Annotated in this window: 54 protein-coding genes and 3 riboswitches (2 of these 57 cut by a window edge); of the genes, 17 read left to right on the forward strand and 37 right to left on the reverse strand. The window is 36.7% G+C overall.

Annotated elements, in window-relative coordinates; translation table 11 throughout:
- From CLU97_RS19830 to CLU97_RS19870, 9 genes are all read right to left on the reverse strand, one after another.
- Positions 1-888: the 5' portion of a sensor histidine kinase gene (locus CLU97_RS19830; protein WP_121489455.1), read on the reverse strand. 399 nt of this gene lie to the left of the window's left edge; the window shows 888 of its 1,287 coding nt (coding positions 1-888); its start codon is at positions 886-888; the stop codon falls past the left edge of the window.
- Positions 888-1,559, reverse strand: coding sequence for a response regulator transcription factor (locus tag CLU97_RS19835; protein WP_121489456.1), 672 nt, complete (start codon positions 1,557-1,559; stop codon positions 888-890). Before CLU97_RS19835 ends, CLU97_RS19830 begins: the two co-directional genes overlap by 1 nt.
- A gap of 137 nt (positions 1,560-1,696) precedes the next feature.
- Entirely contained in the window at positions 1,697-1,897 is a 201-nt protein-coding gene (locus CLU97_RS19840; protein ID WP_121489457.1) for a PepSY-like domain-containing protein, read from the reverse strand.
- Between the two features lie 35 nt (positions 1,898-1,932).
- On the reverse strand, positions 1,933-2,382 hold the full coding sequence (locus tag CLU97_RS19845) for a PepSY-like domain-containing protein (protein ID WP_121489458.1): 450 nt from the start codon (positions 2,380-2,382) through the stop codon (positions 1,933-1,935).
- A gap of 231 nt (positions 2,383-2,613) precedes the next feature.
- Complete coding sequence (locus CLU97_RS19850) at positions 2,614-3,309, reverse strand: YjjG family noncanonical pyrimidine nucleotidase (RefSeq protein ID WP_121489459.1); 696 nt, start codon at positions 3,307-3,309, stop codon at positions 2,614-2,616.
- A gap of 202 nt (positions 3,310-3,511) precedes the next feature.
- Positions 3,512-4,102, reverse strand: coding sequence for an RNA polymerase sigma factor (locus CLU97_RS19855; RefSeq protein ID WP_121489460.1), 591 nt, complete (start codon positions 4,100-4,102; stop codon positions 3,512-3,514).
- Between the two features lie 193 nt (positions 4,103-4,295).
- Positions 4,296-4,787, reverse strand: a complete 492-nt coding sequence (locus tag CLU97_RS19860; RefSeq protein ID WP_121489461.1) for a hypothetical protein — start codon at positions 4,785-4,787, stop codon at positions 4,296-4,298.
- Between the two features lie 86 nt (positions 4,788-4,873).
- Positions 4,874-6,154, reverse strand: a complete 1,281-nt coding sequence (metK, locus tag CLU97_RS19865; protein ID WP_121489462.1) for a methionine adenosyltransferase — start codon at positions 6,152-6,154, stop codon at positions 4,874-4,876.
- Positions 6,155-6,390: 236 nt separating this feature from the next.
- A complete protein-coding gene (locus CLU97_RS19870; protein WP_034692517.1) occupies positions 6,391-7,341 on the reverse strand; it encodes a LysR substrate-binding domain-containing protein in 951 nt (316 codons plus the stop codon).
- A 133-nt stretch (positions 7,342-7,474) separates the two neighbouring features.
- On the opposite strand from CLU97_RS19870, the gene CLU97_RS19875 reads away from it, so the two are divergent.
- The 5 genes from CLU97_RS19875 (at position 7,475) to CLU97_RS19895 (ending at position 11,741) form a co-directional block, all read left to right on the forward strand.
- On the forward strand, positions 7,475-8,962 hold the full coding sequence (locus CLU97_RS19875) for a catalase (protein WP_121489463.1): 1,488 nt from the start codon (positions 7,475-7,477) through the stop codon (positions 8,960-8,962).
- A gap of 105 nt (positions 8,963-9,067) precedes the next feature.
- Positions 9,068-9,835 (forward strand): enoyl-CoA hydratase/isomerase family protein, encoded by a 768-nt coding sequence (locus CLU97_RS19880; protein WP_121489464.1) that lies wholly within the window; start codon positions 9,068-9,070, stop codon positions 9,833-9,835.
- Positions 9,836-9,888: 53 nt separating this feature from the next.
- Positions 9,889-10,311: a deoxycytidylate deaminase gene (locus CLU97_RS19885; protein WP_076356921.1), complete on the forward strand. Its 423-nt coding sequence runs from the start codon at positions 9,889-9,891 to the stop codon at positions 10,309-10,311.
- Between the two features lie 6 nt (positions 10,312-10,317).
- Positions 10,318-11,232 (forward strand): site-specific tyrosine recombinase XerD, encoded by a 915-nt coding sequence (gene xerD / locus CLU97_RS19890; RefSeq protein WP_105702361.1) that lies wholly within the window; start codon positions 10,318-10,320, stop codon positions 11,230-11,232.
- Positions 11,229-11,741 (forward strand): NUDIX hydrolase, encoded by a 513-nt coding sequence (locus CLU97_RS19895; protein ID WP_121489465.1) that lies wholly within the window; start codon positions 11,229-11,231, stop codon positions 11,739-11,741. Before xerD ends, CLU97_RS19895 begins: the two co-directional genes overlap by 4 nt.
- Before the next feature lie 105 nt (positions 11,742-11,846).
- Here CLU97_RS19895 and CLU97_RS19900 read toward each other — a convergent pair whose 3' ends face one another.
- The 9 genes from CLU97_RS19900 to CLU97_RS19940 all read right to left on the reverse strand — a co-directional run bounded on the left by CLU97_RS19900 (position 11,847) and on the right by CLU97_RS19940 (position 21,801).
- Complete coding sequence (locus CLU97_RS19900) at positions 11,847-12,305, reverse strand: heme-binding domain-containing protein (RefSeq protein WP_121489466.1); 459 nt, start codon at positions 12,303-12,305, stop codon at positions 11,847-11,849.
- A gap of 4 nt (positions 12,306-12,309) precedes the next feature.
- Positions 12,310-14,118: an Ig-like domain-containing protein gene (locus CLU97_RS19905; protein ID WP_121489467.1), complete on the reverse strand. Its 1,809-nt coding sequence runs from the start codon at positions 14,116-14,118 to the stop codon at positions 12,310-12,312.
- 25 nt (positions 14,119-14,143) lie between these two features.
- The gene (locus CLU97_RS19910; protein WP_121489468.1) at positions 14,144-15,406 is read right to left on the reverse strand and encodes a serine hydrolase domain-containing protein; all 1,263 of its coding nucleotides are present in this window, start codon (positions 15,404-15,406) and stop codon (positions 14,144-14,146) included.
- Positions 15,407-15,583: 177 nt separating this feature from the next.
- On the reverse strand, positions 15,584-16,513 hold the full coding sequence (locus CLU97_RS19915; RefSeq protein WP_121489469.1) for a 2-hydroxyacid dehydrogenase: 930 nt from the start codon (positions 16,511-16,513) through the stop codon (positions 15,584-15,586).
- 45 nt (positions 16,514-16,558) lie between these two features.
- On the reverse strand, positions 16,559-16,945 hold the full coding sequence (locus tag CLU97_RS19920; protein WP_121489470.1) for a GxxExxY protein: 387 nt from the start codon (positions 16,943-16,945) through the stop codon (positions 16,559-16,561).
- A gap of 79 nt (positions 16,946-17,024) precedes the next feature.
- Positions 17,025-17,567: an acyl-CoA thioesterase gene (locus CLU97_RS19925; protein ID WP_105702355.1), complete on the reverse strand. Its 543-nt coding sequence runs from the start codon at positions 17,565-17,567 to the stop codon at positions 17,025-17,027.
- Entirely contained in the window at positions 17,555-18,307 is a 753-nt protein-coding gene (locus tag CLU97_RS19930; protein ID WP_121489471.1) for a hypothetical protein, read from the reverse strand. Before CLU97_RS19930 ends, CLU97_RS19925 begins: the two co-directional genes overlap by 13 nt.
- A gap of 245 nt (positions 18,308-18,552) precedes the next feature.
- Positions 18,553-20,670: a TonB-dependent receptor gene (locus CLU97_RS19935; protein WP_121489472.1), complete on the reverse strand. Its 2,118-nt coding sequence runs from the start codon at positions 20,668-20,670 to the stop codon at positions 18,553-18,555.
- A gap of 104 nt (positions 20,671-20,774) precedes the next feature.
- Positions 20,775-20,866, reverse strand: a riboswitch (TPP riboswitch).
- A 164-nt stretch (positions 20,867-21,030) separates the two neighbouring features.
- Positions 21,031-21,801: a WG repeat-containing protein gene (locus CLU97_RS19940; protein WP_228437817.1), complete on the reverse strand. Its 771-nt coding sequence runs from the start codon at positions 21,799-21,801 to the stop codon at positions 21,031-21,033.
- 286 nt (positions 21,802-22,087) lie between these two features.
- Between CLU97_RS19940 and CLU97_RS19945 the strand changes: the two genes are divergently transcribed.
- Together CLU97_RS19945 and CLU97_RS19950 are read left to right on the forward strand one after the other, a co-directional pair.
- Positions 22,088-24,871 (forward strand): bifunctional aconitate hydratase 2/2-methylisocitrate dehydratase, encoded by a 2,784-nt coding sequence (locus CLU97_RS19945; RefSeq protein WP_121489474.1) that lies wholly within the window; start codon positions 22,088-22,090, stop codon positions 24,869-24,871.
- Between the two features lie 318 nt (positions 24,872-25,189).
- Complete coding sequence (locus CLU97_RS19950; protein WP_121489475.1) at positions 25,190-27,457, forward strand: aconitate hydratase; 2,268 nt, start codon at positions 25,190-25,192, stop codon at positions 27,455-27,457.
- Positions 27,458-27,568: 111 nt separating this feature from the next.
- Here the strand turns inward: CLU97_RS19950 and CLU97_RS19955 are convergent, their stop codons facing one another.
- Positions 27,569-30,313 carry a TonB-dependent receptor plug domain-containing protein gene (locus tag CLU97_RS19955; protein WP_121489476.1) on the reverse strand — a complete coding sequence of 915 codons (2,745 nt, stop codon included), beginning with the start codon at positions 30,311-30,313 and terminating at the stop codon, positions 27,569-27,571.
- Positions 30,314-30,611: 298 nt separating this feature from the next.
- Positions 30,612-30,709, reverse strand: a riboswitch (SAM-I-IV-variant riboswitch).
- A 119-nt stretch (positions 30,710-30,828) separates the two neighbouring features.
- On the opposite strand from CLU97_RS19955, the gene CLU97_RS19960 reads away from it, so the two are divergent.
- The gene (locus CLU97_RS19960; RefSeq protein WP_121489477.1) at positions 30,829-33,054 is read left to right on the forward strand and encodes an outer membrane beta-barrel protein; all 2,226 of its coding nucleotides are present in this window, start codon (positions 30,829-30,831) and stop codon (positions 33,052-33,054) included.
- 112 nt (positions 33,055-33,166) lie between these two features.
- On the opposite strand, the gene CLU97_RS19965 is transcribed toward CLU97_RS19960, so the two are convergent.
- The 12 genes from CLU97_RS19965 to CLU97_RS20020 form a co-directional block, all read right to left on the reverse strand.
- A complete protein-coding gene (locus CLU97_RS19965) occupies positions 33,167-33,877 on the reverse strand; it encodes a HesA/MoeB/ThiF family protein (RefSeq protein WP_121489478.1) in 711 nt (236 codons plus the stop codon).
- A 145-nt stretch (positions 33,878-34,022) separates the two neighbouring features.
- Positions 34,023-35,141 carry a 2-iminoacetate synthase ThiH gene (gene thiH, locus CLU97_RS19970; protein WP_121489479.1) on the reverse strand — a complete coding sequence of 373 codons (1,119 nt, stop codon included), beginning with the start codon at positions 35,139-35,141 and terminating at the stop codon, positions 34,023-34,025.
- Positions 35,142-35,150: 9 nt separating this feature from the next.
- Complete coding sequence (locus CLU97_RS19975) at positions 35,151-35,927, reverse strand: thiazole synthase (protein ID WP_121489480.1); 777 nt, start codon at positions 35,925-35,927, stop codon at positions 35,151-35,153.
- Positions 35,924-36,538, reverse strand: a complete 615-nt coding sequence (locus CLU97_RS19980) for a thiamine phosphate synthase (RefSeq protein ID WP_121489481.1) — start codon at positions 36,536-36,538, stop codon at positions 35,924-35,926. The genes CLU97_RS19975 and CLU97_RS19980 overlap by 4 nt, the downstream gene beginning before the upstream one ends.
- Positions 36,539-36,543: 5 nt before the next feature.
- Complete coding sequence (locus tag CLU97_RS19985; RefSeq protein WP_121489482.1) at positions 36,544-37,281, reverse strand: hydroxymethylpyrimidine/phosphomethylpyrimidine kinase; 738 nt, start codon at positions 37,279-37,281, stop codon at positions 36,544-36,546.
- Entirely contained in the window at positions 37,257-37,844 is a 588-nt protein-coding gene (locus CLU97_RS19990; RefSeq protein WP_121489483.1) for a thiamine phosphate synthase, read from the reverse strand. Before CLU97_RS19990 ends, CLU97_RS19985 begins: the two co-directional genes overlap by 25 nt.
- Positions 37,841-39,652, reverse strand: coding sequence for a phosphomethylpyrimidine synthase ThiC (thiC, locus tag CLU97_RS19995; RefSeq protein WP_121489484.1), 1,812 nt, complete (start codon positions 39,650-39,652; stop codon positions 37,841-37,843). The genes CLU97_RS19990 and thiC overlap by 4 nt, the downstream gene beginning before the upstream one ends.
- 23 nt (positions 39,653-39,675) lie before the next feature.
- On the reverse strand, positions 39,676-39,882 hold the full coding sequence (gene thiS, locus CLU97_RS20000; protein ID WP_034692584.1) for a sulfur carrier protein ThiS: 207 nt from the start codon (positions 39,880-39,882) through the stop codon (positions 39,676-39,678).
- 57 nt (positions 39,883-39,939) lie between these two features.
- Positions 39,940-40,036: riboswitch (TPP riboswitch) on the reverse strand.
- 115 nt (positions 40,037-40,151) lie between these two features.
- Positions 40,152-40,829: an RluA family pseudouridine synthase gene (locus tag CLU97_RS20005; RefSeq protein ID WP_121489485.1), complete on the reverse strand. Its 678-nt coding sequence runs from the start codon at positions 40,827-40,829 to the stop codon at positions 40,152-40,154.
- Positions 40,830-40,840: 11 nt separating this feature from the next.
- A complete protein-coding gene (locus CLU97_RS20010) occupies positions 40,841-41,155 on the reverse strand; it encodes a hypothetical protein (protein WP_105703475.1) in 315 nt (104 codons plus the stop codon).
- 3 nt (positions 41,156-41,158) lie between these two features.
- Complete coding sequence (gene panB / locus CLU97_RS20015; RefSeq protein WP_047377336.1) at positions 41,159-41,974, reverse strand: 3-methyl-2-oxobutanoate hydroxymethyltransferase; 816 nt, start codon at positions 41,972-41,974, stop codon at positions 41,159-41,161.
- A 61-nt stretch (positions 41,975-42,035) separates the two neighbouring features.
- Positions 42,036-42,749, reverse strand: coding sequence for a Crp/Fnr family transcriptional regulator (locus CLU97_RS20020; RefSeq protein ID WP_034692595.1), 714 nt, complete (start codon positions 42,747-42,749; stop codon positions 42,036-42,038).
- 88 nt (positions 42,750-42,837) lie between these two features.
- On the opposite strand from CLU97_RS20020, the gene CLU97_RS20025 reads away from it, so the two are divergent.
- The 9 genes from CLU97_RS20025 (at position 42,838) to CLU97_RS20065 (ending at position 52,415) form a co-directional block, all read left to right on the forward strand.
- Positions 42,838-45,216: a heavy metal translocating P-type ATPase gene (locus CLU97_RS20025; protein ID WP_121489486.1), complete on the forward strand. Its 2,379-nt coding sequence runs from the start codon at positions 42,838-42,840 to the stop codon at positions 45,214-45,216.
- A gap of 109 nt (positions 45,217-45,325) precedes the next feature.
- Positions 45,326-45,538 carry a cbb3-type cytochrome oxidase assembly protein CcoS gene (gene ccoS / locus CLU97_RS20030; protein WP_121489487.1) on the forward strand — a complete coding sequence of 71 codons (213 nt, stop codon included), beginning with the start codon at positions 45,326-45,328 and terminating at the stop codon, positions 45,536-45,538.
- A gap of 21 nt (positions 45,539-45,559) precedes the next feature.
- On the forward strand, positions 45,560-47,821 hold the full coding sequence (ccoN, locus tag CLU97_RS20035) for a cytochrome-c oxidase, cbb3-type subunit I (protein WP_121489488.1): 2,262 nt from the start codon (positions 45,560-45,562) through the stop codon (positions 47,819-47,821).
- 16 nt (positions 47,822-47,837) lie between these two features.
- Positions 47,838-48,038 (forward strand): cbb3-type cytochrome oxidase subunit 3, encoded by a 201-nt coding sequence (locus tag CLU97_RS20040; protein ID WP_121489489.1) that lies wholly within the window; start codon positions 47,838-47,840, stop codon positions 48,036-48,038.
- Between the two features lie 10 nt (positions 48,039-48,048).
- Positions 48,049-48,930 (forward strand): cbb3-type cytochrome c oxidase N-terminal domain-containing protein, encoded by an 882-nt coding sequence (locus CLU97_RS20045; RefSeq protein ID WP_121489490.1) that lies wholly within the window; start codon positions 48,049-48,051, stop codon positions 48,928-48,930.
- 95 nt (positions 48,931-49,025) lie between these two features.
- The gene (gene ccoG / locus CLU97_RS20050) at positions 49,026-50,480 is read left to right on the forward strand and encodes a cytochrome c oxidase accessory protein CcoG (RefSeq protein ID WP_121489491.1); all 1,455 of its coding nucleotides are present in this window, start codon (positions 49,026-49,028) and stop codon (positions 50,478-50,480) included.
- Positions 50,481-50,490: 10 nt separating this feature from the next.
- On the forward strand, positions 50,491-50,943 hold the full coding sequence (locus CLU97_RS20055; protein WP_121489492.1) for a FixH family protein: 453 nt from the start codon (positions 50,491-50,493) through the stop codon (positions 50,941-50,943).
- Positions 50,934-51,659: a sulfite exporter TauE/SafE family protein gene (locus CLU97_RS20060; RefSeq protein WP_121489493.1), complete on the forward strand. Its 726-nt coding sequence runs from the start codon at positions 50,934-50,936 to the stop codon at positions 51,657-51,659. The genes CLU97_RS20055 and CLU97_RS20060 overlap by 10 nt, the downstream gene beginning before the upstream one ends.
- An 18-nt stretch (positions 51,660-51,677) precedes the next feature.
- The gene (locus CLU97_RS20065) at positions 51,678-52,415 is read left to right on the forward strand and encodes a hypothetical protein (protein ID WP_121489494.1); all 738 of its coding nucleotides are present in this window, start codon (positions 51,678-51,680) and stop codon (positions 52,413-52,415) included.
- Positions 52,416-52,467: 52 nt separating this feature from the next.
- On the opposite strand, the gene serS is transcribed toward CLU97_RS20065, so the two are convergent.
- The 6 genes from serS to CLU97_RS20090 all read right to left on the reverse strand — a co-directional run.
- Positions 52,468-53,736 (reverse strand): serine--tRNA ligase, encoded by a 1,269-nt coding sequence (gene serS, locus CLU97_RS20070; protein WP_121489495.1) that lies wholly within the window; start codon positions 53,734-53,736, stop codon positions 52,468-52,470.
- Positions 53,737-53,802: 66 nt separating this feature from the next.
- On the reverse strand, positions 53,803-54,321 hold the full coding sequence (locus tag CLU97_RS20075; RefSeq protein ID WP_121489496.1) for a hypothetical protein: 519 nt from the start codon (positions 54,319-54,321) through the stop codon (positions 53,803-53,805).
- Positions 54,322-54,359: 38 nt separating this feature from the next.
- Complete coding sequence (gene asnB, locus CLU97_RS20080) at positions 54,360-56,258, reverse strand: asparagine synthase (glutamine-hydrolyzing) (protein ID WP_121489497.1); 1,899 nt, start codon at positions 56,256-56,258, stop codon at positions 54,360-54,362.
- Between the two features lie 66 nt (positions 56,259-56,324).
- Positions 56,325-56,540, reverse strand: coding sequence for a polysaccharide biosynthesis C-terminal domain-containing protein (locus tag CLU97_RS24115; protein WP_228437868.1), 216 nt, complete (start codon positions 56,538-56,540; stop codon positions 56,325-56,327).
- Positions 56,474-57,577 (reverse strand): lipopolysaccharide biosynthesis protein, encoded by a 1,104-nt coding sequence (locus tag CLU97_RS20085; RefSeq protein WP_228437819.1) that lies wholly within the window; start codon positions 57,575-57,577, stop codon positions 56,474-56,476. Before CLU97_RS20085 ends, CLU97_RS24115 begins: the two co-directional genes overlap by 67 nt.
- 5 nt (positions 57,578-57,582) lie before the next feature.
- On the reverse strand, positions 57,583-57,671 hold the final stretch of the coding sequence (locus CLU97_RS20090; protein ID WP_121489498.1) for a glycosyltransferase. The gene runs 1,045 nt beyond the window's last position; the window shows 89 of its 1,134 coding nt (coding positions 1,046-1,134); its start codon lies beyond the right edge, outside the window; its stop codon occupies positions 57,583-57,585.

Below are 57,671 nucleotides of genomic sequence, written 5' to 3' on the forward strand. Positions count from 1 at the left end.
AGTGATCATCCCGTTAAAATTGACATCTGATGTTTTATTAAACTGGCTGTTCTCAATTTTAGAAAGCATTAATAAAGATTTATTTAAGCCTACCATTCTTCTCAGGTCATTCTTTACTTCAGTAAGAAAAGTCAGGTTCTTTTTATCAAGATCATCATTCTGAATCATGAGATCAATCTTATTAATGACGATCGCCAAAGGAGTCTGAAGCTCATGGGATGCATTTTCAATAAACTGTTTCTGCTGGTAGAAAACAAGTTCATTACGCTCAATCATTTCATTGATTTCCACATTCAATTCTTCAAACTCAGTGATTTTATACGTTTGCTTTTCCTGAGAAAACGGAATTCCGAACTGATATTTTTTAAGCTTATCCAAAATCCGGTAAAAAGGCCGCATTGCCTTATTCAAAAGATATCCATTGACAGCTACAATACTTATCACCAAAAGGATATAAAGCACAATTAAAGCAGTTGTAAGATCGTAGATCAGCTCATCTTCTTCTACGGTAGAAGTTCTTATGACAAGTCTCTGCTGCTTTTTGAACTGATCAATAAAGTCTGCCTCAAGAACCCTGTATGGCTGGTCTTTATCATCATACTCCATGTAGTACATCTTGTTGTAAAGCCTGCTTTTGTTTTGATACTCTTCAGCTTTAATGGGATTGATTTTAAATTCGTTAAATCCAAACTCATTATTGTTCAAAAGCTGAGGATTAAGATAAACAGCCTTAATAATCTGTATCTTTCTGTCCCTCAAACCATCATCTACGTTATCATGCACTTCATCCAGGATGTAGGCATAAAAGAGACCTGCCCACACCGCTATAATCAGCAGCAGGATCATGATCAGGTATTTTATGGTGTAGTATTTTAATGAGCTTTTCATCAGATGAATTTATATCCTATTCCGTATACAGCTTGAAAATCAGCTTCTGCATTGAGGTTTTTTAATTTTTTACGAAGGTTTTTAATCTGAGAATAAATAAAATCCAGACTGTCTGCCTGATCGATATAATCTCCCCAGATCGCTTCTGCCAATGTTGTCTTTTGTAACGTTTTTCCCGGATGAATTACAAAATAATACAGAAGATCATATTCTTTACGGTTAAGCACGAGCTCTTCATCCCCAACTTTTACCGTTCTGTTTTCCGGATCAATACTTATATTTTTGTAACGGATGATATTTTCACCATCCTGATTTTTTCTTCTGATCACAGATTTGATCCTCGCCATCAGCTCAGCAAGATGAAAAGGTTTAGCAAGATAATCATCAGCCCCTATTTCCAGGCCGGCCACCTTATCATCTACAGAATCTTTGGCAGAAAGGATAATCACAGGATCTTTCTTGTGCATTTTTTTGATCTCTTTCAGCAGATCTATTCCGTTTCCGTCCGGCAGCATAATATCGAGCAAAATACAGTCGTATTCGTAAGAAATAATTTTGTCCAGCCCGTTGCTGAAATTTTCTGCATACTCTACAATGAAATGTTCTGCTTCCAGAAATTTCTGTACTGTATCTTTCAGTTCGGGTTCATCTTCTACTATTAAAATCTTCATATTTCTGGATCTATATGTTCTGCTGCTTCATTAATGTATATCAAATATATGAAATTATAAGCGGGAAGAATTGAAGAAAGAGGCAGGAAGCTATATGCATCAACATATTTACGTCCAGCTTCCTACCTCCAGCTTCCTTACTTAACAAAGCGTCCGTCTGCATCAAAAACAAGACATAAACCACTCATCAGTTGAATTTTATAAGCATTATATTTTCTTTCGATGGAATCAATTACGCTGCAAGGATGATTCCTTGTCAGAAATGAAACCATATTTTTTCTAATCTGTGCAGAAGAAATCTTTCTTCCGTTGCTGTTTATTAAATTCCAGTTGACCATATTATTGCTATTTAGTGTTTGTATTCAGTGAAGTATTAATCATCAATCTTTTTAAAATTCCCGTTTCTGTCGAACTCAAGTTCTAATCCGTTAGAAAGTTCTGCTTTGTAAGACCATCTTTTCTTTTCCACTTTCGTGATATACGTATTGGGGAAATTTTTAGTGCTGTAATTTCTGATGGATGCAGGGATAAAACCATAGGGAACTTTCTGATGCTTTCCGTCTACTTCCTTCCAGTTTCCATTGCTGTCAAACTCCATTTTCATTCCATTAGTAAGATATACTTTGTATTCGTCTACACCGTAGATTTCTCTATCTTCTATTGCTGAGCTTACCGGTATTCCTTTAAAATGGGCAGAAAGAAAAACTTTGGCCGTTTTCGGCAGCTGATTCGCATTAATTGCTCTATCCTGAGCAGAAATATATCCTCCCATCAATAAAAACACAATCATTAATACTCCGGTGATTTTCTTTACATTTTTCATACTATTACATTTTTCTGTTATTATTATGAAGCAAAATTCTTAATCAATTTGGGAAAGAATTAGGAAAAATGATTTTGATGGAAAATAAGCAAGAGGAAATTTAATTTAACCACAGATTGACACAGATGACCACAGATGTTTGTGTCGATTTTTCAAAATGCATGATTAGTCCTGAAAATAAAAAGCCGCCAAGTTGAACTTAGCGGCTCTTTATTAGATTTTTGATCTTATTTATAGATATTCTTTGATCTGCTGTAAATGGGTAATAGCTTTTAAGCCTTCCCTTTGCTTATCTTCTTTATAAACATCAAAGAAGATGGCATCCATTCCAAAGTCTGCAGCTCCCATAGCATCTGCAATCCAATCGTCTCCAATCAGGATACTTTCTTCTTTTTTGGCTTCAGAAAGCCCCAACGAGTATTCAAAAATCCTTGGATTAGGTTTTCTCACTCCCACTGCGTCCGCACTGGTAATTGTTTTAAAATAAGGTGCAATTCCGGACAGCGTACACTTCCTTTCTGTGACCTCCTGAAATCCGTTGGAAATAATGTGTAAGGTATAATTCTTAGCTTTCAGATATTCCAAAACATCTTCAGCGCCTTCTACCAGTTCGTTATGGCTCACAATATTATCAAGGAAATTTTCTTCAAAATAAAGGGCAAGCTCTTTATTATCGATTCCAAAATGTTTAAATGAATCATAAAAACGGTGCTCTCTCAAGTACTCTTTGCCAATAATTCCGTCTCTGATCTTTTCCCACAACTCTTCGTTAATGTCGTGATATACAGAATGAAATTCTTCAAAGTCAATAGCATACTTTGAAGTAATTTCCTGTTTTTCAAAAAGATCTTTGATGGTAAGATAGGCATTTCTGCGATGATCCCAGAGTGTATTATCCAGGTCAAAAAAAACATGCTGCATTTTCATACAGCACAAAGTTAATAATTTTAATTTTTTGTAATAGGATAATTTTTGCTCTTGCTTTTCACAATCTCAAGGCTTTTAGAAAAATTCAGCAAAAAATCAATTGTTTGTTTCTTAGGTTTCAAAGTTTTCACTTTTAAGGAGTCATTTTTTTTCATAAGCGAAGTATGTTTTCCTTAAAACGTGAAATTTTACAAAATATTATTTATCTGGTTAAGATTATATTGTTTTCATCCATGATTTTTCTCAGGTTGATGAGTGCATATCTTACTCTGCCTAAGGTTGTATTAATGCTCATATCTGTATGATCTGCAATTTCTTTAAAACTCAAACCATCAAAAAATCTCAGTTTGATGACCTCCTGCTGGTTCAATGGCAAAAACTGTAACATTCTCAACAGATCCTCCTGAATCTGATTCGTTACAAGCTGATCTTCAATGTTTTCAGAAGGTTCTCTGATCAAATCAAAAATAGAGTATTCATCTGTTTCAAAAGTAGTTTCCGAAACTTTGATATTCTTGGCTTTTGACCTGAAATGATCGATGATTAAATTATGGGAAATTCTTTTCGCCCAAAGAATAAATTTACCTTCTTCGTTATAGCGTCCTTCTTTCAGCATTACAATAATCTTCATGAATGTATCCTGAAAAATATCATTGGCTAAATCTTCATCATTAATTTTGTAAAAAATGAATGTAAAAAGTTCTCTCTGATGTCGGTGAATAAGGGTAGACAATGCGCCCTCGTCTCCTTTCTGGTAAAGGGAAATTAGTAAACTATCCGATTTTGATTTCATAACTCTTCTCAATATAAATATTTGCAGACAGGCATTCCTCCAGATATTTCTTCTGGCCTTTGCTGTATAAACAAAACAGTTCTAAAGTAGAGTCACTTCTATAGGCAGGTACAATTATTATGATGTAAATATAATAATTTTTTAATAACTGTTAACCTATTATTAAATTTTATAGAGAAAAATCTAAAAAAAATCATTTAAACATGTCATGAATGAACACGGTAGGGATATTTAATGTAAAATTAATATTCAATCCTTTCATCTCTTTTCCGTTCAGGCGGGCATCTCCGATAGGGAAAGCATAGCCTCCGGTAAGATCCAGCATTCCAAATAAAGTAACCCCAATCTTAGGAGCAATATATTTGGTGGTTCCTTCCAATCCGGCTAAGAAGTAATAAGAATGATAGAAATCTACATTTTTTTCAAAATTAAGAAGAACATCTGCCTGCAGTTTCGGCATAATGGCAAACTTGGAGTCTGCAACACCCATCAAGGCAGATCCTCCCACTCTGTAAATCACATCATCATTTTTAAGGAAAAGCAGTTTACCTCCTAGTTCTCCAAAACTTTGGTTCTGGTAGGTATATCCCACACTGATCATTTTATGCATGGTATATTGAGCTTTCACCAAAGTACTTAGCAAAAACAGAGACAGGACGGCAACTACAGTTCGGAAATTCATCATCTTTCTATATTATTAAGGTGTAAAATTAAAAAAAACTGCCTTATCCGGAGGTAAAGCAGTTCATTTATTATTCTTTAAAGAGAAAATTAAATTCCAAAAACGGCTTTAATCTCTTCTACTTTGTCTAGTTTTTCCCACGTAAAGAACTCAAGCCCTTTTAAAGTAAGCTCATTTTTATGTCCTTTGTTGAAGGTTTTATCAGCTATATAGTGCTCTTTACCCATATGTCCGTAAGAAGCTGTTTCCTGATAAATAGGGTTTCTCAATTTTAAGTTTTGCTCAATAGCATATGGTCTTAAATCAAAAATCTCAGAAACTTTTTTCGCGATATCTCCGTCATGAAGATCTACTTTTGCAGTTCCGTAAGTGTTGATATATAAACCACAAGGCTCTGCTACTCCAATGGCGTAAGAAACCTGTACCAAAACTTCATCCGCTACTCCTGCAGCCACTAAGTTTTTAGCAATATGTCTTGTAGCATACGCAGCACTTCTGTCCACTTTAGAAGGATCTTTTCCAGAGAAAGCACCTCCGCCGTGAGCTCCTTTACCACCATAAGTATCTACAATGATTTTTCTACCTGTAAGACCAGTATCTCCGTGAGGTCCTCCGATGACGAATTTCCCTGTAGGATTGATATGATATTTGATCTGATCATTAAATAAAGCTTTGATTTCTTCCGTTTGTTGTGCAACAACTCTTGGTACAAGAATATTCTTAATATCCTCACGAATCTTATTTAACATCTCTTCTTCGCTTCCGAAATCATCATGCTGAGTAGAAACTACAATAGAATCAATTCTGATTGGCTTATGATCATCAGAATACTCAATTGTTACCTGGCTTTTTGCATCTGGACGAAGATAAGCAATTTCCTTATTCTCTCTTCTGATTGCGGAAAGTTCTTTAAGAATTGTGTGGGCAAGGTCTAGCGCAAGAGGCATATAGTTAGCCGTCTCATTGGTAGCATATCCGAACATCATCCCTTGGTCTCCAGCTCCCTGTGCATTAGCTTTGGCTTCAAATGACTCATCATTTACCGCTCTGTCAACTCCCTGGTTGATATCAGGTGACTGCTCATGGATGGCAGAGATTACTCCACAAGAATCTCCATTGAACATATACTCTCCTTTTGTATAGCCAATCCCGTTGATTACTTCTCTGGCAATGGTCTGCACATCCAGGTAAGCATCAGATTTTACTTCTCCTGCCAATACCACCTGTCCGGTAGTTACAAGAGTTTCACATGCTACTTTTGAGTTTTTATCGTATGCTAAAAAGTGGTCGATTAATGCATCGGAAATTTGGTCTGCAATTTTATCCGGATGTCCTTCTGAAACGGATTCAGATGTAAATAAATAAGACATATAATTCTTTTGTTTTTAAAGATTTAAAAATAGTTTTTGTGAAAAATATGAATAGGATTGCCCAGAAAAAAGAATACTGTTTTAGCATTTTTTTATAGAGGTTGCAATCAGGTCAAATTTTTCCTCGTAATAAACGTTAGCAAATTTAAGTACTATTTTCGTAATACTCAAAAATTTTGTTTATTAATTATAACTTTATTTAAATTGATGATTTCTATCACTTTAAAGCATTTTCATTACTGAGGCTTAATGCTTACAAATTCCTTCGGACTTTCGTGATAATTCAGCTTAAGTTCTAAAGAAGTTTTGATAGAATGTGACAATTCATCAATAATTTTTTGTTTAAATGTAGGTTTATAATAAATAATACTAATTTCCCGATAAGGGAAAGGTTTTTTGAATCTGAAAACATTTTTCTTCTGCTCTTCAGAAAGCTGGCTCAATGCAAGCTCAGGCAAAATACTGATCCCCCCTACTTTATCCACCATATGAACTAAAGTCTGAATATTGGAAGCTAAGAAGTCTAAGTTTTTAGGCTTCAACGTATTTTCTTTCAGGTGGCAGATATTTTCAAACTGATTTCTCAGACAGTTTCCTTCTTCCAGCAGCCATACCTTTTCTACATTCAGATCTTCCGGAATGATATAAGAATTCTTTTTATTGGCTTCTGTATTGGAACTGTAAATCATCAATTCTTCATTGAATAAAAAATCCTGATAAAACTCGTCAGCCGTATCATAAGGAGTAGAGATAATTCCAGCATCCAGTTCTCCGGCCTTTAAAGCTTTGATAATATTATCAGTGGTCATTTCTTTTACATTCATCTGGATTTTCGGATTTTCTTCAAGGAATTTGAAAATTTCAGTTGGCAGGATGAAAGAAGAAACAGTAGGAATAATTCCAAGATTAATGGTACCTCCTAAAATATTATTCAAAAGGTTGGCTTTATTTTTCAGTTCATTCACAGACTCTATAATGACTTTAGCCTGATCTATAATCTGAAGCCCTACATCCGTAGTACGAATCGGGTGGGTAGTCCTGTCAAACACCTTCACATCCAGTTCATCCTCAAATTTCTGTATCATGGCACTTAACGTAGGTTGGGTAATAAAACACGCCTGAGCGGCTTTACCAAAATGTTTATACTTATCTACAGCGATAAGATACTCCAGTTGCTGAATGTTCATTTGATTAATATTATCTATTACAAAGATATAACGTTTTTGCTATTAGCAATTAAAAATTCAAGTAAATTTGATATTCATTACCTTTACACTTGGATTTAGAAAAACAAAAACATTTATACAAATCATAATAGATATGGATTCTAAAAAATTAACGTTAAGTAGCGGCGCACCTTATTTTGAACATCAGGATTCACAGACGGTAGGACCAAGAGGCCCGGTATTGCTGCAAGACTTTATTCTTCAGGAAAATCTTGCGCATTTCGTTAGGGAAAGAATTCCTGAAAGAATTGTGCATGCCAAAGGAAGCGGAGCGTACGGAACTTTTACCGTAACGCATGACATCAGCCAGTACACGAAAGCAAAACTGTTTTCAAAAGTAGGAAATTCATGCAGAATGTTTGCAAGATTCTCTACGGTAGGTGGAGAAAAAGGAAGCGCAGATACTGCGAGAGATCCAAGAGGTTTTGCCTTAAAATTTTATACTGAAGATGGGAACTGGGATCTTGTAGGAAATAATACTCCGGTATTCTTTATTAAGGATGCAAAAAAATTCCCGGATTTTATTCATACTCAAAAAAGAGTTCCGAAAACAAACTTAAAAAGCGCCACCATGATGTGGGATTTCTGGAGCTTAAACCCGGAATCACTTCATCAGGTTCTTATATTAATGTCAGACAGAGGAACCCCACATGGTTACAGACACATGCATGGTTTCGGATCTCATACCTTTTCTATGATCAACGATAAGAATGAAAGAGTATGGGTAAAATTCCACTTCAAGACAAAGCAGGGCGTTAAAAACTTTACGGATGAAGAAGCAGTAAAAATGGCTGGAGAAAATCCGGATTTTGCACAGGAAGATCTTTGCAATGCTATCGAAAACGGAGATTTCCCGAAATGGACCTTATATATACAGGTAATGACTGAGGAACAGGCAAAAGATTTCAGATGGAATCCTTTTGATGTAACCAAAGTATGGTTTCATGATGATTATCCTTTGATTGAGGTAGGAGAAATGGAACTGAACGAAGTCCCTGTTAATTATTTTGCTCACGTGGAACAGTCTACTTTTTCACCAAGCAATCTTATTAATGGAATCAGCTTCTCACCAGACAAGATGCTTCAGGGAAGACTTTTCTCTTATCCTGATGCACACCGCTACAGAGTGGGAGTAAACTCTCATCAGCTGGAAGTGAACAGATGCCCTTTTGAAGTTAACAATTATCAAAGAGACGGCTTCATGGCAGATTCAAGTTATTATCAGGACAAGCCGAATTATCATCCGAACAGCTTTGATGAAATTAAAGTAGATTCTGATTATAAAAGTTTTGAGTATGAATTAGACAGTGCTCATGTAGCAAGCTATAATAGAAATGATAATGACAGTGATCACTACACTCAGCCAGGACTTTTATATTCAAAAGCAATGAATGCAGAAGACCGGGATCACCTGATCAAAAATATTATAGGCAGCATGAAAGGCATCAGCGGGCCGAAGAAAGATGAGATTATCAACAGACAGCTGTGTCACTTTTTCAGAGCTAATATTGAGCTTGGCATGAAAGTAGCTTCTCAGCTAAATGTAAATATTGATGCAAATATGATGAATCATTCCAAATAATCATATTGAACAATAAATTAAAAAAAAGGAAAAAAAAATAATATTTTTTCCTTTTTTTTGTAAAAAATTCATAATTTGCAAAGGATGATATTTTAAAGTGGAAAAATGAGTTACGAGAACATATTATTAAAAAAAGAAGATAAATTATCTATCATTACCATAAATAGACCTGAAAGTTTAAATGCTTTAAATGCTAAAACGATTCAGGAGATCAGTACCGCACTAGATGAGCTTAATGCCGACCTTTCCTGCAGGGTAATTATCCTTACCGGAAGTGGAGAAAAATCTTTTGTAGCGGGAGCTGATATTAAAGAATTCAGTGATTTCGGACAGGAAAAAGCTGAAGAACTTGCAAGAAACGGACAAAATATTTTGTTCAATAAAATAGAAAACATGTCTAAACCTGTCATTGCAGCCGTAAACGGTTTTGCATTGGGAGGAGGTTTAGAGCTTGCTATGGCATGCCACATCAGATATGCATCGGAAAACGCCAGATTAGGGCTTCCTGAAGTAACTCTTGGATTAATCCCGGGATACGGAGGAACTCAAAGGCTTCCAAAGCTCGTAGGAAAAGGTATTGCCAACGAAATGATCTTCTCTGCCAAAATGATCCCTGCTCAAAAAGCAAAAGAGATTGGCCTGGTAAATGAAGTATATCCTATAGAAGAATTATTAACCAAAACGAAAGAACTAGCAAATACGATTGCCTACAACTCACCAATGGCAATATCGAAGGCTATAAATGCCGTGAATTTATCTGATACGGAGAAAGGTTTTGAAACTGAAATCAATTATTTCGGTGAACTTTTTGAAATGGAAGATAAGAAAGAAGGAGTTACTGCGTTTCTAGAGAAGAGAAAGCCTAACTTCTAAATCTTTCTAAAAGATTTTAATCCAAATTATTTCGAAAAAAACAATGCTGCGGTATGAATAAGTTTGATAAAGCTTATCTAAAAATGGCTCAAGAATGGGCAAAACTCTCCTACTGTAAGAGAAAACAGGTGGGAGCTCTTATCGTAAAAGATAGGATGATTATTTCAGATGGTTACAACGGGACTCCTTCGGGATTCGAAAACTGCTGTGAAGATGGAGAGGGAAAAACACACTGGTACGTATTGCATGCAGAAGCCAACGCTATATTAAAGCTGGCCGCTTCTACTCAATCTGCAAAGGGTGCAACGTTATATTTAACGCTGTCTCCCTGCAAAGAATGCAGCAAGCTGATTTTGCAGGCAGGAATTGCGAGGCTGGTGTACATTAATGAGTATTCGGATGACGATGGAATATCGTTCCTGAGAAACCATAACATTGAAATAGAACAAATATCGGACTGTGAACTAAAAAAATAAGCACAAATGACTTGGGATGAAAAGATCAAAGATTTTGAAATATTTCTTCGCTTCGAAAGAAATTTTTCAGAAAACACGCTCGACGCTTACGTTCGAGACATTAAGAAGTTAAAAGATTACGCAGAAGAAGATCTGGCAAACGTCGGTCCAGAATCTATCGGTTACGAAAACCTGCAGGAATACATTTTCAATCTTTCCAAACAGAAATTCAGTGAGAGATCACAAGCAAGATGGATATCTTCCATTAAAGCTTTCTTCAAATTTCTATTGGAGGACGAATATCGTGAAGACAATCCTGCGGCGTTACTTGAAGGCCCTAAACTGGGATTATACCTACCTGATACCCTTAGCCTGCCTGATATCAACAAAATTATTGCTGCTATTGAGGTCAATACGGATCTCGGAAAAAGAAACCACTGCATCATAGAGGTACTTTATGGTTGTGGACTTCGTGTTTCTGAACTGATTGATCTGAAGATCTCCAATATCAACTTTAAAGAGCAATACATCAAGGTACACGGAAAAGGAAACAAAACCCGTTTTGTCCCTTTAGCCGATTATACTGCAGATATGCTTGAAAGTTATATCAAAGAGGTACGCTCTAAAGGTAAGATCAACAAGAAATATGAAGATACTCTGTTTTTGAACAGCCGTGGGACATCGATGTCCAGAGTAATCGTATTTCTTATTATTAAAGAACTTACAGATAAAGCAGGGGTTAACAAAAAAATATCTCCACACACATTCAGACATTCTTTTGCAACACATTTGCTGCAAAATGGGGCAGATTTGCGTTATATTCAGGAAATGCTGGGACATTCCAGTATTACCACAACGGAAATCTATACGCATCTGAAAACTGAAGAATTAAGGGATGTTATTTTGAGTTATCACCCGAGAAATATTAATATTGCTCAATGAAACTATTGAAATATTGCCCAAGCTGCGGCAAAGAGTCCTTACACTGGGATGGCGAAAAAAAATGGAGCTGTCCTGAATGTGGTTTTACCCTGTATAATAATGTGGCAGGCGCTGTAGCGGTTGTCATCAGATGTGGTGACGAAATTTATCTTACCCGAAGAAACAGAGATCCTAAAAAAGGAAAACTGGATCTTGCCGGAGGATTTGTCGACCCTAAAGAAAGTGCAGAAGAAACCTGTAAAAGAGAACTTTTTGAAGAACTTCAGCTTGATATCAATATTTCTAACCTGAAATACCTTACCAGCCTTCCCAACATCTATCAATACAAAGAAATTGATTACAATACGATTGATCTCTTTTATGAATATAATGTTTCGAAAAAGTTTGAGGTAAATCTTGAGATCTCAGAGATCTCAGAAGCTATCTGGATTCCTTTGCAGGAGTTAAACTTAGAAGATATTGCTTTTGATTCTCAGAAGATATTTTTCGAGAGTTATTTAAAGAAATAATTTTTGTAATATATATTCTCCCGCAGATTTTATAAATCGGCAGACAACTGTTTTTAACAATCTGCTTAGTTTATAAAATCTGCGGGAGTTTTTTTATTATAGAAACTAATAGGTTTTTGTCTTCAGCATTTCTTCAAAATACTGAATCAGCAATGCTCTTTCCGCTTCTGAAAGATTGGCTTCTTTATGATAAACAATATAGCCCGGCATTGGCATCGCTTTACTTTGAATCGTCTGAATAGATTTCGAAAGCATATTTTGCTTCAGATCCTTATTATAAGTCTCCCAGATAGAAAAATTGATATGCTCCCTACCTTCATTTATGTGGCTTTTTACAGACCAGGAAACAGGGGCAATATAGGCATACTTTGGATAGACTGTTTCATTGGAATGACAGTCATAGCATGCATTTTTAAGCAGATTTGCAATCTTTTCAGGGGTTTTCTTAGCACTGACAAAATTCTTCGCAGCATCTACGGGCTGATTGGTTCTGTCAATAGGAAAAAACTGAATGAGGGCAAAACCCACCAATATCCAGAATATGATTTTCTTAGCCGTCTTCATGTCCTTAGTTTGTAGGCGTTAAAACAGCATTACCGGATTTAAATTCTTTTTTTAACTTTGGCTGTACTGTTGTAGTTGTAGTAGTTGCTGCAGGGATTGGAGTTTCAGATGACGGTGCAGAACTTGAAGCCGGTACTGGAGTACCCGTTGCAGATTTAGGACTATCGAGCGTTCTGGTATCTTTCAGATCCCACTCTTCCCTTGTTTCCCATAATCCTCTTACAATTACTTTTTTATAGAAAATATAGGCATCTTCAGCAAATATATCATTTGCGAAATCCGCTTCATCCCAATATTTATTTCCGTTATTGTCTACCAGAATTCTCACAATGTATTCCCCCGGTTTTAGGATATCAAATTTTACTTTATCTCCTTTCAGATATTTCTGATACGCTATTTTATCAGAAGAATCTATCATTTGAATCCAGTAATTGGCTGTCGGAGCATTTGCAATAGAGAATTCAACACTTCCGAACTGGTCTATTTTAGCCACATCAAAGTCGAAACGTTTTGACTGGGTATTTTTTGCATAGAATGAGGACACTGTTTCCTTAGGAACAGTAAGTTCATAACTTTTTCCCATCACAAAATCTGACTGAACTTGGATCTGGTAAGGATTTGTCTCTGATATCTTAGCCGTGAATGGTAAAGTTGTCAAACTGTCTCCTTTAGCTCTCAAAGTCCATTTTGAAGGGTCTATTTTATCTACAATATAGTTGGAAGCCAATTTTAAATCTGCTTTTGGGGCAATGGATGTTCCGTCATTATCACTAAAGACGTCCATGGCATTCTTTTTATTGTATTTATAAAATAATGAAACACTGTAAGTACTATCCTTTTTCGGACCTTTATCATGAGTAAATACAAGCTTTTCATTGGCGGTCTGCCCCACATCATCTTTTACGGCATCAAACCATATTCTTACCGAGTCGGATTTCGGATTGTGCGTTATTTTGACATCTTTCAGTTTCTCATTCGGAGACTTAACTTTTACTTCTTCAGGATTCCCTTCGAATGTCATTAAAACACCTCCGGCAATTTCTTTCATCTCTGAATATTTAACCGCTTTTTTGGAAGGATATACTTTTAAATTCAACCCGGAAATGGATTTTTCAACATTGACAGGATCTTTCTGAAAACCTACTTTTTCTTTTCCCGGATCATACATAGAATTTCCGTTCTCATCGTCAAACGCAATAATTTTATATTTACCTGGTGACAGATAGTTTAATTCGTAATACCCATCTTCATCTACCTTGGTGATATAATAAGGTTTTTTCTTGTAATTCATTGTATCTTTTACCTGATACAATCCAACCACAAGTTTATTTTCCGTTGCTGTTGCCGCTTTCTTTTTAGTATCTAGCGCATCTTTTACCTCCCCACTGATATAAAGATCATCCAATTTATCTCCCGTAGAAAAAGCAAAATTGAAATATCTTAATATATTAGACTCATTATTATCAACAATGGAGTTTCCGAAGTTGAAATTATAAGTAGTATTAGCCTGAAGCGTATCTGTCCATTGGATCAGCACAAATTTGTTGGCAATATTGGAGGGAAGAATCCTCGTGATCCCTTTAATAGGTGGCGAAATGATCAGGTTTTTATTAATATCCTTCAGTGTCACATATTCATCAAAATCCAAACGGAGTTCGTGAATATCTCTTTTGACATTAATTCTTGTAGTATCAATGTTTGAGCTTAAAAACCTTGGTGCTAATGTATCTTTAGGCCCACCTACAGGGGATCCTACCCTTGCACATGAATGTACAAGAAAACAGATAACGAATAATAAAAGAAACCTTTTCATGAAAATGTTTAAGCAAAAATAAACATTATTCTCCAAAAACTTCCTGTCCGGAATTTAAACTGTCTTTATTGTCATTCATTACGGTATGAAGCTTATCTTTCTGCAGAGGAAAATCCTCGAATAATCCTGATAATGCAAGAGCTGTATATACTTTGTTGGAATATTTGTTACCAATAGCTACAATGGTCACTTTAGATTTTAAAAGATGGGCAAATACAGAGTTGGTACCATGCCACCATCCGTTGTGGTAAGTTAATTTCTCTCCGTTATCAAAGATTTTCATTCTGAATCCTAAACCATAGTTATTCATTCCTGCTTTTTCATTACTGTATGGAGTGAAAACCATCTGCATCAATTCCGGCTTCAGGAAATTCTTAGAAAACATGGCTTTTGAGAAATTGTATAAGTCTCTTGGTGTAGTGTACACATTTTTGTCTCCGTAAATAAGATCAAGCCTGTCTAACGGATATAATTTGTTTCCTCCATAATAGAAAGACTGTGACGCGGTAGGAATATCTTTTTCCTGGAAAATGTAAGTGTTATTCATTTTCAATGGAGTGAAAACCATTTCTTTCATTGCCTGAGGAAAAGGAGTTTTTGTCACTTTTTCAACCAATAAAGCCAATAGGGCAAAGTTGGTATTACAATACATAAATCCTGTGTCTGTATCTCTTGCCAGCTCAGGTTTGTATTTGATGATCATATTCAATACATCCTCATTCGTAATAAATTGCTTGGAAAGTTCTGCTGGTGCAGGTTGTATTTTAGGAATAAAATATTCATATTTCGGAAGACCGCTTCTTTGATCCAATAAAGTCTGAACGGTAACATTAGGATAAGGAAATCCCGGAAAAAACTGAGTAAGGTGATCAGTAAGCTTTATCTTTCCCGCTTCAATCAGTTTCATCATTGCCATAGCCGTTAATGTTTTTGAAACTGAAGCTACATGCAGAGGTGTATTTTTGTCAATAGGCATTTGGTTTCCTTCTCTTCCGAAACCTCTGTAATTTTCATATAGAATTTCATCTCCTTTCGCTACAAGGATTCCACCGCTAAGGTCTCCCGCTTCCCAGATTTTCTTATAATACTGATCAATATAACTTACAGTAGTCTGCCTGTTCAAAAGCTGTCCGTCACCTTTCGTGAAAATATCTCCAAAATCTACGGTTCCGTAGTTTGGAAGGCTAGTTGTATTTTCGTCAGAAGCTTCTTTGGCTTCAGCCTTTTTTTTACAAGAAAATATTGATAAAAAAACACTTAAGATAAGTACAAAATTACGCGTCGTCATGAGATTCAAAATGAGCGGCAATTTAATAAAACTCGAAAATAAATAATAAAGAAGAGAGGTACATTATGAATTATTTAACATAAATGAGATGAAAAGTAAAATTTGGAGAGGCAAAATCATAAAAAAAGCGAATTCACATTTTGTAAATCCGCCTTTCTAACTTTTTATTTCCTTCGCTTAACAATGTGAAGCGACAATCTTATCTACAATAAACTGAGCCAGTTTTTCTTTACTCTGATGCGTCCATCCCGCAATATGTGGAGTGACAATCGCTTTTTCGGATTCAAGAAGATATTTTAAATCTTCATTTTCAGACTCAATATTCTCGAAAGAAGACTTTTCATACTCCAATACATCCAGGCAGGTTCCTTTTACTTTTCCTGATTTCAATCCTTCTACTAAGCTTTTAGTTTTAACATTCTTTCCTCTTGCCGTATTCACGAAATAAAAATCGTTTTTCATCTCTGAGATGAATGTATCGTCAATAAGATAGTGTGTTTCTGAAGTCAAAGGAATATGTAAGCTTAAGATCTCTGCTCTTTGCTTCAATTCTTCTAATGAAACCTGTGTCGCATTTTCATCCGAAAGATCAGGAAGTATGTCATGGAAAATTACTTTACACCCGAAACCAGAAAGTCTTTTAGCAGTAGCTTTTCCCATATTTCCATATCCGATTAAACCTACTGTTTTTCCTAACAGCTCGTCTCCTCTGTTTTCTTCACGTTTCCAGATTCCGTTTTTCACTTCCTGAGAGGCGATAAAAAGCCTGTTCATAATCACAAGCAGCATTCCTACCACATGCTCTGCTACAGAATCCCTGTTTCCTTCCGGTGAATTAATCAGCTGAATTCCCAGTTTTTCTGCAACAGGAATATCAATATTTTCCATTCCGGCACCTACTCTTGCAATAAATTTCAGATTCTTACCTTTTTCCAGAAAGTTTTTATCCAACGGAATACGGCTTCTAATGATAATTCCGTCGTAATTCTCAATTTTCTCACAAACCTCATCATAAGACGATGTAAAATCCTCTTCCAATATAAAATTCTGAGCCAAAAGCTGTTCAGCGATAAGAGGATGGTTTTTATCTAAAAGAAGTATTTTCATAATTTAAACACGAATGACACTAATTTATTTCACAAATAGCACAAATTATAATATCCCGTTAATCACTCTCTTAACTCCATTTTTAAACTGAAGCGTATTAAAGTTAATCAACATTCCAAGTTTACAATTGCTTAAACGAAGGTATGTAAGTATTTGTGCTAAATGAATATCTTGTAATGAATCTATAGATTTTATTTCAAGCACAAATTTTTTCTCAATCAAAAAGTCAAGCCTATAACCTAGATCCATTTTTACTTCATCATAAAATAATGGCATTGGTTTTTGCCTTTCTACAAGAATATCGTGCTTATTCAATTCATAAAACAAACATTCTTCATAAGCACTTTCCAAAAGCACAGGCCCTAGTGTCTTATGAACCATATACCCTGCTTCATATACAATTTTTGATATATCATTTTCTGAAATATCCATTTTTATTTTTTTTCATTTGATGAGACGAGGTACAAATCATTTGTGAAAATTTGTGCCAAGCATTTGTGTTTTTCGTGTTTTATTTCTTGTCTTTCTTAGACTCCTGCGGTTCCTGGAATAATTTCTTAAGTTCTACAGATTCCAAAGGCTTCATTCTTCCGGAAAGAATTAATGAAAGTTCTTTTCTACGGAATGCAGCAGCAAATCTTTCTTTTTCTTCATCGGTCTCAGGAATCATTTCCGGGATAGGAATCGGACGGTTGAATTCATCCACAGCTACAAAGGTATAAATACCAGCATTGGTATGAATTTTCTTCTGATTAATAGGATCATCTAACCATACATCTACATACACTTCCATAGAAGTAGAGAATGCTCTGGAAACTTTAGATTCCAAAACCACTACTCCGCCTTCCGGAATAGGGTGATTGAAAGATACGTGGTTTACTGATGCGGTTACTACTCTTCTTTCACAGTGTCTTGCTGCAGAAATAGATGCACAACGATCCATTTTTGCTAAAAGTTCACCACCAAAAAGGTTTCTTAAAGAGTTTGTTTCGTTCGGAAGAACGATATTGGTCATAATAGTCAGAGATTCTGACGCTTTTTTTATTTTTGCCATCTAGTCTTAGTGTTGTTTGGGACAGCCGGTGCAGATTGGGTTGCTTTTCCGGCGGGTTTTACGAGTGAATCTTTTTTCAAAGAATCTGAAACTGAAGTTTCCGGAGTGTGTACCATCACTTTAATTGTATCTTTTACGATTCTGTGGGTAGAAGTCTGTACAGAAACTTTATTGAAAGACTTTTTGCCAAAAAGAAGCTCCTGCTGGGTAAACGCGAGATATAAAATTCCAAGAACCGGAATAATCAAAAGGAAAGTCCAAAGAATTGTTTTTTTGAATTTAAAATCCTTTTCACGGTTTACTGTGGCATTCACCTTTTCTCCGTTATTGATATCTGAAAATCTGATTTCTTCTAATCCATAAAAGTCCGGACGTCCGGATTCTATTCTTTTTCCCTTGAAATGGGTATGCCCATCTTCAATAAAGACTGTTCCAAGGTTTTGAATTTCAAGAATCTGTTCGGCCTGAAGTTTTTTCTTCCAAAAATCGGTCTGAATTTTAAGATCACTTCTTGAGGCATCTAAGGACATCTGTTTTTGCCCTGCAATAAAAGCCGTAAGGTCTTCAGACTGCACTTCGTAGTCTATTGTAAATTCAATCTGGCTGGCCGGAGGCAGGATACTTCCGTTTTCAGAATTGATAATGGCCTTAGAATTTTTCAGTGAAAACACGCCAAAGCCTGGAACTGTGGCAGTTCCAAATTGTTTTAAATATTCTAAAATGTATGCTGAAATATTCATTTGGCAGCAAATTTATAACTTTTTCGTGACTTTTTATAATATTTAACGGATATAAAAAAGACTGCCGGAGCAGCCTTTGATTATTCTGTACTAAAATAGGAATACGGTTATTTAAACGTCCTTTTTTAAGCTTATAAATTATTGTAAGAAGAGCAAAAATGTTAAAAACAAAAGGATAATTTGTTAATGTAAATATCAACAAATCTAGTCTTTCACTGTTTTTACCTTTTTTGCCATTTTGCCGGCTATTGAATCTTCCAGCTCACACCAAACATAAAGTTGGTTCCTGCCTGAGAAAAATAATAGGGCTGGCCGTCATACACGGATCCGTTGTTCACATATTTTTTGTTGAAAAGGTTATTCACCAATAGTTTTAAAGCAATTTCATTATTGGCAATTTTAAACTGATACTGCGCATTAAAATCTGTCAGGAAATAATCTTTAAGCTGCAGGTTGGCATCTTCGGTATTGTCCAGATATTGCTTTCCAACATATTGGTTCATTAATACAAACTGGAAATTCTTGGTAGGATTGAATTTCAAACTTAAATTAGCAATTACATTCGGAGAAAATGAAATCTGTGTATTTCCAAGACTTTTGGGAATATCTCCATTTTGGATATTGAAATCCTGGTTTCTGTTCTGACTTAATGTTACATTTCCCGAAACTTCCCATTGTTTGGATAATTTTGCCAAAGCACCTACCTCAACACCTCTTCTGTAACTCTTCCCGGAATTGGTTCTAATAAACGCTCCTACATTATTAAGCTCTCCATTTAAAACCAATTGATTCACATAATACATATAGTAAACATTAGCAGTAAAGGAAACAATCCCGAATTGTTTTTCAAAACCAGCTTCAAAATCATGAAGTTTTTCAGCTTTTACATCATTATTGGCCATCAGATCATCCCTGTTCGGCTCACGGTGGGCATGAGCATAAGAAAGAAATATCTTACCTCCGTCAATCCGGTAATTTACTCCGGCTTTAGGATTAAAAAACAGCCAGTTTTTACTTAAATCAGCACCTTCACCATCACCTGCCGTCAGAATTTTAGTATTGTAGTTAATTTTTCTAAGCTGCAAATCACCAAAAAACTCAAAGTTATCTACTCTAAGTAAAGCTTTTGCAAAACCGGATACTTCATTCTTTACTGAGCGGTTTCTGTAATATTCACTCTCATCAATCTGAGGAAAAAATACCCCTGTCACATTTCCGTAATGTCTTCCGTAATACTGATTGACTACTGCACCAAAATTCAGATCCAGATTTTCAAACTTTCCGTAGAGCGTGGAAACCATTCCATAGAAATCATTATTCAGCCATTTTTTCCTGATGAAATCTGAAGATTTTATAGTTTGTCCACCTTCAATGATATCCGGCAGATTATATCTTGAAAAGGGATCTCCCTGTTTGTAATTTTCGTAATATCCTCTTCCTTTCGTATAGTGAAATGTAGTTTCCAGATTCCAGCGGTCACTGAATTTCTGTTCCCAAAGCAACTGATAATGGTTCTGTCTGTAATTATCCGTTTCGTTATTATAAAAACTTACTATATTCTCCCAATTCGCATCATAGATAGCTCCTGAAATATTAAATTTAGGGTCGGTTTCCCAGGTTTTACGGTCAATTCCGTTCCATGCCTGATAGGTTTTTTCTTTTCCTCCGAAAGCCATTAAACGTATTTTTGTATTTCCTTCTTCAAATAAAGCAGTGAAATTATAAGAATGCAGATTGGAAGAAGCCCTGTCGATATATCCATCAGAATGAATGTGTGTATATCTCCCCATTACAGAAAGACGGTTTTTCCAGAACTTCCCGGAACCTATTTCTGCTGAATATTTGTAGGTATTAAATGATCCGTAGCTGTCATCCGTTTTAAAATAAAATTTCTCTTCCGGATCTTTAGAAAGTACATTAATGCTCGCTCCGAAAGCGGATACCCCATTATTGGAGGTTCCTACCCCTCTCTGAATGACAATCTGTGATGCAGAACTTGTCAAATCCGGAACGTTGACAAAGAATGTTCCCTGACTTTCAGAATCGTTATACGGAACACCATTCATCATTACATTGATGGCAGAACCTGAAACTCCACGGATTCTAAACCCAGTGTATCCCACTCCATTTCCTGCATCTGAAGTGGAAATAATGGAAGTTTGATTTTTTAAAAGAATAGGCAGATCCTGTCCTAAATTTTTCCCGTCTAAATCTTTCTGTACATTGATGATTTCCTTCGCTACCGGAAGTCTTTTGGTAAAGTTGACAGCTTCTATTTCCCTGATTTTCAGAGAATCTTTATTTTGAGCCTGAATAAAAGCTACAGCACCTATGCTTAGCCCTAAAAAAAATAATCCTTTCATTCTATAAATCTTTGACATTTAATGAATAAAAGGGGTGATTACGGGATAATTGATACATAGCAAATGACAATTGATGTCTCTCGATCATTGATCGCTACTCATCTATCAATTATTTAAATGGTTCCCTAAACAGCATTACCTGTTCCAGGTTCATTGGGTATAATCTCAGCCTGTTAAAGCACCCCTTTATTTCAGCCGCAAAATTACAAAAAATATATGAATTAGAATTTGGGTTGTGAGATGCAGGGTATTAGGTGAAGGGATTATAAAAAAATACTATGAAAACTAGGAGTTATCAAATGAATCATTCATCATTCATCATTCATCATTCATCATTCATAATTCATAATTCATAATTCTTTAGTAAGTTTTGTTATTCGCGTCGATATAGTAGTAGTTTGAGCCATCTTTTGTTACCTCAAACATTTTGCCCAGTTTCCAGCTGAAATTTCTTTTGATATTGGCGTATTCGAAAGGAACAATGATTTTATTATTGACATCAATGATCCCAAATTTGTCGTTATTGGAAGCCACAATCATTGGATTTGCCACATCATCTCCTTCCAAAATAAAAAGATACTGATATTGAGGATAGATCTGGAATTGTCTGTAATCTGCAGCATTCACAAATTTTGATTTTTCAATGATTCCGTAAAAACCATTCAGAATATAGGCCTGAAACAACTGCTGCTTGTATTCTTCAAACTTACACTTTCCAAAATCTGATTCTTTGAACTGATACACTCTCTTCCCGGTATGATCTATACGGTAAGAAATCATATTCTTTTCTACAGTGGCATAATCTTTTGTACCAAATTTTCTGATCTTTTCATTAGGAGAATTTAAAAGATTACAGTCTTCATAAAAAAATACAGCAATATGATATTCCGGCTGAATAATAAATTTTCCGTTCTGGTTCACGTACCCGAACTGATCTCCTTTTTTTTTAGGAATCAAAACCGGAAGATCTTTGTTGATTACCACCAGGTCAGGATTAGATTTATTCACTGAAGTCCCTTTCTGAATAGGGGTTTTCGCAACTTTCTTCACAGGAATTTTCTTCACAGATTTCGTCTGCGAAAAAGCAAAAAGCGAAGTAAAAATGCATAAAACAGTCAGTATATTTTTCATATTCATCATATGCCTGCAAAAGTACGACCAAAAATAGATATTATAAAATACATATTTATAAAGAATCTAAATAATTTCATTCCCATAAAATTGTAAAATTTCGTAATTTTGGGAACATTTTGAATTGTTTGATAATTTTAAAAAACTTTTAAGAAAGTGTAGATTATGCTGACTTTATTCGGTTAATGTTGCGTCAAAATGCGAAATCTCAAAATGTCATTAACTGTTTTATACAGACCGGTAAAGAAGCAGCAGGCCTACCTTTAATGTTGAAAGACCTTCTATTATGAATATTTATAAGGATTACATCAAAGAGATTGAAGAAAGAAAAACCCAGGGGCTTCATCCAAAGCCAATTGATGGTGCTGAATTACTAAGCGAGATTATTTCGCAAATAAAAGATTCAGGTAATGCTGACCGATCGGATTCTCTTAAATTTTTCATTTACAACACTCTACCAGGAACTACAAGTGCTGCGGGAGTGAAAGCAAAATTTTTAAAAGAAATTATTCTAGGTGAATCCATAGTAGAAGAAATTTCCCCGGCATTTGCATTTGAATTATTATCTCACATGAAAGGCGGACCTTCTATTGAAGTATTGCTAGATCTTGCTTTAGGTAATGATCCTGCTATTGCTCAGGAAGCAGCCAATGTTCTTAAAACACAGGTATTCCTTTACGAAGCAGATACTACCCGTCTTAAAGAAGCTTTCGAAAGCGGAAATGCAATTGCAAAAGAAATTCTGGAAAGCTATGCAAAAGCAGAGTTTTTCACTAAACTACCTGAAGTTGCTGAAGAAATCAAAGTTGTAACATTTATCGCTGGTGAAGGAGACATCTCTACAGATTTACTTTCTCCGGGAAACCAGGCTCACTCAAGATCAGACCGTGAACTTCATGGTAAATGTATGATCACTCCTGAAGCTCAGGAAGAAATCAAAGCTTTACAGGCAAAACATCCTGATGCAAGCGTTATGCTTATTGCTGAAAAAGGAACAATGGGTGTAGGTTCATCAAGAATGTCCGGAGTAAACAACGTTGCTCTTTGGACAGGAAAACAGGCTAGCCCATATGTACCATTTGTAAACATTGCTCCAATTGTAGGAGGAACAAACGGTATTTCACCAATCTTCCTTACCACAGTAGACGTTACCGGAGGTATTGGTATCGACCTTAAAAACTGGGTAAAGAAAGTAGACGAAAACGGAAACCCAATTCGTAACGAAAATGGAGACATCGTTCTTGAAGAAGCTTATTCAGTGGCAACAGGAACTGTTTTAACAATCAATACAAAAGAAAAGAAATTATATAACGGAGATAAAGAACTGATTGACCTTACCAAATCTTTCACTCCGCAAAAGATGGAATTCATCAAAGCAGGAGGTTCTTATGCTATCGTGTTTGGTAAAAAGTTACAGACATTTGCAGCTCAGCTTTTAGGAGTTGAGGCTCCTGTAGTTTTTGCTCCGTCAAAAGAAATTTCTTACGAAGGACAAGGACTTACAGCTGTAGAAAAAATATTCAACAGAAATGCTGTAGGAACTACACCAGGAAAAGTATTACATGCCGGTTCTGACGTTCGTGTACAGGTAAATATCGTTGGATCTCAGGATACGACAGGTCTTATGACTTCTCAGGAGCTTGAATCTATGGCGGCAACGGTAATTTCGCCAATTGTTGACGGCGCTTATCAATCAGGATGTCACACTGCTTCAGTTTGGGATAAAAAAGCACAGGCAAATATTCCGAAACTAATGAAGTTCATGAACGAATTCGGGTTGATTACAGCCCGTGACCCGAAAGGTGAATACCATGCGATGACTGACGTTATCCACAAAGTTCTTAACGATATCACTGTAGATGAGTGGGCAATCATCATTGGTGGTGACTCTCACACAAGAATGTCTAAAGGAGTAGCTTTCGGAGCTGACTCAGGAACTGTTGCTCTTGCATTAGCTACTGGTGAAGCATCTATGCCAATTCCTGAATCTGTGAAGGTAACGTTCAAAGGAAACATGAAAGAACACATGGATTTCCGTGATGTGGTTCATGCAACACAGGCTCAGATGCTGAAGCAGTTTGGAGGAGAAAACGTATTCCAGGGTAGAATCATTGAGGTTCACATTGGAACACTTCCCGCTGACCAGGCATTTACATTTACAGACTGGACTGCTGAGATGAAGGCAAAAGCTTCTATCAACATTTCTGAAGATAATACTTTGATCGAATCATTGGAAATTGCAAAAGGCAGAATCCAGATCATGATTGACAAGGGTATGGATAACCACAATAAAGTTCTTCAGGGACTTATTGACAAAGCAAACAAGAGAATTGAAGAAATCAGATCAGGAGAAAAGCCAGGTCTGACTCCGGACGCCAATGCTAAATATTACGCTGAAGTAGTTGTAGATCTTGATGTAATTGTAGAACCTATGATTGCTGACCCGGATGTAAACAACGACGATGTATCCAAAAGATATACTCACGATACCATCAGAGATCTTTCTTACTATGGAGGTGAGAAAAAAGTAGATCTTGGTTTCGTAGGATCTTGTATGGTTCACAAAGGTGACCTTAAGATTGTTTCTCAAATGCTTAGAAATATTGAAAAACAACAAGGAAAAGTAGAATTTAGTGCCCCTCTTGTTGTAGCAGCTCCTACTTATAACATCATTGACGAATTAAAGGCAGAAGGTGACTGGGAATTACTAGAAAAATATTCAGCTTTTGAATTTGATGATAATGCTCCAAAAGGAGAAGCCCGTGTTGAATATAAAAATGTAATGTACCTTGAGCGTCCCGGATGTAACCTTTGTATGGGTAACCAGGAAAAAGCAGCTAAAGGAGACACTGTTTTAGCGACTTCTACCCGTCTTTTCCAGGGAAGAGTAGTGGAAGATTCTGAACGTAAAAAAGGAGAATCTCTATTGGCTTCAACTCCGGTTGTTGTTCTTTCTGCAATTATTGGAAGAATTCCTAGCATTGATGAGTATAAAGCTGCTGTTGAAGGTATTGACCTTACTACTTTCGTTCCTTCTATTAAAGAACTGACAAGCACAAGCGCTCACTAAGAGATTTATAAAATACGTCGCAAGACTATTAAATAGTATATAATTGGAAGATTTTAGTCCTTTAGGATTTAAAATCTTCCATTTTTTTTGTTTAGAACGTTTCTATTTTAATATAGTTACGTTTTTTTTTCGATAAAATCAGGAAAATAAATTCTATTTTTTCTTAAATTGAAAGTTATAAAATCTATTGATTTTGAGATCAAAACATCCCTGTTTATGGATTATAGGAACGTTTTTTGATATATAAGAAAGTGATTTTTCTTTTTCAACATCAGGAAAAGAAGCATTAACGGAAAAAGAACAAAATTAAAATACGATATGACTTTTGATATTGATATGATCAAAAAGGTGTATGAGCGTTATCCGGAAAGAATTGCTGCGGCAAGACAAATAGTGGGAAAACCTCTTACTCTTTCAGAAAAAATTCTTTATACCCACCTTTGGGAAGGAAATGCTACAAAGGCTTATGAAAGAGGAAACTCTTATGTAGACTTCGCACCAGACAGAGTAGCAATGCAGGATGCCACTGCACAGATGGCTCTTCTACAATTCATGCAGGCAGGAAAAGCTAAAGTAGCAGTTCCATCAACTGCACACGCAGATCACCTGATCCAGGCGAAAGTAGGTGCTGACAAAGACTTGCAGGAAGGAATCAACAAAAACTCTGAGGTATTCAACTTCCTGAGTTCTGTATGTGATAAATATGGAATCGGATTCTGGAAACCGGGAGCAGGTATCATTCACCAGGTTGTACTGGAAAACTATGCCTTCCCTGGAGGGATGATGATTGGTACTGACTCTCACACTGTAAATGCAGGAGGGCTGGGAATGGTAGCAATCGGTGTAGGAGGAGCTGATGCGGTAGATGTAATGGCAGGAATGGCCTGGGAGCTTAAAATGCCTAAACTTATCGGGGTAAAATTAACCGGTAAAATGAGCGGATGGACTTCTGCAAAAGACGTTATCTTAAAAGTAGCAGGAATTCTTACTGTAAAAGGAGGTACGGGATGCATCGTAGAATATTTCGGTGAAGGTGCTGAATCTCTTTCTGCAACAGGTAAAGGTACCATCTGTAACATGGGTGCTGAAATTGGGGCTACAACTTCTACTTTCGGATATGATGATTCTATGAGAAGATATCTTTCCGCTACAGGAAGACAGGATGTAGTAGATGCCGCTGATAAAATTGCTGAACATTTAACAGGTGATGCTGAAGTTTATGCTAATCCTGAACAATATTTCGATCAATTAATAGAAATCAACCTTTCTGAACTGACTCCTCACTTAAACGGACCTTTCACTCCTGATTTAGCTACTCCGGTTGCCGAATTCAGAGCTAAAGCTGAAGCTAACGGATGGCCTCTAGAAGTTGAATGGGCTCTTATCGGTTCTTGTACCAACTCTTCTTATGAAGATTTATCAAGAGCTGCATCAATTGTGGAAGATGCGGTATCGAAAGGTGTAAAACCTAAGGCTATCTTAGGAATTAACCCTGGTTCTGAGCAAGTGAAATTCACAGCGGAAAGAGACGGGTTCTTAGATTCTTTCAGAAAATTTGAAAATGCAAGAATCTTTACCAATGCTTGTGGACCGTGTATTGGGCAATGGGACAGAGAAGGGGCTGAAAAAGGAGAGAAAAACTCTATTATTCACTCTTTCAACAGAAACTTTGCGAAAAGAGCGGATGGTAACCCTAATACCCACGCATTCGTAGCTTCTCCAGAAATGGTAGCTGCTGTTGCAATCTCAGGAAGATTAGACTTCAACCCGATTACAGATACTTTAACGAATGAAGCAGGTGAACAGGTAAAACTTGATGAGCCTAAAGGTTACGAACTTCCTTCAAAAGGATTTGCTGTAGACGATAACGGATACCAGGCTCCATCTGAAGACGGTTCAAGCGTTGTTGTAAACGTAAGCCCCACTTCAGACAGACTTCAGTTATTAGAAGAATTCCCGGCTTGGGATGGTAAAAACATTGAAGGAGCTAAAGTATTGATCAAAGCTTTCGGAAAATGTACTACTGACCACATTTCTATGGCTGGACCATGGTTGAAGTACAGAGGCCACTTAGATAATATCTCAAACAACATGTTGATTGGAGCTGTGAATGCTTACAATATGGAAACCAATAAAGTTAAAAATGAATTAACCGGTGAATACGGTGAAGTTCCGGCTGTACAAAGAGCTTACAAAGCGGCAGGTGTTCCAACAATTGTTGTGGGAGATCAAAACTATGGTGAAGGTTCATCAAGAGAGCATGCAGCCATGGAGCCTAGACACCTTGGTGTGAAAGCTGTATTGGTAAAATCATTTGCGAGAATCCATGAAACCAACCTTAAGAAACAAGGGATGCTTGGAATCACTTTCGCTAATGAAGCTGATTATGATAAAATCCAGGAAGATGACACGGTTAACTTCTTAGATCTGGATCAGTTTGCTCCAGGAAAACAACTGACTTTAGAATTCGTTCATGCTGACGGTACTAAAGACATCATCATGGCAAACCACACGTACAACGATCAACAAATTGACTGGTTTAAAGCTGGTTCTGCTTTGAACCTGATCAAACAACAGGAAAAATAAGATTAATTCTTAGATTAATTAATACAAAGGCGGCTTCTTTCGAAGCCGCTTTTATATTTTAACTGTACTTTAGATATTCAATAAGGCGGACTAATTGGCTTTACCCAACACTTAAAATCTGAATTCAATTCTTGCAAACAAGAACCTTCCTCCAATACCATATTGGGAAACCTGTCTGGAATATACAAACTGGTTATCAGCTGTTAATGAACTTATACTTGGGCTTTTAGAAGGTAGTATATTCAAAATATTATTGCTCCCGATTGTTGCTGAAATATTTTTATTAAAATCATATCCTACAGATAAATCTGTCACGAAGCGGTTATTAAGGATAAAGTGCTCTGTACTTCCAGTTACTCCGTCAAAATTAGCATCTATAACATCCGCATCCGTCACTTTACCAAAGAAAGAGTTTCGCAGCAGGAAAGTAAATCCTGAAACTCTTAATGTATTAGACAAGGTAGCTTTTACGCGCGGTACAGCTTCTTCAAAATACACTCTATTCGGTTCTGAGAAATAATTATCAATCTGGCTTACCAATTTAGAAGATGCATGAATATCTCCGATTCTTTTGGTCTGATTAAAGTTGATTCCCAGATTATTCTCTAAAGAAATCCCTGATGAAATTTTTGAGTTCTGAGAGATGGTAATATCCAGCCCTTTTGTCTGAGAGTCTACTGCATTGGCAAAAAAGTTGGCAGCACTAGCCCTTGCGAGATCAAAAGCATCCTGAAGAACTGCCTGATCCGAACCCGGAGTAAAATTACCGTCAGGGCGGTAGAAAAGATCTGTAAGCACTACTCTGTCTTTAATCTTTATTAAATAAGCATCTGCTGTGAAAGTCAGGCTTAGTGAAGGAATTTTCCATGTAATTCCTGTGCTGTAGGATTGTGACGTTTCCTGTTTTAATTTCGGAATACCCAATGCCTGTGCGGCTTCAGAATTATTCCTGAAAGTACCTACCTGTGTGGTTTTTCCCTGCTGAATCAGCGTTGAAGTAGAACTATAATAGATTTGGGCTAAAGAAGGTGCTCTGAATCCTGTAGAAACAGCCCCTCTCCAGTTTAAATTAGGAACCAGCTTTACATTAGTTGCCAGTTTATAATTAAATGTAGACCCGAAATCTGAATAATTTTCATATCGTAAAGCTCCCTCCAGCAGCCATCCGTCAGTAACTTCCAGTTCAGCATCAGCATAAGCAGCAATACTGTTTCTGTTTCCTGAAACGGCATTTTCCGGACTAAAGCCTGGAAAAACCTGAGCTCCGGCAGGCCTTACATTTCCAAAGAAATCGGTTACTTTTTCATTTTCAGGGGTTTTAGCGGTTACCACACGTCCATAAATATCATAAGAAGCATAAGAGTTTTCTTTCCCAGCATTCACTTTATAGTTTTCGTGCCGGTATTCAGCTCCGAATGCAATGTTCAATCCTTTCAGGACATCATATTTTTTAGACAAATCCAGATTGACGGTATTTTGTGAAAATTCAGATCCTCCGGCATCAAAAGTTCTTGGAGAGCTGTCTGTAAGTGAAGCGTTAAATGTATTCACAACCCCAAAACCAAAGGTGTTTTTTCCAAAAGTATTGCTGAAATCCACATTCCAGCCATTCCATTTCCCTTTAATTCCGGCAGCAAGAGAATAATCATTTACTGTGGCTTCAATCTGAGGAAGATACCCGTTAGGAGTAACTGCATTGATGTTTCTTTCTGTATTCGGGAGCCTGTAAAAACCTCCGGCATTTCCAAGACGGTAGCTATAACCACCAAATGAATAAACCTTCCAGTCTTCATTCACAGGAATCTCAGAGTTGAAAAAAAGCTGGCCTGACTGTAGCTTAGACTGTCCTGCTCTCAGACTGAAATCTTTTCTCTCCAATCCTCTGTAATTAAGTTCCTGAGATGTAAAATCTTTACCCAATATTTTCTGAAGATCGGAAATACTGTTTGCTCCCGAAATTTGAGATTGAAAATCAGTTCCAAAATAGCCAACCTTAGTTGCATATTGTTTAACTGTATTGATAATCTGCTGAGTATTGGAAGTGTTGGTAATATTTTTATACAAACCATCAATATTGACTCCATTCTGCAATGCTCTATAATTAATGGCATTGTAAGCATTGAAAATATCTCCTTCCCTTACTCCCGCTCTGGAATATGGATCACGGTATTGTGCAGAACCTGTAATATTAATAAATCCTGTTTTTCCAATTTTTGCTCCATAATTAAGATCTATGGAAATAGTCTGTCCATCCATACCTCCTGAGAAATTATTGGCAACAGGTGAAGCATATCCACCTAAAAACACCTGTCCGGAAAGTCCTAATCTTTTTTTCAGACCGAGATTGACAACTCCTGCAATGGCATCAGAACCATATTGGGCGGAAGCTCCATCTCTTAAAACCTCTATTTTGTCCAAAGCAAAAGCCGGAATAGCATTAAGGTCGGTTCCCACAGATCCTCTTCCCGGTGTAAGGGTAACGTTTATTAATGAAGACTGATATCTTCTTTTCCCATTGAGTAAAACCAGAACCTGGTCTGGTCCCAAACCTCTTAGAAGAGCAGGATCTACGAAATCAGTTCCATCATTAACAGTGTGTGAAGTGGATGAAAATGAAGGAACAATATAATTTAAGGCCTGACCGATATTATTAGTCGGGCTCTGTTTTAAAATTTTAGATATATTAATGATATCCACCGGAACGGGCGTATCTGTAAGTGATCTTCCGGAACCTCTTGAGCCAAGGATCACCACATCTTCTATTTTTTTAGATTGTAAAGTATCCGTCTGGGCGTAATAAAATGTAGAAATAAGCGCAATAGAAGGAACAAAGATTCTTTTTTTGAAATTATGCATGTTGATTGTTGTTTACTTTTTGTTGTTAAAAATTTGTTTTTGGGCAATACAAATCCTGTAGCCTTAAATTGTAAGGTTACCGTTGATGATCGGAATGTTTGTATTATTTTTTAGAAATAGAAAGTGCTAGCAGCAACAACACATGCGCATGTAGAAATGGCATGAAAACATATCAGAATAATGAAGATTCACTTCATGATCCGAGGAGTAAAAAATTAATGATGGAAGATGATTTCCCTTGTCTTTAAACATTTGATTTTAACTTTAAAACAAAAATTCAAGATGGGATAATGATAGAATGATAAACATTTTTTCCGGAAGTTCCGGCTTATCGATTGCAGCACCTTGCTTGTTTTTGCAGGTTGCTATCCCATCTAGAGATTCTTGATAATTACCCGGCAAAGATATAATTATTTCGGAAATAAAAAAAATTTTAACCTAATTTTTCGATTTTCACAATTGTAGCGTAACAATTTATCTTTTTCAGCGTCTAACCGTATATCAGTAAAAACATTATGAAAAAAACGATTTTCGCATTATCCTTATTAAGCTCTGTCTTTGTTTTCTCGCAGGAAAAAAATAATAAGCCTCAGGAAAAACAAATTGAAGGAGTAGTCATTACCAAAACTAAAAAAGCCGTTGAACAAAAAGCAGACCGTACTATTTTTGACTTTTCAGAACAGCCTCAGCTGAATAACGGGAACGTTCTGGAGGGTATTAAAAAACTTCCGGGACTTGTATCTACGGACATTGCGGGAATGATGTATCAGGGAAAAATGCTGGAAGTATATCTTAACGGAAGACCTTTGAATATCACATCCAATGAATTGAATTCCTTCCTTGAGGGAATGCCTGCCAATTCTGTAGAAAGAATTGAAGTGATCACTCAGCCTGGTGCTGAGTTTCCGGCAACTTCCGGAGGTGCCATCATGAATATCATCACTAATAAAAATGCCAATAAATATTTAACAGCAACTTATTCGGGGAATTATTCTTTCACGAATTATGATAAATTCAGAAACAGAACGACCAATTCCGTTAATTTAAATGCAAGAAATAAGTATTTCGGATGGCAGCTGAATGTGGGTCAAAATTACCGTGAAAGTATGCTGAATGGCCAGCAGGACGAGCTTTTAACGAGTCACACCGACAGATACGGACGCGGATATTTTGCAAAATCCGGATTAACTTTTGATTTGGGGCAGGACAGATTATTATTAAACTACGATATTTATCACAACAATAATGACAATTACACTCTAAGTAACGGTCATGGAGACTTACCATTTGAGAATGATCCGAAAGATTTAAGAGAGGCTTATTACACGTCTTCGGATGTTGCTCATACCAATAGCCTGAGGCAGGAAGCTGTGGTAACGTATCAGAAACGTTTTGCTGACAAGTCTCAAAAACTGGACTTCCAGTTGGGTTATACAAGATCAGACAGTAAATTTGCACAGGATAATTATTTCCAGGACGGTAATTTTGCAGCAGCACCTTATTTACCTATCAACAGTGCTATGAGCGGTTTAAAAGACCTTTTAAACAATAAATCTGTGATGAATATTGCCAATTTCAAAGTAGATTATGCGCAGCCGATCAAACTTCTTGATGGTGGAAAGGTAAGCTTTGGAGGATTATACGAGAAACAGGATTATGATACGGAAAGTTTTGGTTTAACCAATCTTGAATACCAGAGACAAACGGCTTCAACGTATTTAGAGTTTCAGGCTAAACTGAAAAAGTTTGACTTCACATTGGGTTCCAGAGCTGAAAACTATGATATTTCAGGGGTAACAAGATATTTCGACAAAGATGCGAAATTGGTAGAGGCTAATTTGATTCCATTCAATAAGTTTAAACTTTTCCCGAACGCGAGTGTACAGTATAACATGATGAATCAGGTTTATGTTGCCGCGAACTACAACAGGAAAATCAGCTTACCAAGTATTTCTGCTTTGAACCCGAATAACGTAACATTCTCAGGACCGAGTACAGAAGTAAATGGTAACCCGAATCTACAGCCTACTATTTTTGATAATTATGAGTTGAAAATTTCTGCTTTTGATTATGCATTTATCGGGTATAGTGTAAGTTCGGCAAGCAATCAGGTGGCACAGATCATCCGAAAAGACGGAAGAAAACTTTACAACGAACAGGTGAATATTTCGAATATGAAAATTCACAACTTCAACGTAGGGTTACCGGTTCCTTTTATGATTTTCAGCAAGCCTCTGAGCGAAATCATGAAGTTTGATTTCAATCCTGACAAAATTAACTTCATGTACTTATATGCTGGTTATCAGAAACATGACATCGATAATTTAAATAATAAAGGGTTCTGGATTTTCAATATCATGACTCAGATTCTTTTGCCTAAAGACATTAAAATGACAGCTAATTACAGCTATCTGACTCCCAAGGCAGGATATTTCTACTTCACCGCAGAAAAACCATTCAATAACTCTCTGGATATTACACTGACGAAGAAGTTTATGAACAACCGTCTGACGCTTTCTGTTTTTGCAAATGATATTTTCAACGGGCAGATGATGCAGGTACGTTCTAATCCGCCATCAGGAACTCCTGTGATGATCAGCAGCAAGTATGATACGAGAAACTTTGGATTTTCCATCAATTATAAAATTCCGACAAGAAATAAACTGGCAAAAGAGGATCCGAATATCCTGAACCAGACTAAAAAAGAGGATAATGGAGGCGTAATGCAGCAGGCACAATAATCCTTTCCAAGATAAATAAAAGAGGCAGTAATCATTTTTACTGCCTCTTTCTATTGATATTAAAATGGTGTTATTGGTGAAAATATTAGTAATATTAGTGTTTATATTTACATCAAAAATCAATCGTCTGAAACCTCCAGTTCAAAGTATCCACCAAAGTCAGCTGATTAACACTCACAGGAAGATCTGTAATAATTTTTAACGTCTGAAGAGCCATCATACTACCTATCATTCCGGGAAGAGCTCCCAGTACGCCAAGACTGTCACAATCCGGTACATCCTCATCGAAAGGCGGTTCAGGGAAAATATCCCTTAAGTTTTTGCTTCCATTATGATTAAACACAGACACGTGTCCTGAAAATCCTAAGATACTTCCATAAACCAAGGTCTTTTTAAGTTTTACACAGGTATCATTCACCAAATATCTTGTTGAAAAGTTATCTGAACCATCAACAATAATATCATACTGACAAAGGATTTTTTCAACATTTTCTTCATTGATTTTTTCTTCTATTCCGATGAATGCAACCTGATGATTAAGTTCTTTCACGAATTTTTCTGCACTCTTCACTTTGGATAGTCCGACTCTGTTTTCGGTATGAATGATCTGTCGGTTCAGATTATGAAGTTCAACCTCATCAAAATCTGCAACGCCTAAATTTCCTACTCCTGCTGAGGCCAGATATTGGATAACCGGGCTTCCCAAACCTCCGGCTCCAATTACAAGAACCTTGGAAGATATTATTTTCTTTTGCCCTTCCAATCCGATTTCTTCAATAAATATTTGCCGGCTGTACCGTGAAAAATGATCTTCTTTTTTCATATTTTATTATCATTGAACCATTAAGGTTTTTTAAGCTTTTAAGGAAAGTTAAGTTGAGCTTCGCTTAAAAAAGATGCTATCTTAAAAATCTTGATTTTCTTAATTAAACTTCACCTCTTCAAATTTCTTAATGATTTAAAAATTTTTAAAATCCACTATACACAGAATCCCAGTCTTTCATTACGGGATCATAGCCTGCTTTTTTGATCATGACTCTGATTTCATCCATACTTCGATCGTCACTGGTTTCAAACTGTTCCAGAGACTCTTTATCCACAGCATACCCTCCCGGATTGGTTTTTGAACCTGCACTCATAGCTGTTGCTCCCAGAGACACAATATTATTTCTAAAGACTTCATTTTCTCTGGTAGAAATAGAGACTTCAAGGTCTTCATTCCAGATTCTGTAGGCGCAGATCAATTGAAGAAGATCTTTGTCTTCCATTATGAAATTAGGTTCAATAATTCCTTCTGCAGGTCTGAGCCTTGGAAAGGAAACAGAAAACTTACTTTTCCAGTAGCGTTTCTGAAGATAATCGATGTGTAATGCATTGAAAAAACTGTCTACTCTCCAATCTTCAAGGCCAAGGAGAACCCCCAGCCCGATTTTATGAATTCCTGCTCTTCCTATTCTATCCGGAGTTTCCAGACGGAAATGAAAGTTTGATTTCTTACCTTTTGGATGATATTCTCTGTAGACATCCTGATGGTAGGTTTCCTGATACACTAAAACGGAATGCACTCCTTCTTCATGAAGCAGTTTGTATTCTTCTTCCAATAATGGCTGAACTTCAATGGAAATGTTAGAAAAGTGAGGCTTTAGCTTACGAACAGCATTCTGAAAATAAGGTACTCCTACAATTTTATTGGCTTCCCCGCTTACCAGCAGTACATGATTCACTCCCATTGATTTCAGCACTGAGGCTTCAATCATCAGCTCCATATCAGAAAGGGTTTTTCTTTTCAGGCTATTATCTAGACTGAACCCGCAGTAGGTACAGATATTCTGACATTCATTGCTGAGATACAGCGGTGCATACAGCTGAATGGTTTTTCCAAATCGTTTTTGAGTGAGCATCTGCGTCATTCTCGCCATGAGTTCCAGTTCATGGGAAGCGGCTGGTGAAAGCAGGTTCAAAAAATCATCCAGGGTTTTATTCTTTTTCTGAAGACTGTATCTTACATCGGCCAGACTTACTTTTTCAAGCTTATTCTTTACCTCATCCCATTGGTAGTTTTCAAAAACATCTTTAAAACTTTTCATGATTCTGATTTATTCAAATAAAAACGAAGTAAGCGGGCTTGAAGCTTCAGCATGGTTGCCAATAGCACCTAATCCTGATTCGAAGGCTCTTCTTCCGGCAATCACGCCTTCTTTAAAAGCTAAGGCCATATTCAGTGGATTTCCGGCTACGGCAATGGCAGTATTCACCAAAACGGCATCTGCTCCCATTTCCATTGCCTTTGCAGCATCTGATGGTGCCCCGATTCCGGCATCTACCACCACGGGAACATTACTTTGGCTGATAATGATTTCCAGAAAATCCTGTGTTCTTAATCCTTTATTTGTGCCAATAGGTGCTCCTAAAGGCATTACGACAGCGGTTCCGACATCTTCAAGACGTTTGCACAAAACAGGATCGGCATGAATGTAAGGCATTACAATAAATCCTAATTTTGCCAATTCTTCAGTGGCATATAAGGTTTCAATAGGGTCTGGCAATAAATATTTCGGATCCGGATGAATTTCCAGTTTTACCCAGTTGGTTTCCAGCGCTTCTCTTGCTAACTGAGCTGCCAATACAGCTTCTTTAGCGGTTCTTGCTCCGGAAGTATTCGGCAGAAGGTGAACGTTGGTTTCTTTTAATGAATCAAGCAGATCATCTTCGCTGGATTGGGCATCAATTCTTTTGAGCGCCATGGTTACCATGTTGGATTCCGAGGCGATAACAGATTGTATCATATCTCTCATACTCCCGAATTTACCTGTTCCTAAAAACAGTCTGGATTCAAAAGTTCTTCCTGCTATTTCTAATTTCTGATGGTTCATATCATTACTTTGTTTAGTTCTTTAATAATAGTAGGTTGTTTTGTAATAAGTCCCGAAACCGAAACACCATAAATTCCGATCCCCTGTAATGGCAAAATATCTTCAAGGGCAACGCTTCCGATGGCAAATATTTTGGGAATATCTATTGATTTTTCTCGTAATCCGTTAATAATATTCTGATATCCCTCAAACCCAAGAACCTGGCTTAATTTTTCTTTGGTTGTGGTAAATCTCAATGGTCCTAAACCTATATAATCACAAGATTCTTTGATTCTCTGAATGACATCCGAAAGGGTATTAGCCGTTCCGCCAATAATTTTATTTTTGCCTAAGATCGATCTTGCTTCTTCAATGGCACTGTCGTTCAATCCTAAATGGACCCCGTCAGCATCTATTTCTTTGGCTATTTGTACATGGTCATTGATGATACAAACCGCCTGATATTCTGAACAAAGTTGTTTTGAAATTTCACAGAGGTTGATTAATTCATTTTCAGGGGCATTTTTCCATCGAACCTGTACCCATTTGATTCCATTGTCTAAAGCTTTTCGGATATAAAGTTCCTGTTCCTGAAAGGTGTTTCCCTGTGATATGTATTGTAATTTTTCCATGTTTGTTATGAATGCGTTCCCAGTAAAGAGAGATTGCTTTTTAAAAATTTTTCAATGTATAATTTCCCATTTATACAGGCAGTTTCGATGTTTTCACCTTTCGCAAGTTCTGCTGTAATGGCTGATGATAAAACACAGCCGGAGCCATGTTTAGGAAAATAGGCTGCACTACTTTCAGTTGGAGTTAAAAGAATTTCTTTTCCATTTTCAACTAAAATATCTGTTCCTAAATGATCTTCCCGATGTCCTCCTTTGATGAGTAATGAGCATTCGTGAGTATCCGGTAAAAGATTATTTTCCTTTAAAACACGGTATTCGTTATAATTGGGAGTTATTAAACTGAGTTTATTAACCGTATTCTTTAATTGAGAAAGTGTTTCAAGATCAAAAAAAGCAAACTCGGAAGTGCTTTTCAGAACGGGATCCCAGACGATTTTTACGTCAGAGCTTCCTTTTTGAACCGTTTCTACAATTTTATCCAGAAAATTAGCATCCTTTACAATTCCTATTTTCACTGCTGAAACGGGATAATTCCCCATCAAAACCTGAATCGCCTCAGTTACTTCATCTATAGGACGCCATTCTAAATTCAGACATTTCAAAGCAGTTTGCAATGTTAATGCTGTACATATTCCCAATCCCACCACTTTTGATTGCTCAAAGGTTTTACTATCTGATAATAAGCCTGCTCCACCACTGGGATCGAAGCCTGCAACACTTATGACATAAGGACGTTCCTGCATTTTCTGAATACTTTTAAAGGTTCTTTACTTTCCCAGATTGCACCCAATAAAGCTACTCCATCTACATTTGTTTCGAAAACTTCGTGGATATTATTGGGGTTAATTCCTCCAAGCGCAATTAATTTAACATCTGGATTGTTCCGCTGTTTTATTTCGTTCTTGATAGTAGAATCCAGTCCATATCCTTTTTTGGAGATACTTGGAAAGAACGGGCTTATGAAAGCATATTCCCATTCTTTATCCAAAGTATTGTATGTTGTGATATCGTGCACTGATGTTGAAATGGTATTTTCTTCCCCCCAATATTTATAAGTTTCTTCCTTTCTATCAATCTCTCTGAAATGAAACCTTGAAATAGTAAATTCCTTTCCAAGATCGTAATGTGTATGCAATACCAACTGCGGATAGAAAGTCTTATCAATCTGAGTGATGAATTCAATCATTTCATTCTGGCTGAGCCATGGTTTGCGGATGTGAAGCAGATCAAGACCTTCCTGAAACATCTGATTAATAAGAATTGTTTCGTTCTGAACAATCAATTCAGGAGTGATGACGAGGATCATATATAAATTTCTTTCCCTTTTTCGATGAACTCTTGTGATTTATCCAGCATTCCCTGTTCAGCAGACTCACGGATTTCCTGAGTAATTTTCATCGAGCAGAATTTCGGTCCGCACATAGAACAGAAATGGGCAATTTTCGCTCCTTCTGCCGGAAGTGTTTCATCATGATAAGCTCTTGCTGTCTCTGGATCTAGTGAAAGATTGAACTGATCTTCCCATCTAAACTCAAATCTTGCCTTGCTTAATGCATTGTCTCTATATTGCGCTCCCGGATGACCTTTTGCCAGATCTGCCGCGTGGGCTGCCAATTTATAGGTAATTACCCCCACTTTTACATCATCTTTATTTGGAAGTCCTAAATGTTCTTTCGGAGTTACATAACAAAGCATCGCACATCCAAACCACCCGATCATGGCAGCCCCGATTCCGGAAGTAATGTGATCATAACCTGGGGCAATATCTGTTGTTAACGGTCCTAAAGTATAGAAAGGAGCTTCATGACATTCTTCCAGTTGCTTTTCCATATTTTCTTTGATCATGTGCATCGGAACATGTCCGGGACCTTCAATCATTACCTGTACATTGTGCTTCCAGGCAATTTTTGTCAGTTCACCTAAAGTTTCCAGTTCTGCAAACTGAGCGGCATCGTTGGCATCTGCAATAGATCCCGGACGAAGACCATCTCCAAGAGAGAAAGCAACATCGTACTTCTTCATGATCTCACAAATCTCCTCAAAATGGGTATACAGGAAACTTTCTTTATGATGGAATAAACACCATTTTGCCATAATAGATCCTCCTCTGGAAACAATTCCGGTTACTCTTTTCGCTGTTAAATGGATATATCTCAACAGAACTCCGGCGTGGATCGTGAAGTAAGAAACTCCCTGTTCCGCCTGTTCAATCAGGGTATCTCTGAAGATTTCCCATGTCAGATCTTCAGGAACTCCTTTTACTTTCTCTAATGCCTGATAAATAGGTACAGTACCAATTGGAACCGGACTATTTCTGATAATCCATTCTCTTGTTTCGTGAATATTTTTCCCGGTTGAAAGATCCATAATGGTATCAGCTCCCCATCGGCAGGCCCATACTGCTTTTTCCACTTCTTCTTCAATACTGGATGAAACGGCACTGTTTCCAATATTGGCATTGATTTTCACCAGGAAATTTCTTCCAATAATCATTGGTTCACTTTCAGGGTGATTGATATTATTAGGAATGATCGCTCTTCCCGCTGCAATTTCGTCTCTTACAAATTCCGGAGTGATCTTACTTTTTGGAGTATTTGCCCCAAAACTATGGCCGGGATGTTGAAAAGCCATTTCTTTGGATACGGAGTCAAGCTGTTCTATTCTTTGGTTTTCCCTGATCGCCACATATTCCATTTCAGGAGTGATGATTCCCTGTTTTGCATAGTAAAGCTGTGTAACTTCTTTTCCTTCCTGTGCTACTTTAGGCTTATGATCATAGGAAAATCTTAATTCATCAAGACGAGGATCTGCTAAACGGGCCTTTCCGTATTCAGAGGTAATTCCGTCCAGGATATTTACATCATTTCTGTCCAGAATCCATTGTTCTCTGATCCTCGGAAGTCCTTTCTGAATGTCAATAACTGCATTTTCATCGGTATAAGGACCTGAAGTGTCGTAAATGGTAACCGGAGCATTATGTTCAAAGCCGCCATTGGTTAATTTGGTGGGGCTAAGCTGTATTTCACGCATTGCTACATTGATAGGGTGTAATGTTCCTTCAACATAGATTTTCTTTGAGTTCGGAAATGGCGAACATGTAATGGAGTGAGCCATAAGTATTGGTATTAAATATGAGATTAACCGCCCTGAGTGGCAGTAATGATTAAAACTGAATCGTTGTTGTTAAGGATGGTTTCCGCCCAGATTGACAGGGGAATAATGCGATTGTTAAGAGCTACAGCAATACCTTTTTTCTTTCCGGGTAACTCAATAGCCAATAATGCTTCCAGATTTTCGGGAAGTACATCAAATGTTTTTCGGGTGTGGTTGATAATAAGTTCCATTCCTAATAATTTAAATGCACTTTAGGAATGGCTATTATTGTACAATAGAATGTACAGCAAAAGTCATCTACTTTTCCCTACGCTGGTATGATCCAGATCAGGTTCAAAGGGTAAAGTCTCAGTCTGTTGGTAACAGACACCCCTAAAGTTTGAGACGAAGTTAGACATTTTTTTAGAATAGGCAAAATTTGAAATAATATTAAAGAAAAAATCCACCTCAAATTTGAGATGGACTTTTATATTTTTCTTTACGTGTTTTAATGCCTTTATTATTCTTCACAAGCTCTCCAGATCGCATCATTCTGCGGAACAGGAGCTATGATCTCGATATTTTCTTTGGTAACAGGATGAATAAATTCCAGTTTTCTGGCATGAAGATTAATTCCTCCATCAGGATTGGAGCGTGGAGCCCCATATTTCAGGTCACCTTTGACAGGGACTCCTGTTTTGGACAATTGTGCTCTGATCTGATGGTGCCTTCCGGTTTCAAGATCAATTTCAAGAAGAAGATAATTATCCAGAGTCTTAATGACATTATAAGTCAAAATCGCTTCTTTTGCTCCTTCTGTAGCTTTGGGAAAAACAATCGCTTTATTATTCTTTTCGTTTTTCTTTAAATAATGAACCAATCTTTGAGACTGTGGAATCATTTCTTTTCCTACAACTGCCCAATACGTTTTTTTTACTTCATGGTTTTTCACCATCTGAGTAAGACGGGAAAGTGCTTTGGATGTTTTTGCATAGATCACCAGCCCGGATGTAGGCCGGTCTATACGATGAACCAAGCCGAGAAAAACATTTCCCGGCTTAGCATCTCTTATTTTTATAAAATTCTTGATGGATTCTAATAGTGATTCATCACCAGTCTTATCGCCCTGAACAAGCTGACCGACTTTTTTATTGACCACCAGAAGATGATTGTCTTCATATATAATCTGCTCCTTCATACTTCTTCAGCCTATCTTCTTCTATTGGATAATGACAGAATAATCCCCGCCAAAAGACCTGCTGTTTTAATATTTGAAAGTTTTGAATCTTCCGGAATGAATGCTCCGAATACACAGATTGCAGCAGCAGCATACATTGCATAGACAAAGTTCTTATTCGTAAGCAGAGGAGCCTGAATAAAGAAACTTGCACCTATCAGCACATAAAAAACTTTTCTTGAAAGTAGATGATTAATTTCCGGAGAGAACAGATTAAACCATCCTACAGCAAGACAAATCAATGCTGCAATAGATAATATTCCCTGGATAGATTGTTGATTCTGCATAGATTAATAGCTTTCATTTTCGTTAGGAAACTCAACACTTTTCACATCTTTTACATATTGAGCAACAGCTCCTGTAATTTCTGTGTAAAGATCAAGATATCTTCTTAAGAATTTCGGGCTGAAACCTTTGTTCATTCCTACCATATCATGATACACCAAAACCTGTCCGTCACAATCTGAACCTGCACCGATTCCGATGGTAGGGATAGAAATGCTTTCAGTTACTTTTTTGGCTAATTCTGCCGGAATTTTTTCCAAAACAATTGAAAAGCATCCTAATTCTTCTAAAAGCTGTGCATCAGCGATCAGTTTTTCCGCTTCTGCTTCTTCTTTAGCTCTTACTTTGTATGTTCCGAATTTATAGATAGACTGTGGTGTTAATCCCAAATGCCCCATTACCGGAATTCCGGCATTGATGATTTTCTTGATAGATTTGGAAATTTCTTTTCCGCCTTCAATTTTTACAGCATGCGCTCCACCTTCCTTCATCATTCTTACCGCAGATTCCAATGCTTTTTCAGGATTACTCTGATAAGTTCCGAAAGGTAAATCTGCTACCACCAAAGCTCTGTCGGTTCCTCTTACCACACTTTGAGCATGATAGATCATTTGATCCAGCGTAATAGGTAATGTAGTTTCAAAACCAGCCATTACATTTGCCGCAGAGTCTCCAATCAAAATAGCATCCACTCCGCCTGCATCTACCATTTTTGCTGTGGTAAAATCATAGGCTGTAAGCATTGTTATTTTTTCCTTGTCGAATTTCATTTTTCGCAAGGTTTCAGTCGTAACTTTTTTAATTTCAGAGTGAACAGACATAATTTATCTATTTTTAAAAGTTAAAAAGTCGGCCTTGAGCCGACTTACGTTTTTGTATGATTTATAAAACTACGTGACCGAGTTTCATGAGTTTGTCGTGATTTAAGATCTTGATATTTCTTCCGTCCACTTCAATCAGACTATCCTGTTTGAATTCCGAGATCAGACGGATGGCACTTTCTGTAGCGGTACCAATAATATTGGCAATTTCTTCTCTCGTTAATGAGATTTTGATAAAGCCTTCAGGATCTACTCCAAGTTTCTGCTCCAAAAGCAGCAGAATTTCTGCCAGCCTTTCTCTTACTGTTTTCTGAGCAAGGAAAGTAATGGTATTGGAAGATTCTCCTAATTCGTATGAGATTTTCTGAAGCATTACGAAAGACAGTTGTGGATCTACCTCCAAAAGATACATGAAGATATCTGCAGGTAAGAACACACATTCAATATCTGTCATTGCTTCTGCTTTGGCCTGGAAATTTTCCCCACAAAGCAAAGAACGATAGCCGATGATATCCCCTTCTTTGATAAATCTTAAAATCTGATCTTTCCCGAACGCTCCTGATTTCGAAAGTTTGGCAGCCCCCTTTTCCAGAACAAAAACTCCTTTTGGAGTTTCGCCATCCTCGAAAATGGTATCGTGCTTCTGAAAACTCAGTTTCTTTTTGCCATTAATGTACTTCTCAAAATCTGCGCTAGAAAGTCTTTCTTTAAATGATTTATCATTAAAAACTCTGGCGAACCTCTCTTCAATTGCTATCTGTTGTTCCTGCGGCATTTTATATGATATTTATCACAAAAATAGAACTTTTTAACGCGATAAACAAAAAAATTTGTTATAATTTTGTAGTTCAATATTTTATGGGGTGAGCGAGAACTGTTTTCATTGTGGTCAAGGGATAGAAAAAGAGAGAATTTTATTTGATGAAAAGACTTTCTGCTGTAACGGATGTAAGTCTGTTTACGAGATTCTAAATTTAAATCATTTAGGCAACTTCTATGAGCTTAATAAAGGAGCGGGAATTCGTCCAAATGATGAAAATTCTTCACAATTTGATTACTTGGACACGCCGGAAATTTTTGAAAAAGTTACAGATTTCTCTGAGGGAAATACCAGTCTTGTAACGTTTAAAATCCCTGTAATTCACTGTTCTTCCTGTATCTGGCTACTAGAAAGCCTTCACACATTAAATAAGCATATTAAATATTCGCAGGTTAATTTCACAAGAAAGACCTTACAGATTTCATTCAACCATAACGATTTGAAATTAAGCGAACTCGCTAAATTTTTAACTAATCTTGGATACAAACCGGTTATCAGTCTTGAAACTGCCGATAAAAATGAAGATCATCTTGACAAATCTTTATTGGTAAAATTTGCCATTGCTGCCTTTGCTTTTGGTAACGGAATGTTCCTTGCCTTCCCTGAATATATTGGGGGAGAAGATTATTGGATGGAACATTACAGGGGGCTATTCAGAACTTTGATATTCCTTCTGGCAACACCTGTTGTATTTTATTCAGCTTCAGACTATTATAAATCCGCATGGTACGGTTTAAAAAATAAGATTGTCAATATTGACGTTCCCATTGTATTAGGAATTTTCGTACTCTACGGAAGAAGTATCTATGAAGTGGTAACAGATTATGGTCCAGGATACTTCGATACCCTTTGCGGGCTTTTATTCTTCATGCTTCTTGGGAAAATTTTTCAAAAAAGAACATACAATGCTCTTTCATACGACAGAGATTACAAGTCTTTCTATCCCATTGCCGTAACGAAAGTAGATTTCGAAGGGAAACAGGATAACATCCTTCTTTCAGAGGTAAAAGTAGGAGACAGAATTCTGGTTAGAAACCAGGAAATCATTCCAGTAGATGCTATTCTGATTAATGGAGAAGGTAATATCGACAATAGTTTCATTACAGGAGAAAGTGAAAGTATCAGCAAACAGCCTGGTGATAAGATTTTTGCCGGGGGAAAACAGATTGGATCTTCTTTAGAACTTGAAGTGATTAAAAACGTAGATCAAAGTTATTTAACTCAGCTTTGGAATAAAGAAGCATTTAAAAAACACGAAACCGGTCTTGACACTCTTACAAATAATGTCAGTAAATATTTCACATTCATCATTTTAGGTATTGCTTTAGTCGCAGGAACTTATTGGTATTTCATTGATTTAAATAAAATGTTCCAGGTTATTTCAGCAATCCTGATCATTGCTTGTCCTTGTGCGCTTGCATTATCTGCACCGTTCACTTTCGGGCACATTATGAGGATTTTAGGCCGAAATAAATTCTATGTAAAAGACACTTTAACGATTGAAAAAATTGCTAAGCTGGACACGATTGTTTTTGATAAAACAGGAACCATCACCCACAGAAAAAAATCAAATATCAAATACGAAGGATCTGAGATCAACGAATTTGATTCTCTGAACATTAAGACCTTATTAAAGAACTCCAATCACCCGCTTTCAAAATCATTATATGAATTCTTTGAAATAAACGATGATTATTTCCCGGTAGAAAATTTCGTTGAAATCTCCGGAAAAGGATACGAAGCAAGCGTAAGAGGAACTCTTTATAAAATAGGATCTGCGCGTTATAACAACCAGGAACCTAAAAACCTTGAAACAGCAGTTTACATCAGCAAAAATGGAGAATATTTAGGAAAATTCATTTTCAAAAATGAATACCGTCCGAAGCTGAAAGAACTTTTCACTAAACTTACCAATTATAAAATATTTATTCTGAGCGGAGATAATTCCTCAGAAGAGAACCAGCTTAAAGAGCTTATTCCTAACTACAAAGGAATGGCCTTTAACCAGAGCCCGGAAGATAAACTGAACTATATCAAAACTCTTCAGGATCAGCACATGAAAGTAGCAATGCTTGGAGATGGTCTTAATGACGCAGGAGCTTTAAAACAAAGTAATGTTGGAATTGCGATTGCTGATGACACAAACAGTTTTACCCCATCTTCCGATGTCATTATGAATGGAGATAAAGTGGTTACCCTGGACAATTATCTGAACCTTTGTAAAGGCTCTATTACCATTGTGAAAATGACATTTATAATCAGTTTTCTGTATAATATCGTTGGTTTAAGTTACGCTGTTACAGGGCATATGCACCCGCTCTTCGCTGCAATCATCATGCCAATCAGTTCCATCACGGTGGTTACCTTTACTACACTTTCAACCTGGATATTAGGCCGGAAACATTTCAAAAAACAGGCGTAGAAGCCCTTATTTAGACTGATTTTAAATTAGCTGAAATCGGCATTTCGTGATGAATGTCATTATTTTTCACTAAATTTGAACCCCGAAAATAGGTTAATTTTGTTGTCCAATGGATATTCTATATTTAATGATCCTCTGCAGTGTTTCTTTAGCTGCGATTTTCTTGGTCGTATTTATAGTGTATGCCCGAAAAGGACAGTTTGAAGATGATGAATCTCCTGCTGTCAGAATCCTTTTTGATGATGAAAAAATCAAAGAAAATGATGAACCAGGCAACAAAAATAAAGACGAGAAAGAAATAGGAGAAAATAATAAAAATTGAGAAAAATAGTGAATAGTTGATATGGAAACACAGAAGTTTAGTTATGACAATAGTATTGTCCGTGCGTTCCTTTATGCGACCTTAGTTTTCGGTCTCATTGGATTTACGTTCGGGCTTACGGCGGCATTAATGCTTTTCTACCCTGAATTACCGGAATTCTTTTTCGGGACGGATGACACAACCATTAAAAGTTTGGCATCGGGTAACATTCAAGGTTTAATAAACACTCATGGTGCATTTGGTTTTGGTAGAATCAGAATGCTGCACACCAACACCGTAATCTTTGCATTCGTTTGTAACATTGTTTACACGGGTATTTATTACTCATTACAGAGATTATTAAAAACAAGAATGTACAGTGACACCTTGTCTTGGTTACATTTCTGGACTTGGCAGTTTATGATCGTTGCTACGTTCGTTACGTTCTTTATGGGGATCAATACCTCTAAGGAATATGCTGAACATGAGTGGCCGATCGACATATTAATCGCATTCTCATGGATCATTTTTGGTATCAATATGTTCCTGACTATTTCAAAAAGAAGAGTGAGACACCTGTATGTAGCGATTTGGTTCTACATTGGTACCTGGATTGCAGTAGCAATGCTTCACATCTTCAACAACCTTGAAGTACCTTTATCTTTCACAGGCTGGAAATCTTATTCAGCATATGCAGGGGTAAAAGATGCTATTGTACAGTGGTGGTATGGTCACAATGCGGTTGCATTCGTATTGACGACTCCGGTTCTAGGTTTAATGTATTACTTCCTTCCGAAGGCTGCAGACAGACCGGTATTCTCTTATAAATTATCCATTATTCACTTCTGGTCATTAATTTTCGTATATATCTGGGCTGGTCCTCACCACCTTCAGTATACAGCTCTTCCGGCTTGGGCTCAGGCGGTAGGAACAGGGTTCTCTATCATGCTTATTGCACCATCTTGGGGAGGTATGTTAAATGGTCTTCTTACACTGAGAGGAGCTTGGGATAAAGTAAGAGAAAATCCTATCCTTAAGTTCTTCGTAGTAGCTGTTACTTGTTATGGTATGGCAACGTTTGAAGGACCGCTTTTGGCAACTAAAAACATCAACAAAATTGGTCACTTTACAGACTGGGTTATCGGTCACGTACACTTAGGAGCTCTTGGATGGAATGGTTTCATGGCATTCGGGGTTATCTATTACTTGGTACCAATTATGTGGAGAACAAAAATCTGGTCTGTAAAATTAGCTAACTGGCATTTCTGGTTAGGTACTTTAGGAATTATTTTCTATGCAGTTCCAATGTATATTTCAGGATTCACACAAGGATTAATGTGGAAGCAGTTCAACCCGGACGGAACATTATTATGGAAAAACTGGCTGGATACGGTAACGGCAATTATTCCTTACTTCAAAATGAGATTCGTAGGAGGTTTATTCTACATCTCAGGATCTATCCTAATGATTGTAAACGTAATTGCTACAGTAAGAAAAGGATCATTCCAGAAAGAAGTTCCTGCTGAAGCTCCAGCGTTGGCAAACATCAGTAAAAACAGAAAAGAAGGAGAAGGTACTCACCTTTGGCTGGAAAGAACTCCGGTATTATTAGGTATTTTATCTTTCTTTACAATATCTATAGGTAGTTCAATTGAAATTATCCCTACACTATCTCTTAAGAAAAGTGTACCTACAATTTCTGCAGTGAAGCCTTATTCACCACTAGAACTTGAAGGTAGAGATATCTATATCCGTGAAGGATGTAATGCTTGTCACTCTCAGATGATCAGACCGTTCAGAGATGAGATTACAAGATTTAACGGTAAAAACGGACAATACTCCAAAGCTGGAGAGTTCGTATACGACAGACCATTCCTATGGGGTTCTAAGAGAACAGGACCGGATTTACATAGAGAAGGTGGTAAAAACCCAAGCTCTTGGCACTATAAGCACATGTATAACCCAAGATCTACCTCTGCAGGTTCCATCATGCCTCGTTACCCTTGGTTAATTGCTACTGACTTAGACAGAAGTAAGATGGTAGACAAAATGAAGCTGATGAAGAATGTATTTGATGTACCTTATACTAAGGCTCAAATTGATTCTGCAGACAAATGGGCGAACAACCAGTCCGCAAAAATTGTAAAAGATATCTTCTCTGAAGCAAATGACCTTAAGCAGGCTTATGCAAAGAGACCTCAGGGAGAACTAGAGAAAAAAGAAGTTGTAGCTCTTATTTCTTATCTTCAGAGATTAGGTACAGATATTAAAACAACGGAAATCAAAACAGCAAGTAATAACTAAACATTAAAAGGTTCATATGATTCCTCAGAACTTTAAAGATATATTATCCAATACAGAAAACGCTGGTTTTTACCAGACGCTGGCTCTGATTTTCTTTATGCTGTTCTTCATCGCTTTAGTAATCTATGTTTTTAGCAGACCTAAAAAATATTACAAAGAAGAAGAAGAGGCACCACTTGGGGATGACGAGGATGACAATTTTAATTTAAAAAATTAAACTATTTTTTATGAAACAAAGAACACCTGTTGTCGTAAACATCTTAATAATAATAGGGCTTTTAATAGTTTTTTATTATTTATTTGTACAGAGCTACGCGTTCCTAGCTTCGCCTTACTTCTGGGGAACAGTTGTGATCGCCGGTATCCTTGCCTACATTCATAGTGCTATTGGAGACCTTATTGAGAACAACAAATTCAAAAAATTATCTCCGGAAGAGAAAGCAGCTTACTTAGCTGAAAAGAAAGTACCATTCCTAAAGAGAATGTATGATGCAGCTTTCAAAAAGCAGTCTGAAACTGAGGAAAAAGATATCCTTATTGACCACGGTTTCGACGGGATCATGGAGCTGGATAACCAGTTACCAAAATGGTGGGTAGGTTTATTCTATTTTGGGACCGCTTTTTGTATTGTATATATTGCAGCATACTCTTTTACAGACTTCGCTCACCCGTTAAGCGAATATGAAAAAGAATATAAAGAACAAATGGCAAGCATCAAAGAATTTGAAGCAAACCAGCCTCCTGTAACGATTGAAACAGCTAAATACTCAGCTGATAACATTGCAGAAGGTAAAGAATTATTCAAAACAAACTGTGCATCTTGTCACAAAGAAGACGGTAGTGGAGGTATCGGACCAAACCTTACTGATAACTACTGGATCAACCAGCCTGAGAAAACGTTATTCAAAAACGTATTCCATATGGACTGGAATGGTTCTCCTACTAACCCTGCGATGAGACCATTCGGTAAGAACGGAGAAGTTTCAGGTGCAGAAATTGAAAAGATTGCAGCGTATGTATATCACATCAATCAGGAACAACCACCAGTGACTCCGGCTCAGGGAGGAGCAGCTCCTCAGGGAACCGAAGCACATTGGGAAAAAGAATAATTTAGAAAAATTAGAAACATATGAAAAAAACATAATTTGTTATTAGATTAAAATAGTAACGAATTATGTTTTTTCTTTTTTAAAACCTATTACATATGTCAGACATAGAAGAAATAGAAGTACGCGGCGGACAGGGACAGGTTCTGGACCCTGAGACTTACAGAGATTCTATAGGGACAATGGAGCAATCCGGAAAAAGAAGATGGGTATTTCCAAGAAAACCTAAAGGAAAATATACCAACTATAGAAACATTGTAAGCTATTTATTATTAATTATTTATTTTACATTACCATTCATCAAAATCAATGGTAACCCACTGTTATTATTCAATGTCATAGACAGGGAATTTTTCATTTTTGGACAGCCTTTCTATCCACAGGACTTTTTTATCCTCACTTTAGGTGCTATCGCCTCTTTAATCTTTATTATCGTTTTTACGATTGCATTCGGAAGAATTTTCTGCGGGTGGATTTGCCCTCAGACAATTTTTATGGAATCTATCTTCCGTAAAATAGAATATCTGATTGAAGGTGACCGAAACAAGCAGATGAAACTGGACAGACAGGAGTGGAATACAGAGAAGATCTGGAAGAGAGGTTTGAAATGGACTATTTACGTTGTTATTTCATTAATCATTACCCACTTCATGTTCATGTATATCGTAGGATATGAAGAGGTATTTAAAATTGTTGGTGAAGGCCCATTTGCCCATCCTACCAATTTTATCGTAATGATTCTTCTTACCGCAGCATTTTACTTTGTATTTGCATGGTTCAGAGAGCAGGTTTGTACATTGGTATGTCCATACGGAAGACTTCAGGGCGTATTGATTGACAAAGATACCATCAATGTTTTCTACGATTTTAAAAGAGGAGAAAACAGATCAAAATGGAGAAAAGGAGAAGACCGTAAAGCAGCAGGTAAAGGAGATTGTATCGACTGCCAGCAGTGCGTAGTGGTATGTCCTACCGGAATTGACATCAGAGACGGGCAGCAGCTGGAATGCATCAACTGTACAGCATGTATTGATGCGTGTGATGAAGTCATGGAAAAAGTAGGCCTTCCAAAAGGATTGGTAAGATACGCTTCTGAGAACGAGATTGAAAAAGAAACTCAGTTCAAATTTACCGGAAGAATGAAAGGTTTCTCCGTATTCCTTTTCCTTCTTGTAGGATTCTTAGGATACCTTCTTTACAGCCGTGGTGAGATGGAAGCTAAATTCATCAAACCGGCAGGAAGCACATTCTTTGTAAGAGACGGTAAAATTACCAATACCTACAATTATACCTTCCTTAATAAAACAAACGATAAAAAAATAGTTACCATCAAAGTAATAGATCCGGCTCATGGTGAAATTACTTACAGTGCATCAAGCAAAATTCAGGTAGACAGAGATAAAATTTCAAAAGGAACCATTAATATCAGCTTCCCGGAAGATGAAATGAAACTTTCTAAGCAGAACATCACCATTGGTGTTTATGATATGAAGGGTAAACTGATTGATTCCTATCAGACTTATTTTGAAGGGCCATTTAAACTGCAATTTTAATTAGAAAAAAATGAAGAACTTTAGTTGGGGACACGGTGTTGTAATTGCATTATTTGCATTCATAGTTTTTATATTATCCATGATGTTTCTTTTCCCGAACGGGCAGAAGAATTCTGAAATGGTAACCGATAATTATTACGAAGAGGAACTGAAGTATCAGGATGTGATTGATGCCAAGAAAAAGGCAGATGACCTACAGGAAAAACCTGTATACAGCCAGGATACCAAGGGAATTAAAATTACCTTCCCAAAAGATTATAACAACTCTAATACTACGGTAAAATTTGTTTTAAACAGAACCGACGACCAGAATTTAGACATCAAAAAATCTGTACAGCTTGATGCCAGCCAGTCTTTCATAATCCCTGCACAGGTATTGAAAATGGGTAATTATACATTAAGACTAAGCTGGACAAAAGACAAAACAGACTACCGAATGGATTATGACGTGATATGGAAATAGGACTTATTGTATCGGCTATTGCTTTAGGCTTTGCTTCCGGTTTCCACTGTATCGGGATGTGCGGCCCTATTGCCTTGTCGATGGGATTAACCAAAAAACAGGCTGCCAATTTCTACCTTCAGAACCTTACCTATCAATTTGGAAGAATTTTTACCTATTCATTATTGGGTGCTCTTCTGGGAATTATCGGGCAGGGATTTGAAATGGCAGGTTTTCAGAAATACCTGACTATTACAGCTGGAGTTCTTCTGATTATCATGGCTGTATTTTCATTTGGCGGAAAAGATTTTGCTTCAAAAATTCCTTTCCTATCCAAATTTTTATATTCTGTCAAATTAAACTTAGGAAAGCTTCTTCAGAAGGCAGATTACCGTTCAAGATTCTCTACCGGAGTTCTTAATGGTTTTTTACCTTGTGGAATGGTTTACATGGCTCTTACTGCCAGCCTTGCAGGAGGTGGAATATGGCAGGGAGCTTTATATATGGCTTTATTTGGTCTCGGAACCCTTCCGTTTATGTTTGCTATAGTTTTAGCCGGAAATCTGATGAATCAGGCCTTTAGGATTAAAATATTGAAAGCTGTTCCTGTCATCATGATTATTTTGGGAGGATTATTCATTTTAAGAGGTCTTGAGCTCGGAATTCCCTATGTTTCTCCGAAAGCAGAAGCCATGACGATTATTAAAGATCCAAACGGAGCCGTAAACTGCCATTAATTTGTATTTAAGTAAACCATGAAGAAAACCTTTATCTTATTCCTGATAAGCCTTTTTATGCTGCAATCCTGCAGTGTGAATTCTGAAATTGTCTATCATAAAGATGCTGCCTCAACTTCTTTTATGGATATTGATATAAGAGAGTTTATGTCCGAAATGATGGCCATGACACCAGATTCATTAAAACAGAAGGAATTTGGAGAAATGGACAAACTTCCTACAACCTGGACAAGTATGTATGATTTTTCCAAAAAAGAAGGAAAATTAAAAACAGAAAATCCGGACTCCATCAGAATCATGAAAAAGATTTTCATGAAGTCTACAAAAGAAAACAATAAGCTCGCAGGGTTTTCTTTTAAGATGGAACATTTTTCGCCGGAAGATTATCTGGTTCTGAAAAGTTTTACAAAAACTGAAAAAGTCCCTCTGGATCAGAATATTTATAATAATTGGGACGGAAAAACCCTTACCATTGATACTGAAAATTTTAATCTAAAAAGTATTGAAGAATCTATCCGGTCTAAAACCTCAAAGGAAGAATCTGAAAAAATAGCCGGGATGATGGTCATGTTTTTCAAAAAAATTGGTACTACGCTAAAGTTTGAGAATCCCATACAATCCATTTCAGGGAAACATGACTGGATAAAACAGATTGATGATCATTCCATAAAGATAGACTATGATCTGAAAGCCATTTATGAGAAAGATACTCAACTGAAAAACGCAGATAAAAAGATTATCATCGTTACAAAATAAAGCAAAAACCACCGGATTCCGGTGGTTTTTTATTGTAGACTAAATTTATTATTTAGTTGATAACATCAAATCTTGCATATTCTGCAATTTTCTTAGGAAGTTTGATTCCGTCTGCTGTCTGGTTGTTTTCTAACAATGCAGCCATAATTCTTGGCAATGCCATTGCTGAACCGTTTAAGGTATGAACCAGCTGAGATTTACCATCTCCTTTGTAACGGCATTTCAATCTGTTGGCCTGGAACGTTTCAAAATTAGAAACAGAGCTTACTTCCAGCCACATTTCCTGAGCAGCACTCCAAACTTCGAAGTCATACGTCATTGCAGATGCAAAACCAGTATCACCACCACAAAGTCTCAATACTCTGAACGGAAGTTCAAGATCTGTAAGGATTTCTTTGATGTGCTCTACCATTTCTTCCAAAACAGCATAAGAGTTTTCCGGTTTCTCAATTCTTACGATCTCTACTTTTTCAAACTGGTGAAGACGGTTTAGCCCTCTTACGTGAGCTCCGTAGCTTCCTGCTTCTCTTCTGTAACACTGAGAGAACGCCGTATTTTTTATTGGAAGATCCTTTTCATCAAGCAATACATCACGGTAAAGATTTGTTACAGGAACTTCTGCTGTAGGAATAAGATATAATTTATCTTCGTTGATATAGTACATCTGTCCTTCTTTATCAGGCAGCTGTCCGGTTCCAAAACCAGATGCTTCATTTACAACGTGAGGAGGGTTTACTTCTGTATAGCCTTTCTCAACGTTTTTATCTAAGAAATACTGAACCAAAGCTCTCTGTAATCTTGCTCCTTTCCCTAAGTAAACAGGAAAACCTGCACCGGCAATTTTTACCCCTAATTCAAAATCAATTAAGTTGTATTTCTTTGCCAGTTCCCAGTGAGGAATAGCTCCTTCACCAAGACCTTCTACCGGATGAGACTGGAAAATCATTTCATTATCATCCGCAGACGCTCCGCTTTTTACCAATTCATTCGGAATGTTCGGAAGCTGGTACAGAATATTCAGTAAGTCATTTTCTTTAACTTCTAACTGGGATTTCAATTCTGAACTCGACTCTTTGTATTGTGCTGTTTTAGATTTTGCAGATTCCGCTTCTTCTTTTTTCCCTTCTTTCATCAATAGACCAATTTCTTTCGAAATTTTGTTGATTTCGGATAGCTGGGAATCTAGTTCAAACTGGATTCTTTTTCTTTCGTCGTCGGCAGCGATAGCCTCGTCTACCAACCCAAGATTTTTGAATTGTCTTTTCTTAAGACCTTCTAAAACGCGTTCTTTCTCGTCGCGCAAAAAATTGACTTGTAACATTTTATTTAGATGTTAAATATTAGATGTTTAGCTCATAATAAGCTAACAATTTTACAAATTTAAAAATTATTTTGTGATCGTAACAGTATTTGTGGAAGTGGGAGCATTTTCATCCTTAGAAAATACCGGAACTCTGTTATATAAAACCTTTGAAACCTGGAATACTGTTGGTGTATTACGATACTGAACTTCCAACGTGTCTACAACATTATCATTGGCATTGGTGCTTTTGGTATACGTAATCTGCATTCTGGAATAATAGGAAGTTCCTGTTCCCGGGTTATCGGGACTGATAGAATCCAGTCTTCTTCTTTTGGCTCCTGCCAGATATTCCATATAAAACAGTGAATCTGTGGTCATCTTCAAAGCAATACTTACCGGAGCAATATCTTTAGTACCAAAAATATCATTCACAGAAAAACCCGTAAAAGAACCTGTTTTCTTACTGTTCAGAAGATCCTGACCAGCACTGTTTCTTACATAGATATTCATTAACTGATCTATTCTCTGCAAAGAATCATCATCACTTTTACAGCTGATTATTGCAAAAACTGCAACCAATATGCCCCAAAAATATTTCATCATAGCTACAAAGGTAAAATATTAATCTTTAGGCTGCTTCTTTATTTTTTAAAATATTTCTGGTACCACAACTCAAACGTTACCAGCTGCCATATTTTCACCCAGTCATATTCATGCACCTGATGGTTCCACCATTCATCAATGACTGCAGCGTTAAAGAAATTTCTCTTTTTCAGGCTTTCCAGGGTTTCCGTAATGAAATCTCTTATTTTTTTATCCTTTTTAATGAAATAATTGACAGGAAATGAAAAGCCTTTCTTTGGCATGTTCAAAACTTCCTGAGGAAGATGTTTTGCAGCTGCTTTTCGCAATAAAGGTTTATTCTGAATTCCATTAAACCTCATGTTTTGCGGAAGTGCAGATACATAATCTATAAGATCATTACTCAGATAGGGATAACGAAACTCTACACTATATTTCATTGCACTTAGATCATCCCTGAAAACATGATGGGAAGACAATGAATATTTCATATCATATTCAAAATATCCTGAATAATTTTTTGTATCGAAAAGATGATATTCTGAAAGATTTGTTTCAATATTATTATAAATATCAGGATTTATAAGAGTTTTAGCTTCCAAAGGCATCATACTGATCTGGCTCTGTCTGAAAAAATCAAACATATCATCCTGCGAGAAATAATTTTTTACCCGTTGTGAAAATTGATCCTTCGTAATGATAAAAGGACTAATAAAATTAAAATTCCTCATCAAAAGCCATCTTTTAAGCTTCAGTGTATGAGAATAACCTGCAAAAAGTTCATCTGCCCCGTTACCGCTTAATACCACTTTAAAACCTCTGTCATGCGCATATTCTGCAGCATTAATCAGTACTTCAAAGCTGCTGTATGGCTCTTCAAAATGCTGGATATTTTCCTTAAGCTGTTCCAAAGCTTCTTCATCACTTACTTCCTTTATTTCATGCGAAACACCAAAATGTTTAGCCGCCAGTGATGCGTTTTTCACTTCCTCTTCAGAAAACGGATAAGATACGGTGTACGTATGAATATCAGCATTAAAAGGTTTTGATTTTGAAGCAATTAAAGTAGAATCTATTCCTCCACTCATCATTACTGCTACAGGAACATCTGCATATAATTGCCCTGAGAGACTTTCAGACAGAAGTTCATCTATTTTTTGTACGGCTTCTTCTTCAGAAATATTCTTTTTAACCGGAGAAGGCATCTGCCAGAATATTTCTTTACTGATTTTCTGACTCTTTAAATCAATGCTTATAAACGACGCAGGTTCCAGGGAAAAAATATGCTGAAAACAGGTTTGTGGAGCCAGTGTTGTCTGGAAAAGAAAATTGGTATATACTCCGTTCCAGTTGATTTCTGGTTTTACAAATTCATGCTTCAGTAATGCTTTTATTTCTGATGCCCAAACTAGTCCTTCTTTACTTTGATGATAAAAAAGAGGCTTCATTCCTACCCTGTCTCTGGCTAATATCAATTTCTGGCGGATGAGATCAACAATACAGATCGCAAACATTCCATCCAGCCTGGCAAAAGCTAAGCTTCCCCACTCCTGGTAAGCTTTGAGAATAACTTCAGTATCAGAAGTACTGTGGAAAGAATGTCCTAAAAGCTCAAGTTCTTTTCTTAATTTTTTAAAGTTATAAATCTCTCCATTAAAGGTGATAATGATCTGCTCATTCTCTGAAAGCATAGGCTGATGGCCTTTTTCAGAGAGATCAATAATGGATAGTCTTCGGAATCCTAAAGCCATATCTGAATTTATTTCCTGTAAAACCGGAAAATGTTCTTTAATTTTTTGAGTGGAATCATTTCCTGAAAAGGAAACTCCCTGATCATTATTATATATCCAGAACCCTTCATCATCCGGTCCGCGATGTTTAATCGCCTGATTCATTTCCAGAATATTTGTAGAGGAAATACTTTTATGAAATGAATAATAACCGCTGATTCCGCACATAGTAAAGAGTTAATAGATTTGTAAAAATAGGGAAATGACTTTATTTTTTGTGCGTGTTTGGAGTAATTATTTCTTCGAAAGCTTTTGTTTTAAAAGCTGTATCTCTTCTTTTGAAACCATATAATCTTTCCAATTAAAGGGAGTGGAGCTATAAAATTTTCTAAACAACAGAAACGCTGAAACAAAATAGGAAGAAGTAGTAGCAATACAAGCTCCTAAAATTCCCCATCTGGGTATGGCAATAAAAGAAAAACGACAGTAACCACCAGTCCTACAATGGATTTAACATTGAGAATCTTTAACTCTCTCATCCCTGAAAAGCAGTGCCCCACCATGTCACTCACCGCAATGGCAAAAATTCCGGGTGATAAAAGAAGCATAATTTCTTTGGTATCTCTGAATTCTTTCCCGAAAATTATTTCATACACCTGAGACGGTATAATAACAATTCCCAGCACAAAACCGATCATCAGAATAAAAGTCAGTTTTAAAGATTCTTTGGTTTTTTCAATAGATTCTTCCCTGCTCTTGCTATTCACCACATCGGAATATAAAATAACGGCAATACTGCGGGTAATGGTCCATATGGCTTCTGAAAAAGTAACTCCGATGGAAAAAATCCCTACACTGGCGATTCCTTCAAAATATTCTAAGAAATAAAAAGAAAGCCTGTAGTTCAGGAATTGAACAAAAGCACTCAGCTGGGTTTTCCAGCCGTATTCAAACATATTTCTGGCAACATCTTTACAGAATGAGATTTCTGAGACAGTACATTTTCTAATGATCTGAAAAAAGCTGGTAAGAAACAGAAGTGCCAGGCATCCAATCTGTGCCAGAAAGTACACTGAAACATCTTTCTTTCCGAAGCCATATACCAATATTCCTATAAAGACAATATGTACTAACTGTTGCAGAACGGTATAAAGATTAAACCTTTTTATATTCTGTGTTCCAATAAACAGACTGATATTGGTAGATAGCAAAGAAGAAAAAACAGAAATACCGATGAGATAAAACAGATATTTCCCCTGAATGGAAGCAATTCCAAATAAAAATGGAATTAAAAGTCCTGTTAAGATTGACCACAGATAGGCATACAATAATACCTTTTCAATTTTAAACCTGGAAGCGAAATAAGAGGTACTGCTTCCGGAAAAGATACTGCTGAAAAAACTGACAGCTGCAGCATTGGCTACCACAATCGAAATAGTTCCCTTACCTTCACTTCCCCACATATTCGTAGAAAAGATCACCAATCCGAAACTCAGGACCAGAATAAGAAAGCGTGAAATAAATGTTTTTATGAAAGTAAGCTGCATAGTGGTTATTTATCTATAGATCTTTTCACAAAATCAACAAAGGTGTTTTTTATGACATTCCAATTATATTTTTCTTTAAATTCTTTTCGGGCAT

This window comes from Chryseobacterium sp. 7, from assembly GCF_003663845.1.
GTDB lineage: Bacteria > Bacteroidota > Bacteroidia > Flavobacteriales > Weeksellaceae > Chryseobacterium.

Coding starts and splice junctions, on each gene's coding strand:
- CLU97_RS19945 (WP_121489474.1), top strand. CDS start 22,088: ATGAATATTTATAAGGATTACATCAAAGAGATTGAAGAAAGAAAAACC.
- thiH (WP_121489479.1), bottom strand. CDS start 35,141: ATGAAAAGTTTTAAAGATGTTTTTGAAAACTACCAATGGGATGAGGTA.
- ccoS (WP_121489487.1), top strand. CDS start 45,326: ATGGATATTCTATATTTAATGATCCTCTGCAGTGTTTCTTTAGCTGCG.
- CLU97_RS19985 (WP_121489482.1), bottom strand. CDS start 37,281: ATGCAGGAACGTCCTTATGTCATAAGTGTTGCAGGCTTCGATCCCAGT.
- CLU97_RS19860 (WP_121489461.1), bottom strand. CDS start 4,787: ATGATGAATTTCCGAACTGTAGTTGCCGTCCTGTCTCTGTTTTTGCTA.
- CLU97_RS19910 (WP_121489468.1), bottom strand. CDS start 15,406: ATGACGACGCGTAATTTTGTACTTATCTTAAGTGTTTTTTTATCAATA.
- CLU97_RS20005 (WP_121489485.1), bottom strand. CDS start 40,829: ATGAAGGAGCAGATTATATATGAAGACAATCATCTTCTGGTGGTCAAT.
- xerD (WP_105702361.1), top strand. CDS start 10,318: ATGACTTGGGATGAAAAGATCAAAGATTTTGAAATATTTCTTCGCTTC.
- CLU97_RS19930 (WP_121489471.1), bottom strand. CDS start 18,307: ATGAATATTTCAGCATACATTTTAGAATATTTAAAACAATTTGGAACT.
- CLU97_RS19875 (WP_121489463.1), top strand. CDS start 7,475: ATGGATTCTAAAAAATTAACGTTAAGTAGCGGCGCACCTTATTTTGAA.
- CLU97_RS19855 (WP_121489460.1), bottom strand. CDS start 4,102: ATGAAATCAAAATCGGATAGTTTACTAATTTCCCTTTACCAGAAAGGA.
- CLU97_RS20040 (WP_121489489.1), top strand. CDS start 47,838: ATGATTCCTCAGAACTTTAAAGATATATTATCCAATACAGAAAACGCT.
- CLU97_RS19845 (WP_121489458.1), bottom strand. CDS start 2,382: ATGAAAAATGTAAAGAAAATCACCGGAGTATTAATGATTGTGTTTTTA.
- CLU97_RS19920 (WP_121489470.1), bottom strand. CDS start 16,945: ATGGATATTTCAGAAAATGATATATCAAAAATTGTATATGAAGCAGGG.
- CLU97_RS20045 (WP_121489490.1), top strand. CDS start 48,049: ATGAAACAAAGAACACCTGTTGTCGTAAACATCTTAATAATAATAGGG.
- CLU97_RS19990 (WP_121489483.1), bottom strand. CDS start 37,844: ATGATCCTCGTCATCACTCCTGAATTGATTGTTCAGAACGAAACAATT.
- panB (WP_047377336.1), bottom strand. CDS start 41,974: ATGTCTGTTCACTCTGAAATTAAAAAAGTTACGACTGAAACCTTGCGA.
- CLU97_RS19885 (WP_076356921.1), top strand. CDS start 9,889: ATGAATAAGTTTGATAAAGCTTATCTAAAAATGGCTCAAGAATGGGCA.
- CLU97_RS19840 (WP_121489457.1), bottom strand. CDS start 1,897: ATGGTCAACTGGAATTTAATAAACAGCAACGGAAGAAAGATTTCTTCT.
- CLU97_RS19965 (WP_121489478.1), bottom strand. CDS start 33,877: ATGAAAAAAGAAGATCATTTTTCACGGTACAGCCGGCAAATATTTATT.
- CLU97_RS19980 (WP_121489481.1), bottom strand. CDS start 36,538: ATGGAAAAATTACAATACATATCACAGGGAAACACCTTTCAGGAACAG.
- CLU97_RS19900 (WP_121489466.1), bottom strand. CDS start 12,305: ATGAAGACGGCTAAGAAAATCATATTCTGGATATTGGTGGGTTTTGCC.
- thiC (WP_121489484.1), bottom strand. CDS start 39,652: ATGGCTCACTCCATTACATGTTCGCCATTTCCGAACTCAAAGAAAATC.
- CLU97_RS19925 (WP_105702355.1), bottom strand. CDS start 17,567: ATGGCAAAAATAAAAAAAGCGTCAGAATCTCTGACTATTATGACCAAT.
- ccoG (WP_121489491.1), top strand. CDS start 49,026: ATGTCAGACATAGAAGAAATAGAAGTACGCGGCGGACAGGGACAGGTT.
- CLU97_RS19950 (WP_121489475.1), top strand. CDS start 25,190: ATGACTTTTGATATTGATATGATCAAAAAGGTGTATGAGCGTTATCCG.
- CLU97_RS19955 (WP_121489476.1), bottom strand. CDS start 30,313: ATGCATAATTTCAAAAAAAGAATCTTTGTTCCTTCTATTGCGCTTATT.
- CLU97_RS20085 (WP_228437819.1), bottom strand. CDS start 57,577: ATGCAGCTTACTTTCATAAAAACATTTATTTCACGCTTTCTTATTCTG.
- CLU97_RS19835 (WP_121489456.1), bottom strand. CDS start 1,559: ATGAAGATTTTAATAGTAGAAGATGAACCCGAACTGAAAGATACAGTA.
- CLU97_RS20060 (WP_121489493.1), top strand. CDS start 50,934: ATGGAAATAGGACTTATTGTATCGGCTATTGCTTTAGGCTTTGCTTCC.
- CLU97_RS19935 (WP_121489472.1), bottom strand. CDS start 20,670: ATGAAAGGATTATTTTTTTTAGGGCTAAGCATAGGTGCTGTAGCTTTT.
- metK (WP_121489462.1), bottom strand. CDS start 6,154: ATGTCTTATTTATTTACATCTGAATCCGTTTCAGAAGGACATCCGGAT.
- CLU97_RS19960 (WP_121489477.1), top strand. CDS start 30,829: ATGAAAAAAACGATTTTCGCATTATCCTTATTAAGCTCTGTCTTTGTT.
- CLU97_RS19915 (WP_121489469.1), bottom strand. CDS start 16,513: ATGAAAATACTTCTTTTAGATAAAAACCATCCTCTTATCGCTGAACAG.
- thiS (WP_034692584.1), bottom strand. CDS start 39,882: ATGGAACTTATTATCAACCACACCCGAAAAACATTTGATGTACTTCCC.
- CLU97_RS19905 (WP_121489467.1), bottom strand. CDS start 14,118: ATGAAAAGGTTTCTTTTATTATTCGTTATCTGTTTTCTTGTACATTCA.
- CLU97_RS19870 (WP_034692517.1), bottom strand. CDS start 7,341: ATGAACATTCAGCAACTGGAGTATCTTATCGCTGTAGATAAGTATAAA.
- serS (WP_121489495.1), bottom strand. CDS start 53,736: ATGTTACAAGTCAATTTTTTGCGCGACGAGAAAGAACGCGTTTTAGAA.
- ccoN (WP_121489488.1), top strand. CDS start 45,560: ATGGAAACACAGAAGTTTAGTTATGACAATAGTATTGTCCGTGCGTTC.
- CLU97_RS19940 (WP_228437817.1), bottom strand. CDS start 21,801: ATGAAAAATATACTGACTGTTTTATGCATTTTTACTTCGCTTTTTGCT.
- CLU97_RS20020 (WP_034692595.1), bottom strand. CDS start 42,749: ATGCCGCAGGAACAACAGATAGCAATTGAAGAGAGGTTCGCCAGAGTT.
- CLU97_RS20010 (WP_105703475.1), bottom strand. CDS start 41,155: ATGCAGAATCAACAATCTATCCAGGGAATATTATCTATTGCAGCATTG.
- CLU97_RS20065 (WP_121489494.1), top strand. CDS start 51,678: ATGAAGAAAACCTTTATCTTATTCCTGATAAGCCTTTTTATGCTGCAA.
- asnB (WP_121489497.1), bottom strand. CDS start 56,258: ATGTGCGGAATCAGCGGTTATTATTCATTTCATAAAAGTATTTCCTCT.
- CLU97_RS20075 (WP_121489496.1), bottom strand. CDS start 54,321: ATGATGAAATATTTTTGGGGCATATTGGTTGCAGTTTTTGCAATAATC.
- CLU97_RS19880 (WP_121489464.1), top strand. CDS start 9,068: ATGAGTTACGAGAACATATTATTAAAAAAAGAAGATAAATTATCTATC.
- CLU97_RS19895 (WP_121489465.1), top strand. CDS start 11,229: ATGAAACTATTGAAATATTGCCCAAGCTGCGGCAAAGAGTCCTTACAC.
- CLU97_RS19850 (WP_121489459.1), bottom strand. CDS start 3,309: ATGAAAATGCAGCATGTTTTTTTTGACCTGGATAATACACTCTGGGAT.
- CLU97_RS20055 (WP_121489492.1), top strand. CDS start 50,491: ATGAAGAACTTTAGTTGGGGACACGGTGTTGTAATTGCATTATTTGCA.
- CLU97_RS19975 (WP_121489480.1), bottom strand. CDS start 35,927: ATGAACCATCAGAAATTAGAAATAGCAGGAAGAACTTTTGAATCCAGA.